The organism is Halalkalibacter alkaliphilus, assembly GCF_023555415.1.
In the GTDB taxonomy this organism is placed as follows: domain Bacteria; phylum Bacillota; class Bacilli; order Bacillales; family Bacillaceae_D; genus Halalkalibacter; species Halalkalibacter alkaliphilus.
The window spans coordinates 1-55636 of record NZ_JAKRYL010000027.1 but is presented as its reverse complement, the minus strand read 5'-3'; the positions used below and the strand labels follow the sequence as shown (position 1 = coordinate 55636).

The window sequence follows — 55636 nt, the reverse complement described above, 5'->3', positions numbered from 1 at the left end:
TGTTCGTGTTGTTAATGATTATTCTTTCTTTAAAATTATTATCGTTTATTGTTGACATAGTAAGATAGTTTGGATACAATGATAAACGTAATTAGTTGATAATTATTATAAAAAAGGAGTTGTTATAGATGACAGACAGAAGAATGGTGGCTAAACAAGCACCTCGATTTGAAATGAATGCAGTAATGCCTAATAAAGAATTTTCAAAGGTAAGTTTAGAAGAAAACATGAAAAATGATAAATGGACAGTTCTTTTCTTTTATCCAATGGATTTCACATTTGTATGTCCGACTGAAATTACTTCCTTAAGTGATCGTTTTGATGAGTTTGAGGATTTAGATGCGGAAGTTATTGGTGTCTCAACAGACACAATTCATACACATAAGGCGTGGATTAATACTGCAAGAGATGAGAATGGACTTGGAGAGTTAGCTTATCCATTAGCTGCAGATACAAATCATGTTGTATCTCGTGAGTATGGTGTATTAGTTGAAGAGGAAGGAGTAGCTCTTCGTGGCTTATTTATCATTAGTCCAGCAGGTGAATTGATGTACTCCGTTGTTAACCATAACAACATTGGTCGCGATGTAGATGAGACATTAAGAGTTCTACAAGCGTTGCAAACGGGTGGTCTTTGCCCAGCTAACTGGAAGCCAGGACAAAAAACACTATAGATCGTATACATAAAGGTGTGTTTTTACCTTTATGTATACGATCTAAGCGATGAGCGGAGCCGCCGTAATGTTTTAAGCCTTTTAGAAGTGGGTTTCTTCTAAAAGGCGCACGGCGAGTGAAGCCATCGCAACATGTTCGCACTATTTAGGTGAGAGTAATTTCCTCATTATGTAAAACTTGGAGCATAAACGGATCCGCCGTAATGCTTTAAGCCTTTTAGAAGTGGGTTTCTTCTAAAAAGCGCACGGCGAGTGAAGCCATCGCAATATGTTCGCACTATTTAGGTGAGAGTAATTTCCTCATTATGTAAAACTTGGAGCATGAGCGGAGCCGCCGTAATGTTTTAAGCCTTTTAGAAGTGGGTTTCTTCTAAAAGGCGCACGGAGAGTGGAGCCATCGCAACATGTGAATGATAATTAATAGATTTGATATATAAAATAGAGATGAATTGGAGTGGAATTTATGAAACTACGTGAAGAAATGCCAGAATTAACAGGTGCTACAGCATGGTTAAATGGAGAGGTGACAAAAGACGAATTGCTTGAGAGTGGGAAAGCAACACTGATTCATTTCTGGTCTGTAAGTTGTGGTTTGTGTAAAGAAGCTATGCCAGAAATCAACGAATTTCGTGATGAATACGAGGATGAGCTTAATGTAATCGCAGTACATATGCCTCGTTCTGAAAAGGATTTGGATATGTCTGTAATAGAAGCTATGGCGCAAGGACATGATATCATTCAACCAACATTTGTTGACAGTGAACATAAGCTAACCGATGCTTTTGAAAACAAATACGTACCTGCATATTATGTATTTGATGCTGAAGGCAAGCTTAGACATTTCCAAGCTGGGGGAAGTGGAATGGATATGTTACGTAAGCGCGTCAACCGCGTCCTAGGTCAAGAAGCGAAATAAGGAAGGCGCTGAGAAATAAGTAGTTCCGTTTCCGTGGAGAAACACTGCAAATAGCATTCGAATTCGCATACCTTATATTGTTGATATATCAACGTTTTATAGAAATGTGACTCATAATAACATAGAAAATAGCACCCCGAATGACATCTTGACAATGGCTGTTGTCATCGTGTAAAAGAGGGAGCTATTTTACTTGTTATTTTGTGATTTAATCTGTTTCGAGTAAAAATTAAGGATTTATATGTTTATGTGTGAAAGTTCAATTCTCCAACTAACGATGGAGGATTGTTCCAATATTAAAATAGGGAAAATCAACTTAAATATGAGGTATGAAGAGAGCCAATAAGCGGAAATTTTTCTGTTAGACTGCAGACTAGAGACGGTATTTAAACAATTTTCAGTGCTATTTCCTAATTAAGGGGAATTTCTCCGCTTATTTATCAAATTCGCTTTAGCGTCAGCGTTAAATGAACTTTTAGAATCGGGAGCTTTAAATTTATAAGTACATTACATTAAAGAAAAAAAGCTTGAGGGTTTTAAATTCTCTCAAGCTTTTTGATGCTGTTTGTATTGTTATTTGCCTAGTTATTTATGTTACGAAATCGTATGTTATTTGGGTTGCGATTTTAGATTTTCTCCACGTTATAGGTACTACTTAGCTGAAAAAGGGTGCTTTTTCCTTTTTCATTGACTTCTATGCAATGAGCGGAACCGTTGCAATTTTTTTAAGCCTTCAGTGAGTAGTTTTTAAATAGGAGTCTTGCCTTGTGTGGAGTTATTGCTATTTTTAAGCTTCTTTTTGGTTTACCCTCCAAAGAAAAAGTCAATCACATTGGATGCTGTTGATGTCTGACTGTTATAAAATTCAGAGTATCCACAATTTGTACAATACACTACCCGAAACTTATTATGTTGAATATCAAACATTTTCGAAAGTCCTGTTCCTGTTGTGGCAATTTCTTTCGTTTTCGCTTCTGTATGGCCACACTTAATACATCCTCTTTTCCCCATAGGAATTACCTCCTTCAGTTATCATATTAATAATACGTAATGTTTCGATTTGTCGTTTCACTTACTTGAACGAAAAGTGAAATAATTCAAGTAGCTATAAATACGATTGACTTTTGTTTAAATCCACAAGCAGCACTAGATGCCACGCGCTGGATGTGGTCTGAAGGAAAAAAGATTTACATCCAATGCCATTTAGCTCCGCATATAGCTGAAGAGCTTGCAAGAAGAGGGCATGACATAAAAATGGAATTAGTAGGAGGTCAGTTTGGTAGAGGGAAAATGAGACCCAAAAAGTGGAGTGTTAATGGGTGGCACAGAATCAAGAACTGGCGGACATATAGCAGTTTGGTGAGCGAGCTCTTAGTTGAAAATTCAAGGTGGTCCAAGTGCCCACCTTGAATTTTTTTGCGTTAATGAAAACTATAGCTTCATGCCACTCCGACTTTTAAATCGTCTTAACAAAATATGACTCTCCACTCTTGAAATTCCCTTAAGTGCATAGAGTTCTTCATTGATAAAGTGCTCAAGTTGATCAAAATCTTCTACGAGAACGTGCATATGTAATGTGCTTGGGCCTGTCATTTGGTAGCAGCTAGCTACTTTTGGATTTTCTGCTAAAGTTTCGGCGACAGAAACAAGCGATGTAGGTTCACAGTCGACTTCAAAAAAGGCAGAGACCTTCTTTCCAACTTTATCAGAATTAATCACAACACTAAACTTTTCTATCACTTCTTCCTCCATTAATTGATTTATTCGTTCACGGATGGCTACTCGAGATAGTCCAAGTTCTTTAGCGATGTCTACATAAGACATACGGCCATTTACTGTTAAAAGTTCTAAAATTCGTTTATCAGTCGTGTCTAATTTCATATCTTCAACACCTTTATCAATTGATCTTACTTCTATTATAGATCAAAACAACTGGTTGAAAAAACATTATAGCTAAACAATAACACATGGAATTTTATTAATTTTCTGATAAACTGTTATTACGGAAATCGAAATATTGGAGGGGGATGGAGCAATGAGATATCCAGAGGTATGGGATTTGGATTCAATTTTTAAAGGTGGGAGCAAGTCTGAGGAGTTTATACAGTTTGTAAGAGAAACGGATCATTTGCTAGCGGATTTAGCTGAATCAATAGGTGATGAGGTAACATTAGATCAACTTGAAAATGCTATACATAATATTCAGTTGCAAATGCAAAGAACTAGGCAAGCTAGTGCATTTGTTAGTTGTTTAACAGCTCAAGATGTCAAAGATAAGGAAGCGACACTTTGGCTAGGAAAGATGACCGAACAAGCAACGAAGTTACAAAACATTTGGGGGATGATTGAAGACTTTTTAGGAGGACTTTCTGTAGAACAATGGAGTGATTTCATTTCACGACCTTCACTATCAGGGGTTACGTTTAATCTTGAAGAACGCCGCATGCAAGTGAAAGAAAAGTTATTGCCGAATGAAGAAAAGCTTGCTGCACAGCTTGCTATGGACGGATACCATGCTTGGGGGAATGTGTATAACGCTGCGGTTGGAAGGATGCAAATTCCTTTTGAAGAGGATGGAAAAGAGAAGTTGCTTTCAGCAGGACAACTACAAAATCGTCTAAATAGTTCCGATCGTTTAGTACGTGAATGCGCTGCAGAAGCTTCAGAGAAAGCATGGCAAAAAGAAGCTGATTTATTTGCGTCAACGTTAAACCATTTAGCCGGTTTCCGTTTAAATTTATACGGAGCGCGCGGCTGGGACAACGTGTTGAAAGAACCACTTGCTATAAATCGTATGAAAGAAGAAACGCTTGATGCGATGTGGTCAACAATTACCGAAAACAAACCGAAATTTTATAGATTTATAGAACGAAAGGCACAGTTGCTAGGTGTTAACAAATTAGCTCTGCACGATGTTCATGCCCCTCTTTCAGTAGAAGGGGATACGACGATTTCATATGAAGAAGCATGTGATTTAATTATTAGACACTTCAAACCATTTAGTCCAAAGCTTGCTTCATTTACAGAAGGTGCCCTTCGCGATGGCTGGATCGAAGCAGAGGACCGTGCAGGAAAACGTCCAGGTGGTTTTTGTACATCATTTCCACTATCAAAACAATCACGTATTTTCATGACGTATGATGGAACAATGGCAAATGTAGCAACACTTGCCCATGAGTTAGGTCACGCCTACCACAGTCACTGCTTAAAAGACATGGATCCTCTTGCGCAACGATATGCGATGAATGTTGCAGAAACAGCATCAACATTTGCCGAAACGATTATTGCTGATGCGTTAGTGAAAGAGGCACAGACGGAAGATGTGAAGTTATCATTACTCGAAAATAAGATCTCACGTTCGCTTGCTTTCTTTATGAATATTCATGCTAGATTTTTATTTGAAACAAGATTCTACGAAGCTCGTAAGGAAAAGTTATTATCAGTTGAAGAGTTGAATTCATTAATGGAAGAGGCGCAGAAAGAGGCATATGGGAATCAATTAGCTACGTATTCTCCAACGTTCTGGGCATCAAAGCTTCATTTCCATATTACTGGCGTGCCATTTTATAATTTCCCTTACACATTTGGCTTTTTATTTAGCTTGGGCATTTATAAAAAAGCTCTTGAAGCTGAGAGGTCTTTTGAGGATGACTATATTGCCTTGCTTAAGGATACTGCTAGTATGACAGTGGAAGATTTAGCAAAGAAGCATCTTGGTGTCGATCTAACGAGTGCAGAGTTTTGGCAAGAGGCTATTGATTTAATTTTAGTCGATGTAGATGAATTTATGGAATTAACGAAAGATAAATAATAAAATGGCTGTGTCAAAGGTCAAAGAACGGACCTTTGACACAGCCGCTTTTAATGTGTTGTATCCTGCTTTAAATACCTCTTATCCTTCATAAATAGACGCCAGAACCAAATGAATACTGGAACTAATATGGCCATTCCAACACCATAGCCAATTAAGAGTAAGCGAAACATAACTTCATTTGTGAAGGCATCATAAATGGTAACGTCAGGATATAAGAAATAGGGCATATGAGCTGAGCCATAAGCAAAGCTAGCCAGACCAAACTGTAGAGCAATCAAAAGCACAGCTACCCTTGGTCTACCTATCTTAAACTTTTTTGTAGGCCACCAAAGAGCGCTATATCCAATAGAAAATGCTAATAGAGATAATGTAAACAATAGCCATTCATTCGCCATATTTTCAAACATCCAAAAAGCTTCGGGGATGAGTGTTAAAATGGCACCTACAGCAAAAGAAAGAGTGATCGGTCCAAGAATAATCGCATTACGTCTATAGACGTGATACGTTTCTTCTGAACCTGCCTCTTTTGCATAGTCACTTAATAGCAAAGCTGATAAAAATAGCTCTGTACTTAGTCCAAATCCAAGGTGAGTGTAAAATGTAGGGCTTGTAAATAACTGATCGATAAGCACGTACTGTCTGTCGCCTACCACCTCGATAAATCCTCCTATTGCAGCTGGCAAAATACTAATGAGTAAGGCTGGTATGAGTAATCCAGTAACCCCAGATATAATCACAAGCATATTTGTATATTTCTGAACCGAATAAGAGTAAACCATAAAGGCACTGCGGATCGTGAGAAGAAATAGTACCAAACAAAAAGGGACAATCATTAATGTTCCTAATGTAGCAGCAGCACCAGGGAAAAAGCTTACTAAGGCGACAACTAGTAATACAAGGAATACATTTGTCACTTCCCAAGAGGGTGATAGATAACGATTAGCAATGGAAGCGGCTTTTGTGTCTGTTCTTTTCCTATAATACATTGCCCAAAAGCCGGCTCCAAAATCGATTGAACCAGCAATGGCATAAATGAAAAGGAATGCCCATAAAATGATGATCGCAATATAAACATCCTGCATAATAAATCCCCTCTTTAATTTAAGACATTATTTGTAATTCTTTTGAAACAGGGTTTCGGTTAAAGTAGTAGTGCATAACTAGTCCAGTTAAAACAAGAAGCACGAGGTAGAGAGAAACAAAAAGAAAGAAAAGCATTCCTAAGTTGCCAGAATTCGTAGCTGCCTCCGAAGTTCTTTGAATGCCATAAATTGTCCAAGGTTGTCTTCCTGTACAACTGAAAATCCACCCTGTTTCTATACCAATCATCGCAAGTGGGCCAGAGGCAACCAAGCCAGCAAGCAGCCATTTAGGATATGGCTTTTTCGTTTTTCTTCTAAAAAACCACAACACCCAAAAGATCACAGCTAAGCCAAAGAGAGCAGATCCAATTCCAACCATCACGTTAAACAAAGTATGGACAAATAAAGGAGGCCACTCATCCTGTGGATAGTCATACAATCCTCGTACTACTCCATCAGTAGACCCTGTAGCAAGCCAGCTAAGCATACCAGGAATTTCAATCCCACCAATTACTCTACCGGCTTCTGGGTCGGGTGTTCCCAGGATCGCCAGTGGGGCGTTTGCTTGCGTTTCAAATAAGCCTTCTGCTGCAGCCAGTTTTACAGGTATGTGCTCATGAAGCATAATCGCTGTATCGTGTCCGTTGTTCATCGTATACACAGACATAATAAGACCAATGGCAAGGGAAAGAGTTAATCCTTTGCGATGATAAGTTACTTCACGTTCTGTGAGACCACCACGAAATAGTTTGTAGGCTGCAACAGAAGCAAGTACAAATGCACCAGTCATATATGCACTTCCGACGACATGTAAAGAAGTAACATAGAAGCTAGGGTTGTTTACAGCTGCAAGTGGGTTAACGTTAGTGACTTGGCCATTTACTAAATCGAACCCTCTAGGAGTATTCATCCATGCATGTGCATTTGTAATTAAGACAGCAGATGCAGTCGCTCCGAGGGCAACAAAAAACACACTCACAATTCTCATAGTTGGTGAAAGGCGATCTGCTGCATATATATATATAGAAAGAAAGAGAGCTTCTAAGAAGAAGGCAAAAATCTCAACTTGAAACGGAAGTGCAATAACTTGTCCCACAATTTCCATAAAGCCCGGCCAAAGAAGACTTAACATGACCGCTACAATCGTACCAGATGGTATGGCTACCCCTAACAAAATCGCTACACCTTTCGTCCAGCGTTTTGCGAGTGTTCCATAATCTTCATCTTTCCGGATAATCCTCATAATTTCGGCAACTAAAATCATTAATGTAATTCCTACACCTAATGTCGCGAAAATAATATGAAAGGCAATAGAAGTACCAAATATCATTCGCGCAAGCATAACATTATCCATCATTTACTTCCTTTCACACGGTTTTATATGTATAAACTTCTTTTCCATGCTATTACTGTGCGTTATTATATTGGTTCTATTCGTTTAATTTTCCAATTTAAGAAATATATAAATGGGGGATAATTAGAAAATAAAAAGAGCGAGATACCTAATATGGTAATCTCGCTCTTTTTATTTTGTATCTTTTTCCTGATTATTCGAAGATCTTTCATCAATTCGATCTTCAATTTCTGCCAATGCCTCGGGGTCATTTAATAATTGTTTTTTATTTTCTAATACAAGTTCTTCAAATGATGTGGATTGTCTTCGCATGATAACCCCACCTATAATTTATTTTGTTGCTACAACTATTATATCAACAAGTATATACAAAAATAAAGATAGAATTGTTACAATTTTTCGACTAAAAGAATATTGTTAGAGTTTGTCGAATAAAATAGAAAATAATAAGAAAGATAATAAACAATTTATACACAACAAAATAGAAGTTATGCACATTATACACAAAGTTATACACAGTTATGTTGATAACTTTGTGTATAACTCAGTAGTTACCATAAAGTTTAAAAGATTTAAAAAAGCTATTTACAACTGCAGATAATATTGTTAGAATATTTTTAACATTAAAAAATAGTTGCAGTTGAATAATAGATAAAAAGTGAGCGACTGCTCAATCACTTGACCACAAAAAAAGGAGAGGGAATCATATGACAGTTTCAGAGAAAAAAATGATTGAAGAAATGCAGAAGAAGTTAGATCGCTTAGCAAGCGAATTAAATGAACTTAAAAAAACTAGCCACGAAGGCTTTGAAAAGTTAGAAACAGATGATTTCTTAACACAAGCATATAATTAGTAATTGATAAGAGAATGTCTATTATGTTGTTATAGAAATATAGGCGTACTCTTTTTTTTTTTGAAATAACTAGTATTAGTTGCTAAAAGTAAGGAGGTTAATACATTGACTGTTTGTGCAGAAAGTATTCATCAAATAACGATTCCAACTCCGTTCCAAGTAGGCCCTGTACATGTATATTTAATTTGTGGAAAGTCTCTTACTCTAGTAGATACTGGGCCTCTTACAAAAGAAGGAAAAAGGGAGTTAATGCAACAGCTTCATATTCTAGGTTATAAAATAGATGATATAGAGCAGGTTATTTTGACTCATCATCACCCAGATCACATTGGACTGGCGAGTTTATTTAAACATTCAACGCTAATTGGCCATAATTTCTTGCAGCCTTGGTTAAAGAAGGATCAAGTTTTTTTTAGAAAATGCAGAAAGTATCTTAAAGATCTCTATATAAAGAATGGTCTGCCAAATGAATTACTCACAGAAATTGAAAAGTCTAGTCAAACATATATGAACTTCATTGAACCCGCAGAACTGGACGTTATTGTTAAACACGGGGATGGGGTACCAGGATTACCAGGGTGGAAAGTAAAGGAAGTGCCAGGTCATGCTCAAAACCATATCATGATTGTACGTGAACATGATCGTTTAGCGATAGGGGCAGATGTGCTATTAGCTTCTATTTCGTCAAATGCTTTACTAGAAGCGCCTATGAATGGGGAAGAAAGGCCAAAAACGTTACTGCAATATCGAGACTCATTAAAGTTAGTAAAGGAACTAGATTTAAATCTTCTTTTACCTGGACATGGAGAAGTGGTAAAAGATGTGAAGTCTTTAGTCGATCAAAGACTTGCGGGGCATATGAGAAGGGCTCATATAATAAAAGAGATTATTTCTACGAAAAAAGTGACGGCAAGTGAGATTAGTTTTGATTTATTCAAGGAAAAGCATCTAAAGCAACCAGATTTAACATTCTCAGAAACATTTGGTCATCTTGATTTACTACTAGAACTAGAACAAGTTAGTGTGAAAGAAGAAGGAGATTTATTTTTCTTCAGAAATGAATGATTAATCATTCATAAAAAAGTATTCCCAATCTTTCCTTTTCCCTATCTTTCTTGGTAAAATAACGATAAGACAGATATGAGGAGGAGCAAAATGGAGCAGAAAAAAACCAATTCTTTAAAATTGATTTGGATCTTTGGTGTGATTTTGATTTCCATTGTTTTAGCCAAAAAAGAATGGAGAACAAAAATGTTGGCTGAACTGCGAAAGCTTAAGGAAGAAACGGGGAACGCCGTTCAATTTGTTAGAGACAACCGTGAACAGATCGTAGACCAAGTTAGAGCAACTGCTAATGAAGTATCGTCTGTAGTAAGAGACATTTCAAGAGATGTTAAAATAATTGGAGAAACCGCCTCGCATTTAAAAGAAAGCTCCGAAGAAATTGTAAAGGCAACGAGAGAAGCTGCAGACGACTTAAAAAGCTTAAAAAGGTAAACTACATAGGAGGGGGTATCTCAAAAGTTAAATTTGGGGATACCCCCTTTGACCGTTAACGTTAGTTTATCAGTTTCTGCTTGTGTAATAAAACGAACAAAAAGACTAGAAATAACATGGCGCTAATGATGAAAAAGAAGCTAATGCCACTGAAAGATTGAATAAATATCCCCCCAACATAAGGGCCCAAGAGACTTCCAAAGCTGAAGGCAACCCCGCATAAAATATTCCCAGTTGGCAATAGAGATTTTGGCGTTAAGTCAGTCATATAGCTGATACCGAGAGAAAAGGTAGAGCCAACAAACATACCTGCTATAAATAGACATATTGTAAGGCCGAATATGGATTGCTCAAGGAAGCTAGCAATGAAAAAAATAAAACTACCGGAAGCTAGAATGAAAGTTAGTATTTTTTTTCTTCCATATTTATCACTTAATACACCAAGAGGTAGTTGAAAGACAATTCCTCCTATTGCAAACGATACTAATAGAATAGAAACATATGTCACATCAAGTCCAATACGTAAACCGTAGACAGGGAAACTTCCATTTAACGATGCTTCCAAAAAGCCATAACCTAATGCTGGTAACAAAGCAACCCATGAATACGTTAATGTTTTCTTAAAGCGGCTTGTTGTATCTTTAAAAGAGGTAAGTTCTAATGCCCTTTCAGGAAAATCATTGTGTAAAGCAAATAAAAATAACCATGCTACCAAGCAAAGACATGCAGAAATAATAAAGGGCAAAGCCTCATTAATGAAAATTAAGGGAGTCATTAGTGGTCCAACGGCAAAACCAATTCCAAAGAACAGGCCATAAATACTAATGTTTCGGCCTCTTTTTTCTTTAGGAGATGCCGATGTAATCCATGTTTGAGTACCAAAGTGAAGTGCGTTGTCTCCTATCCCAATACAGAGTCTTAAGATAAACCAAAACCAAAATGACTTCCATAAAGGAAAGAGAGCTAGTGAGATGATGACAAGTAATCCTCCAGCCATAATGATTGGTTTATAACCGAATTTTCTAAGCGGCGGTTCCATAAATGGAGAAACAATCAATATTCCAATATAAAGAGCGGTAGCATTTAGTCCGTTTAAGGTTGCTGATACACCATCCTGTTCAAAAATAACAGAAATAAGCGGGAGGAGCATTCCTTGACTAAAACCACTAATAGCAACAATGCTAACTAATATCCAAAAGCGAAAACGATTCATTCAAAAACCTCACCTTTTTTGAGGGATCTAAAAAGGGTAAAACGTCTTTTTTAGTGCCACATCCATTTTAGCTCCTTTATATACAGAAGACCATATGTTATTTTTCAATAGAACATGACGGTATGATAAGAGCCTGTTACAATAAGAAGCGTGTAGAAAAGGAGGTATTGTGTAATATGGACTTTAAAATGAAGGAAAATAGCTTTGTGACAGATCTCGAATATGGTCGGTTAGAGGTATCTGGAAATTCGGAATTTGGTTTCAGGCCATACCAACTTCTTGTTTCCTCTGTAGCCGTATGTAGTGGGGGAGTGCTTAGAAAGATATTAGAAAAGAAGCGGATCTCTTATAACGATATTCGTATTAACGCTGATGTAAAAAGAAATGAAGCTGGAGCAAATGAGGTAACAGACATCCATTTACATTTTAAGCTTTATGAAGTTGATACTACGAAAGAGAAATTAGAGAAGATCTTTGAACTTACTAGAAAGAATTGTCCTATTTATCAATCTGTAAAAGATTCCATCCGCATTACTGAGACATTTGAATGTATATAATTTGATAAAAATAAATAACCATTTGTTTTAATATATAAATTAACATCTTTAGGGAAAACTTATTTGAATTAAGATACAATTGCTTTTCTAAAAAGATGGGTATTCAACAATGTACTAGCAACTATCACTCACGTTTTTATTAGGACACCGCTATTACAAGAAGCTTACTGGAAAATGCCATCATCTACTTTCAGTAAGCTTAATACAGTAAGTGGTGTTTTTTCTTTCTTGGTTTTTCGATAAAGAAGGGGATTAGCATGTCACAATCAAAGCAGATGGATTTTACAAATGGAAAGATTATGAAGAAGATGATTCTTTTTTCTTGGCCAATCTTTCTTACTAATTTACTTCAGACATCCTATCAGTTTATTGATTCTTTATGGGTAGGGAATTTATTAGGACCTAGTGCATTAGGAGCCATTACAATCTCCGCAACAGTTGTTTTCACTACACTATCTTTTATTATTGGTATTAATAGTGCAACATTGACAGTTATTAGTCAAAGAAGGGGAGCCAATGATGAGGAAGGGCTAAAGGATTCTTTAAATGCGTTCGTATTCGTATTGGGGACGTTAGCTATTTTCCTTGGCATATTAGGGTTTCTATTTTCAGGGACAATTCTTCAAGTCATGGGAACGCCTGATGAAATTACACCATTGGCGCAGTCTTACTTACAAATTAACTTTATCGGGATCTTATTCTTATTTGGTTACAATTTTATCGGTACAGTTCTAAGAGCATTAGGTGACAGCCGTACACCGATACGCTTTATCATTATTGCAGTGATCCTTAATGCGATACTAGATCCACTTTTCATCCATGTATTTCAGTGGGGAATTGAGGGGGCAGCTTATGCAACGATTATTTCGCAAGGTACTGCATTTGTTTATGGGTTATGGTACTCGATTAATAGAGCCAATGTTCCATTTCAAATTCCTACTCTGCCCGAAAAAAGATATTTTCTAGTTTTATTTAAGATGGGCCTGCCAGCAGGGTTATCAATGATGGCCATATCAGGGGGGATTTTGGCTATTATGACGGTAGTCACTAGTTTTGGTGAGGAAGTAGTAGCTGGATTTGGAGCTGCACAGAGGTTAGATAGCTTAATTATGCTCCCGGCATTAACGCTAGGTTCAGCTGTAAATAGTATGGCTGGCCAAAACATAGGTGCGAAACTATGGGACCGAGTAAATGAAATAGCAAAACAGGCTTTGTTTCTAATTGTTCTTGTTTCAGTAATTATTAGTACAATTATTTTTTTTGGAGCAGAATATTTTATCCGTATGTTTGTTCAAGATGAAGAAACCGTGCAGTTTGGTACGATGTATGTAAAAACCGTCGCGTTTTTTTATCCTTTTTTAGGTGTTAACTTTGTATTAAATGGCATAGCAAGAGCAGCTGGTGCGATGTTTCCTGTGTTAATCTTAAATATCATCTCTTTTTGGATTTTACGCTATCCTTTGACAGCGGTCTTTTCAGCTTGGTTAGGTGAAAGCGGGATTGCCTTAGGGATGGGAGTTAGTTTTATCATTAGCAGTGTAATCGCTGTTGGTTACTATTTCCTCGGAAATTGGCGAAAGATAAGTGAGAATATTGGAGAAAGTACGGAAAATAAACATAAAAAAGAAGATTCATAGATGAAAGTAGAATAGAGGAGTAAGGAAATGAAGTCATTATTTATTAGATCTTTCAGTTATTTATTCGGGTTAATGATTGTTTCGTTTGGTGTCACATTAACAATATTAGCAGGTCTTGGCGCAGGTGCGTGGGATGCATTAAATGTCGGGCTTGCACATAAGACTCCATTTTCAGTTGGAAACTGGGTAATTTTTGTAGGCATCATACTTATTGTTGTTAATTCAGTGTTAACGAGGTCAAAACCTATTTTAGTTTCACTTATTACGATTTTAATAATAGGTTATTTCATCGACTTTTGGCTTCTAATTGTCTTCCCTAATTCATTAATTAATGAATTCTTCTTACAAGTGGTTATTTTATTAGTTGGGGTTGTAATTATGGCTTGCGGAGCGTCAATTTATATGCAGGCTAAGTTTGCTTTGATCCCCATTGACGGCTTTATGTTTGCTTTAAGGGATGTATTAGGTGTGAAAATCATGGCTGCAAAAACGATAGCAGAAGTTATAGCTTTAGTAGCTGCCGTCATTGTAGGAGGGCCAATTGGATTAGGAACAATTATCGTCACATTTTCAATTGGTCCATTGATCCAATGGTTTTACCCCCACTTTGAAAAGAGACTTAATTGGGAAGTTGTTCAATAATAGGAAGGACCTAACCTTGTGTAATTATTAAGGTTAGGCCTTTTTTTATAGTCTTATGAGCCAAGCTCTTTTGCTTTTGCATTTGTAGCATGAATCGCTTTTTAGGCAGGTGCACTTCCTGTTACAGCTGTTTAGTTATGAAATTTTTATCTGATAAAGTGAAATTCTTTGTCACACAGTAACGTTACCAAAAAAATAAAGCTTACGGTAGCGATGGATAATATTTGTCTCAAAGATCACACTATAAAAAAACAATGTCCCTAGTTGAAATGAGGAGGTATAAAAATGAAACGAGTAATCATAGCGTTTCTTGCGATCTTTTTATTGGCTGCATCAACAAATGTTTTTGCAGAAGGTGAAGGGAAGAAAGAAGAAGAAAAAGGGTTTAAAATTCCTGACTCTGTACTTAAAATTTCAAAAGAAAACACGTATACGAATCCAACACAAGACTTACCTTATTTACAGCCAAGTGAACTTGCTAAAGAATTATTGGATTCTGCAGGAGTAACGATTGAAAATCCTGATTTAATTCGGATATTAAATGAATCAACGATTAATGATTCGAAATTAGCTTTAGGTTTCCGTGCCTCAATTTATCTAGGAGAATGGCCGCTTGCTTATGAATCTGACGGTACGGAAGTCAACTGGGAATATCAAAAAGTAAATACGAATTATGCTGATAATCGCGGAGGTCGCTCCCCACAAAAAATAACTTATTTGCAAGAACAACAAAAGAAAGTTAATGGTGGATTAACGGCGAAGATTCCCAATAGCGAGGCAGTAAAAAAGATGATGATGATTAAAGCAACAGAACACACGAGTTTACCTTTATCTTTTGAAACGGTAATCGGTCAAGGAACGAGAAAGAATAACACGTATAATGTTGCACCAAAACAAGTAGGTTATTTGCATAGTTATGTTCCTGCAGCTAACGAAAAAGGGAAAGTAACATATGGTGAAGTTTATTTAACATTTAAGGGTGGGAAGCGAAAATTAGAAGTGAAAAATGTTACTCAGCAAGGAATTGGAGCTTGGATTCCTGTTCAGGACCATCTTTCCTTTACGTTTGTGGCGGCAAACCAACCTAAATAATACAAGGAAAAAGGAAAAAGAGAGGTTGTCTCAACTAGGTTAGCACCCCAGACTCACAGTCTATACAATGAGTGTACATATATTGTACCTCTTTGATGGGGACAGAGAGGCCACTGAAAAAGGTACGGTTTTGACCTTTTTCAATGGCCTCGGGGACAGACCCTTAGGAGACTGCCTCTCTTTCTTAATTTAAAGGTTCGATTTTCTTTTCGTAAAGTCAATGTCTTGGTAATAGGCATCTTTAACCAAAACATTCGGGCCGAGACATTTAACTGATGGACAATGGCAGTTGAGTGATTTTGCAAGATCAGAATCCATCCAAGTTGAATAAGCCTCCTGTAATGTAGTCGTTTTAATATTCCCTAGTGGAGGAGTATCACCAAAGTCAGTAACAATGATATTGCCATCAAAAATATTCACATTTAGCCTTGAACGGCCGTCCGGATCATTACGAACAGTGACATTTTTAGTTGAATAGAGACGTTTTTGTAAGAGCAAATCTTCTGTTTCCTCACTACAAGGATAAAACGGAAGTGTACCAAATAGCATCCAAACATCTTGATTACGTACATCTAGCAGACGGTGAATACCTGAACGAATTTCTTCTAGGGAAGCAACTTCTAGATGACTTGCAAAGTCACTTGGGTACATAGGATGTACTTCATGACGCTGGCAGCCCATTTCGACAATTTGCTCATGGATCTTCTCGAGATGTGGAAGGGTTCGCTTATTCAGCATCGTTTCAGCAGAGACAATAACGCCTTGACTTGTTAGCGCTTTTGCATTTTCAATCATTCGGTTAAACAACTTTGCTCGTTGATCAAAACTAGGTTTTCGGTCCATAACAGCAAACCCAATTTCTGCAAAATCTTCGACGCTGCCATAATTGTGTGAAATATGGAGAACATCTAAGTAAGGAATGATTTGTTCGTAGCGGTTTAAATCAAGTGTTAAATTTGAATTGATTTGCGTTCGAACCCCTCTATCATGAGCATATTTCAACAGAGGAACGACATACTGTTCAACGGACTGCTTAGAGAGCATAGGTTCCCCGCCTGTAATACTAAATGCTCGTAAAGTAGAGATTTCCTCTAACCGTTTTATTAATAAATCAATCGGTAGTGGATCAGGGTCTTTAGAAGTAAGAGTATATCCAACGGCACAGTGCTCACAGCGCATATTACATAAAGTCGTTGTCGTAAATTCAATATTTGTAAGTGCAAGCTTACCAAATTCCTTTATATCTTCATAAGCTTCCCATGGATCATGAGAAGGGGTTATTTTTGGATAGATATCAATCACAAAGATCGTACTCCTTTATCGAATTACTTCATTTATCATAACGTAAAAGCAAGTGTTTCAAAAGGGCAACTTTCGAAGTTTGGTGCTTCATTGTATAGATGGAAAGAATCTGTTACACTTTACACATTAAAAAAAGACTGTTTCATGAAAAAGGAGCGAACGTAATTGGGTGGACCTATACATGATAAAAAAGAACAAATGACTTATTTACAAAATAGACTTGATATGGTGATGACGGTTCTAGATACGATAGACCCTGAAGAGGCTGGTGTAGAAGATATTGACCGTTTGCTTGCTATGCTTGACGATATTGAAACAAAGTGCCAGCAATTCCGTCATGATTGGTCAGAATAAGGGGTTTTAACTTATGAATTTATATCTGATCAGACATGGTGAATCAGAAGGCAATGTAAGTGGAAAGATTCAAGGGTGCGAGGATTATCCACTATCAGATCTTGGTCAGCAACAAGTTAGTCTCGTAGCAAATTATTTCAAAGATATTCAACTCGATTATCTTTATAGTAGTGATTTAACACGGGCCTATCATACAGCTAAAGCGATTGGTGCAATTAAAAATAGGACGATTCACAAGTGGGAAAAAGTAAGAGAAGTGTACCTTGGGCCATTTCAAGGTTTAACCCGATCGGAGATTTACGCAAGTTTTCCACAAACTAAAGAGAAATCCATCCTTACTTCTGGAGTTCAAGGAACTGAAACCGTTCAAGAGTTAACTGGACGTTGTCAGCACATTGTAGAACAAATGTTACTTGCCCATCAAGAGGACCATGTTGGAATCGTGTCACATGGTGGATTCATTAGTATTTTCCTCATGTATCTTTTGATAGGTGAGAAGTGGCATACTTTTCACCGACCATTTCAAATTGATAATACAGGTATTACCCATATTGAGTGGTCGAAAAGAAACAGCAAACCACTTATCCATTATACGAATAAAACAACACACTTAGAATCTTTAGTTGATCGACAGATGAAAAAGGAGTTACTTTAGAAGAACGTTCGCTCTAGAACGTTTTTTTTGTTGACTGACAAAAAAAGGAGAACAAATTTCCATCTATATTTGAACACGCTTCCACTTAGGACTTTCGGAATTTTTGGACTAGCATTATAATAGTATTGGGATTATTTATGCTTGTACCAAAAGGGAGATGGATGATATGAAGAAATTTGAAGAAAGTATGTACCAGCTTATCGTTGAAACATCTACAAATCTACCAAATGATGTGCGCCGAGCTATTGCAAAGGCAAAAGCAAAAGAGAATGCTGGAACGCGCGCTGCATTATCACTATCGACAATTACAGAAAATATCGGAATGGCAGATGAAAATGTATCTCCAATTTGTCAAGATACAGGAATGCCGACCTTTGAAGTAAAGGTTCCAGTTGGTGTGAACCAAATTGAAATGAAAAAAGCTATTTATGCTGCAGTAGAAAGAGCAACAAAAGACACAAAACTTCGACCGAACTCTGTTGATTCACTTACGGGGAAAAACTCAGGTAATAACCTTGGAGAAGGAACTCCTGTTATTCATTTTGAACAGTGGGAAAAGGATGTTATTGATGTACGTTTAATTTTAAAAGGTGGAGGCTGTGAGAATAAAAATATTCAATACAGTTTGCCAGCTGAACTGGAAGGTTTAGGACGTGCTGGTCGTGATTTAGATGGAATTCGTAAATGTATTATGCACTCTGTTTACCAAGCGCAAGGACAAGGCTGTAGCGCAGGCTTTATCGGTGTTGGTATTGGGGGGGATCGTACTACAAGTTATTCATTAGCAAAAGAACAACTATTCCGTACGGTTGATGATGTAAATGAGAATGAAGAACTTCAAAAGCTTGAAGACTATGTCTCAGAAAATGCTAATAAACTTGGGATTGGAACAATGGGATTTGGTGGAGAAGCCACGTTACTTGGCTGTAAAATCGGTGCAATGAATCGGTTGCCAGCAAGTTTCTTCGTTTCTGTTGCTTACAACTGTTGGGCTTATCGTCGTTTAGGTGTCATTTTAGATCAAGAGACGGGAGATATTAAAGAGTGGCTCTATAAAGATGGAGAAAAGGTTGATCTGAATAAGGTAGAACAAGAAGTGGCGGCTGCTGAAGAGAGTGCAGGTGAAGTAAGAGAAGTTGTTCTTGAAGCGCCAATAACTGAAGAGCAAATACGTGAACTTAAAGTGGGAGATGTTGTTATTATTAACGGCATGATGCATACAGGACGTGATGCGATTCACCATCACTTAATGGATCATGATGCACCGATTGATTTAAATGGCCAAGTCATTTATCACTGTGGACCTGTTATGATGAAAGATGATCAAGGAGAGTGGCATGTAAAAGCTGCTGGTCCTACGACAAGTATTCGTGAAGAGCCGTATCAAGGAGATATCATGAAGAAATTTGGAATCCGTGCTGTGATCGGGAAAGGCGGCATGGGGCCAAAAACTCTTAAAGCCCTTGGAGAGCATGGTGGTGTATATCTTAATGCAATTGGTGGAGCTGCTCAATACTATGCAGACTGTATTAAGAAAGTAAAAGGAGTAGACCTCTTGGAATTTGGTATTCCAGAAGCAATGTGGCATCTGGAGGTAGAGGGCTTTGCGGCGATTGTTACAATGGATTCTCATGGAAATAGTTTACATGCGGATGTAGACAAATCCTCGCTTGAAAAGTTAGCACAGTTTAAAGAGCCTGTCTTTAAATAATAAAGGAAAAGGAGAAGCCTAAATGAGGCTTCTCCTATTTGTGCACAACGATCAATTAGTAAACATATTGGAGTCGCTTCCGTGCTGTACGCCGTATATAAGTAAGAGGAGAAGGTCGCTTCTTTTGTTTATACCTGTAATCATACATAAAGGCCTCCTTCGGTGATAAACTAACAAAAAAATGAGGGAGTCTGATACTTAATGCTTAAGAAAACTACAGTTTTAACTATGCTCATTTTTGCAGTAATCTTTGGCTGCGGCACTACATTCGCAGCTGCTTATAGCAATACAGTTCATAATTGGAACTATAAGCCTCAGAAAGACAATAAGCCGGTTACAACTGAGCCATTATATCTTGAGCTATTAGAAAAAACGAATGGCTTTTTTATTGGCGATACGTCAAAAAAAGAGCTCTATTTGACCTTTGATAATGGCTATGAAAATGGATATACCGAGAAAGTGCTTGACGTTTTAAAAGAAAAAGAAGTACCCGCTGCCTTTTTTGTAACAGGGCATTATTTAAATGATGCTCCTGACCTTATTAAAAGAATGGTTGATGAAGGACATATTGTCGGTAACCACTCATGGCACCACCCAAGCTTACCTGAGGTTGGGGATGGTCGATTAATGAATGAGTTAAACAAAGTAAAAGAGCGCTTTACTGAGCTTACAGGTGAAAAGGAAATGCATTTTTTACGCCCGCCAAGAGGCCAATTTAGTGAACGTTCATTAGTCCTTTCAGAAAAGCTAGGCTATACAAATGTCTTTTGGTCCATGGCATATAAAGATTGGGAAGTAGATAAGCAAAAGGGTGGGGATTATGCATATAATCAAATTATGAAAAGAATTCATCCAGGAGCAATTATGTTAATTCATTCTGTTTCGAGTGATAATGCAGAAGCATTACCTCGTGTTATAGACGACGCAAAAAAACAAGGTTATGAATTTAAAAGTCTAGACGATTTGATGTTTCAGAAGCAGACAGAGGATTGGCCATTTCTATAAGCTAAGCGTTTTAATAGGGCGCTGAAGTGGAAAGTAACGGTGAGGATTCTAAAAACAAAAAAAAAGATCAGTCTCTCATAATGCTATGAGGGACTGATCTAAATAATTAATTAGCAAAACTTTGCTGACCAATTGCTGATGCAATTGTTTCAAGTGTACTTACATCGGTTACATCAAATGCAATTGGTTGACGACTTCGAACAACCATCATTCCAATTTCTTCTTCCATTGAATTTGTAATAGGGAATTTTAATTCTCCGTTACATTCCCATTTAATATCATCTTCAAAAGAAGAGGCTGCAACCAATTTGTGATCCAAGTTTTCGTACATATAAATTCCGACCCAGTCAATGTAAAGAACTTGTTCTACAAGGCTTTCTACGGTCTTATTAAAAATAGACTGTAAACTTTCACGTTTATAGACGTGGGCCATAATTTGTAATGATGCTACATCTGTAGGTATAGACAAAATGATCTCTCCTCTTTTCAAATCTCTGTGTCTATTTTAGCAGATGTACACCTATTTTCGGTCTAGTAAGTTTAGGAAGAAATGTTCGAACATGCTATAATAGGGGACGCTATGATAGAACGGAGTGAGTGAAATGAACCAAAAAACGATACATAAGTCAATTGACATGAAAAAAGGCCAACAATTTCCACTAACGATTAAACGGCTTGGCATCAATGGGGAAGGGGTAGGGTATTTTAAAAAGCAAGTTGTGTTTGTTCCCGGAGCCCTTCCTAATGAAGAAGTTGTTGCAGAAGTGACAAAAGTAAATCCGAGATTTGCTGAAGCGAAAGTGGTCAAAATTCGTAAGCGTTCAAAAGAACGGATTCAACCACCTTGTCCAGTATACGAACAATGTGGCGGATGTCAATTACAACATATGAATTATAGTGCTACACTCCGTGAAAAACGAGATATTGTCAGACAGGCTTTTGACCGACATACGAAGCTGAATATGAATAAAATAGTAATTCACGAAACGATTGGGATGGACGATCCATGGGATTACCGTAATAAGAGTCAGCTGCAAGTGGCAAAACGTGGTGAAGAAGTAATTGCAGGGTTATACGCAATGAATTCCCATAAATTAATCGATCTTACTCAATGTAAGGTTCAACATAAAGCGACAAATAAAGTGACTGACGTTGTAAAACAAATTTTAGCAGACTTAAATGTATCTATTTACAATGAGCGGAAGCATAAAGGTGTGATTCGGACAATTGTTACTAGGGTCGGCTTTGAAACTGGTCAAGTTCAGGTTGTTCTAGTTACAAAGGAAGAAGAATTGCCTCGGAAAGAGGCCATTGTGTTAGAAATTCAAAAGCGTCTACCAGAAGTAACTTCTATTATTCAAAATATAAACGGTCAGAAAACGTCCATTATTTTTGGTGGAAAAACCGTTCATTTAGCTGGAGAGGAAGTTATTGAAGAGAAATTGGGAGATTTGTCCTTTACGTTGTCGGCACGTGCCTTTTTCCAACTGAACCCCATTCAGACGGTTAAACTTTATAATGAAGTCAAACGCGCAGCTTCTTTAACAGGAAAGGAGAGAGTCGTTGACGCTTATTGTGGTGTGGGGACAATTGGATTATGGCTGGCAAGTGATGCTGCTGAGGTGAGAGGAATGGATGTAATCGAGGCTGCCATTGAAGATGCTAGGGTTAATGCAAAAAATCATCGATTTCAGCATGTAAGCTATGAAGTAGGAAAGGCTGAAACGTTGCTTCCTCGTTGGCAGAAGGAGGGATGGAAGCCTGATGTGGTCGTCGTTGACCCCCCAAGAACTGGATGTGATGATAAGCTGCTTCAAACGATTATTGAAGTAAAGCCGAAAAGGATGGTTTATGTATCCTGTAATCCGTCAACATTAGCAAAGGATGTTGACCGTTTATGTAAAAAGGGATATAAAGTCAAATCGATACAACCAATTGATATGTTTCCATGGACAGCGCAAGTAGAAAGTGTAACTGAGTTAGTGAGAGAAAAATGATTAGACGAACGCTTGAAATGATGCGATCGGAACGCCTGCCATTTGGAGTGGAGTCTAATCAAATAGAACAATATAAAAGTTACTATGATCTGCAAATGAAAGATTGCAACCATCTTTACGGATACATAACATTTGCAGGTTACGATCTATTTGTTCAACAATTCAAGCCTAATTATTCAGTTAAGACGGTCTTATTGATTCATGGGTATCTAGACCATGCCGCATCATTAAATAAGGCTATACGTAAGCTAGTTGAGAATCAATATGAAGTTATTGTTTATGATTTACCAGGGCACGGGCTTTCTAGTGGGGAACGTATGTCGATCAATAGTTTCCACGACTATTTTAATACGGCAAAAGCGTTATATGATTTCTTTTTTTTAAATGGAGAAGCGCCACTACTGGTCGCACATAGTACAGGAGGGGCAATAGCGCTTCATTTAGTCAAAAATAAGAAAGCTGATTTTTCAAAAATGGTTTTAGTTGCTCCACTGTTTCGCCCATATCTCTGGAGAACTTCAACGTTAGGGTTATTCTTAACGAAACCGTTTCTCAAGAAATTAAAAAGAGTGTATTCTAAAAATTCCAGTGACGAGGAATATCTTGCTTTTACAAAAATGGATCCCCTACAAGAAAAGGTGCTGCCAGTAAGCTGGCTTCATGCCTTAGGTGATTGGTTAAAAGGAGAGTCGTTCGAGATAAAAGACGACATATCATTTTTAATGATCCAAGGGAGTTTAGATCGGACAGTCGATGTGGCCTTTGGAGAAAAACAAGTAAAGTCCATGTATCCAAATAGTCAAATTGTCCGAATTTATGAGGGGAGTCATCAGCTTTTTAATGAAGAAGCTGTGATAAGAAACCAAACATTCTATATTATGTTGAAATACCTTAAGCAATGAGCTTGCTAAATCTTTTGAAAAGCCGTGATAAGAGAGGGTTTCTTAATCACGGCCAGTAGCGAATCAGACTTTTGAATCACCTACTTAAAACGGGTTAATCATCTACTGTCGTAGATCTCAAATTCATTTGTTCGGCTTGCCGGTAAGCATCAACCATTCCCCAAATCCACATTATGGGATAGGTGATAAAACCGATAATAATGAACATTAAAAGTGCGTTAATAAATTGAATAATCATAAACGCAATGCCTTTACCAATTTGACCGTTATAGATTTGACCAAGCCCACACCAAAGAGCGCTTAGTACAGCAGCCAAACCAGGGCTTTTAGGGGGATGAGTTGGACCATGAGACATGTGTCTACCTCCTTTTTTAGTTGTTATTACAGGTTATTTACGGTAGAGGAAAATCATGACTTTCTTTTAGAGGGACAGGGAGTAAAAATGAGGAAGAACAAATGGAATGTGTGAAACTAACATTAGACCTTACGTTATCTCGGGTTATTCACGGACTATGGTTTCCTAAATTAATAGAGAAGGTGACAATCCTGAGTACGTGTAAGGGGTGTCACCTTTTTTAAAGCTATTATTTTATAGATGTACTAACATTTACTATCTAGCATAGTGTTAGTAAAGAGCTGACTATTAAATCGGGAATGTTATGGAGATCGTATAAGTCAAACTAATAGAAGATGTAGAGGAGGATTTTCTAAACCTGTGTTGTTTGTCCAAGCTATACAGAGTAGTTGTGTTAGGACCTCAAGCAAGAGTTTGGAAATGGCAGCCTAAGCATTTGGAGCTTCCAGTTATATCTTCTTTTCTAGTTTATCAAATTAAGGAGGTTATCGTAGGAATTTGTCGAATGTTAAGTAATAATTGTTTAGTAATAAGAGAAGGAGGAGAAACATGAATCTTTATAAAGCTCATTTTGTCCATCCACATACGCAAATTCCGTTAATTGTTTATTTTAATGAAAGCAATGGACATGTAACATTTGAAAAAGACAACGAAGTACTAGAAATTTTGCTTGAGTTAACAGAAGGAATGGCTGCCAACAGGACGTTTCTAGAAAATATGAACCTAACTTCAAATATTTGTCAAACACAATATCCAGTGAACTCTTTTCATGAGTTATATGAATTTCTTGAGGCGTTAGGAGTAAACAAGGACGATTTATCTTTTCAACAATTATTCATTCATTAAAGGAGAATTAGATGAAAGTAGTCATAACCCGTCATTTACCCAATGACGTAACAAAGGAACTTGTTGATAATTTTGATGTAGTAATGTGGGGAAAAGAAAATGAACCGATACCAAGGAAACAGCTCCTAGAGGAAATTAAGGATGCTGATGGCTTATTCACAAATGTGGCTGATCAAATCGACTATGAACTTTTAGAAAGGGCACCAAAACTAAAAGTAATTAGTACAATGGCAGTCGGATATGACAATATTGATATTAATGAAGCTAGAAATAGGGGGATCATGGTTGGTCATACACCAGGAGTTCTAACTGAAGCAACCGCTGATTTAACGTTTGCGCTTTTAATGGCTGCTGGGCGAAGAATTGTGGAAGGCATGGATGTCATTAGGCAGAATGAATGGAACAGTTGGGGGCCTTTTTTCTTAACAGGACAAGGAATTTATAGGAAAAGTATCGGTATTATTGGTATGGGTAGAATCGGTTTAAGTGTTGCTAGAAGAGCAAAAGGATTCCAAATGGATATTCTATATCACAATAGAAGTCACAATAAAGAAGCTGAGGAAGAGCTAAATGCTACATACTGTGAGTTAGAAGAATTGTTAACAAAAGCAGATTATATTGTTCTATTAGCTCCTTCGACAAAAGATACATACAAAATGATTGGCAAAGCAGAGTTTGTCAAAATGAAACAGACAGCTGTGTTTATTAATACATCAAGAGGGACCAACGTTGATGAGGAAGCGTTGTATCATGCTCTCCAGTCTGGGGAGATTTTTGCAGCTGGATTAGATGTATTTGATCAAGAACCAATCGATTCTGAACATCCTTTATTAAAACTAAGAAATGTTACTGCTTTACCTCATATTGGGAGTGCTTCAATTGAAACAAGGATCGAAATGGCTAGATTAGCTTGTGAAAACTTGCTTAATGGACTCAAAGGACAACCGTTAGTACATGAGGTAAAATAAATTTCAAAGATGAAGCACAAGGGAACGAAATCCTGAAAAGAATTATCATCCTCAGTATTTTTTCGATTCCCAAGTGCTTTTTACATTTTACAATCTACTATAGGCAGTTTTATGGTGAAGCGTGTACCAATTCCTTGCTGACTTTCTACCTTTATTTCTCCACGCATGGCTTTAATAATACTATACACGACCATCGTCCCAAGACCTGTTCCTGTTGTTTTTGTTGAATAGTACGGTGTCCCTAATCTTCGTACTTGATCGTTACTCATTCCTATACCCGTATCTTGTATATCAATGACAGCTTGTTCATTTGATTGATGCAAGTTAATTGTCACTTGTCCACTGCCAGGCATAGCTTCAATTCCATTTTTAATAATATTAATGAGACATTGATGAAATTTTTGCCGTTCTCCCGCAACGAATATAGCCTCTGCTTTGAATAAATGAATGGTTATATTTCGCATCGTTGCATAAGGGGTTACGATTTTCATCACATAGTCTATCTCTTCATTTAGCTCAAGAAGCTCAACGTTTTCAAGAGATGGTTTTGCAAATGTTAAGTAATCAGAGATAATAACTTCTGCTCGTTCTAACTCATTTAGAGATAGACGAATATAAAATTCTTTTTTATCATCTGAAATTGTTTTATCTTGTAAAAGTTGGAGAAATCCCTTAGTTACAGTTAGGGGATTTCTAACTTCGTGTGAAATACTTGCCGCCATTTCACTAACAACTTTAAGCTTCTCTAGTTCTTTTAATTCACTTAACATATGGTTTTCGGTTTTGGCTCGTTCAATAAATAAAATAAATAAAGCGATGGCTATGACTTGTGTACTATAAAAAAGAATTAATGAGATCCAACCATTCCCCGTTAGATTTATATTAAAGAAATGAATAACAGTTAAGATTAAAACGACACTCGTCGCCATTGCTAAGGTGGCTAAAATTAGCTTATTTTTAAATTTCGTTGCTGCTTGGAAGCGGGGAGTAACAAAGATCAATCCTATTAACATTACCACGTAAATAATAAGGGATGAATAAAAACCTGGACCGTGATCTAATATGAAACGATAAGAGAGTAAGATGATTAATAAAGAAACACCGACTTTACGGCCGCCATACAATATCCCAATAATAAAAGGAATTTGTCTAAAGTCAAAATAAAAACCAGGACTAATGGAAAGAGGAAATGTCATACACAAAATAATTGATACTGCTGAGATTATTCCAATTAATATTTCATTAGAGAATTTGTTAATTTTCCCTTCAATATATTTGTGGTAAATAAAGAATAGAAGAAATACAAAAGAGAGGTTTAACAAAAAAATTTGAAGGTCAAAAATTATCTCACTCACAATTTTCCCTCTTTTTCTACATTATTTATCTCACTACTTCTTTCTTACTAGTTCTATTTCCTCCTTCATGAAGAGTTTTTTTTATAGTCCACTAAAAAGTATGACACCATTTTGACATATTTGAAAAAAGAGGGGGTTTCATGGTCTGAATAGAAAGAAAACCAGCTGACGAATCAGCTGGTTTCTTTCTATGATTAATCCTCATCTACAGGATAAACACCATTTTCATCATGCACTTCTCTTCCTGTAATAGGTGGGTTAAATACGCAAACCATACGCATATCTCCCTTTTCACTTGCACGAAGAAGGTGCTCATCATGTTTATCTAATACATAAATTTCATCTTTTTTGATTGGCCACACTTTGCCATCTGCAAGTGTTTCTACTTCACCTTCACCCTCGATGCAGTATACAGATTCAAGGTGATTTTGGTACCAGATATGAGTTTCTGTACCAGCTTTAATAATTGTATCGTGGACTGAGTAACCCATGCCTGAATCTTTTAATACAAGACGGCGACTAATCCAATTTCCTCCGTCAACTTCTTGATCAGTTCCTATAATGTCTTTTAGTTTTACGACTTTCATGATGTATACCTCCAAGTATTATATAAAGTAGGCTGTTTCGCATACTTCGTTGTTTTTATGGGTTGCGTGTTCTTTACATGTTCGTTCCATTGCGCTTCAGTCACTCGCTTTCCGCGGGGAGGTGCCGAGCCTCCTCGGCTGCGCCTGTGGGGTCTCGCCCTTACCTCTACATCCCGCAGGAGTCGAGTGACTTCCGCTCCATTTCACTTCGAGAAAGCAACAATGTTTAAGAAAACATCCTTAAAGATAAGAGAGGAGTTTGGGAAAACTCTCTTTATTTTTTACGATGTTACTAGTTCTTTCGATCCTAGGACAGCCTTCACACTGTCTTCAATGATTTTGAATCCTTTTTCTAAGCCTTCATCGTCGATAATTAGTGGCGGGAAGAGCTTAAATACTTCATCCTTTGGTCCAGATGTTTCCATAATTAAGCCACGATCAAACGCTTCTGCAGCAATTTGACCAGATAACCCCTCAACTTCTGAGGAGATTCCAACCATGTAACCACGACCTTTAGCTTCTCCTTTTAACTCAGGATAGTCAGCAACAATTCTCTCTAGGAATTTGAAAATACGTTCTGATTTCTCTTGAATATCCTTTTCGAAGTTCTCATCCTTCCAATAGGAAAGAGCGGCAGTAGCTGTAACAAATGCGTGGTTGTTTCCACGGAATGTACCATTATGCTCACCAGGAGCCCAAATGTCTAAGTCTGGACGGATTAAGGTAATAGCTAATGGCAAGCCGTATCCACCAATTGATTTAGACATACAAACGATATCTGGTTTGATACCTGCTTTTTCAAAACTAAAGAATGTTCCAGTACGACCAACACCTGCTTGAACATCGTCAACGATAAGCAGTATGCCCCAACGCTTACAAATTTGTTCTACACGTTGTAACCACTCGAAGCTTGCAGCATTAATACCGCCTTCACCTTGGACTGTCTCGAGGATCATTGCAGCAGGGATTTCAACTCCGCTACCTCCATCCTCTAGGAAACGCTCGAGATACTCCAGAGTGTCGAGGTTGTCATTAACAAAGCTATCATAAGGCATTGTCACGACATTTTGTAATGGGATTCCAGCACCTTTACGTTTGAACGCATTACCTGTAACTGAAAGGGCACCAATTGTCATACCATGGAAGCCATTTGTAAAGCTAATAATATCTGTACGTCCTGTGACCTTACGTGCTAATTTTAATGCACTTTCAACAGTATTTGTTCCTGTAGGTCCAGGGAACATTACTTTATAATCGAGATTTCTAGGTTTTAATATTACGTCATTAAAAGTTGTTAGAAATTCAGCTTTTGGAGCTGTCGCCATATCAAGCGAATGTGTGATGCCATCACTTAAGATATAATCGACTAACTTTGCCTTCATCGTTGGATCATTATGACCGTAATTCAATGCACCTGCACCTGAAAAGAAATCGATGTATTCTGTTCCTTTTTCGTCCCACATTTTATAGCCTTTTGCTTTCGTAAAGACAGTTGGGAAACTACGGCAGTAACTACGTACCTCAGATTCAAGCTTTTCAAAAATCGTCATATCTGTTTGACTCATCGTCTTTTTTCCTCCTAATAATACCTATACTGGGTAATGTATTTTTGTTATTTCATCTAACCTAGCTTATAAGTTGTTACTTAGTTTTTATCGGACCAACACGGAAAGTAAGTTCTTCTTCATGCCCATCTTCAGGGAATAAATCTTCTGCAAAACAATCACTTACTTCACATATGGTTTCAAAACTACGAGCTAAGCGGCGGAATAACGCCTGTGATGCTTCATTTGACGGTGTAACGGTTGCTTCAACATAATTTACTTCACTACAACCTTCTCGTTGTACTAATTCATGTAGTAATTTTGAAGCCAAGCCTTTTCCTCTTTGAGAAGAATGAACACCAATCTGCCAAACAAACACAACATCTTGTCGTTCTGGAGGAATAAAAGCAGTGACGAATCCAACGACCTGATCGTTTTCTTTCGCGACAACACACGTTTCTGCAAAGAATTCACACATCATAATGTATTTATAAGCAGAGTTTTGATCGAGTGTTGACTCATTAACTAATTCCCACATCGCTGCTCCGTCTTCAACAGAAGGCTTCAGAAATTGAACCGATCCTGTTTTTATAGGAGCAGGAGCCATTTGACTTTTAATATTGGTATCCCCCTTGTATCCAAATTTTGTTTACTCATTAATCATAAGGGCAGTCTTGAAACGACGCAACTTAGCTTAAGTGGGATTAATGAGCGTGAGACACGATTAAATGGGATTAAGGTATGTGGGAACAGTCATTGCTGAAATTGCTACTAAATGGTTAAGTTTTCTAACTAATTGAAAAAGACAGACTAAATCTGATGAGGGAAACCCTTGTTTTATAAGGGTTTAAAGAGGTGTAAAAAAGTTGGAAGAAACAAAATTAAAGAGGAAAACGCCTGTTTTTAGGTGTTTTCCTCTTTAAATGATCATTATTTAATTACGATTTACTTCTATTTGCAGCGCGATCAGCAGCTCTAAATTCTGATCCATAACGAACCTCTTGGGCTTTACGCAATGTGCTTCGCTCTTCTTGAGCTCGACGTTTTCTACTTTCCATACTGACCACCACTTTCTAAAAGGTTAATACCAGTATGGACAAAATAATGAAAGTTAATCGCAATTATGCTTCTTTTATTTCTAGTTCATCTTGCATTGTTCTCATTAAATGAAGATGATATTGGTCTTTTTCAATTTGAAAAAGGTTATAGACGTCTTCCTTTTCGTTAATTTGCTCGTAAACATCTCGTCTAAATTCATTAGCGAGTGTACAGTAAGGTAACTTATTTGCGGCCATATATGACCTTACATTTTCTTTTCGAATCCGCATAAAAACTGTTTGGATATCACAAGAGAAGAAGAGCTCTTCAAAGAATGCATCTTTAGCTACTTTATTATACCCTTTTCCAAAGTATGGTTTCCCAATCCATGTCCCTAAGAATCCGCTTTGATTGGAAATATCAAATAAGTTAATGGTGCCAATTGGTGCGCCCCACTCATCAACAATTGTGCGGGAGATGAGTTCGCCGCGTTCTTCTGCTTCAATTGTCTGTTTTGTTAAGAACACAAATTCATCATATGAATGTGCCTTCTGACGAACATATGGAAACACGGCCGGGTCCACTAACAATTCGAACAAAGCATGACAATCTGCGACGTCTCGTTTTTTTAAAATCACAAAAAGCCCTCCTTTTTGATGAGGGCAGAATCGTTCCACCCTCGAATTTAATAATGTTGCGTATCAAATTCGGGGTGGGAATCGAACCCACTAGAACCAGCATAGCTGGTGGCGCACCAATTGCCTTCCCAATGCTTATTTAATCGTTTATTAAGCGATATAGGGGATTCTAGTGTGTTTATGTTGATGAAACAAACTGTTAAGACTATAATTCGCTCATTTACTCTTGAATCCTTCTATATATTAAATGTTTTTTTCGAAAAAAGATACCTATTTTTTATAAATTTTTCGTGAAAAAATCTACCATTTTGTTATTTTTTTAAAAGGTCTTCTAAAGCAGAAGGCAGAGTAGGAAATAAGTATGAATAGTTTTGTGAAATAGCTTTTTGAGGTATTACTTTTTGCCCGTCCAAAACAAGAGTACTCATTTCACCTAATAGTAGCCGTAATGCAAATGAAGGGGTAGGGAAATAGTACGGTCGTTTTAGAACGCCAGCTAATGTCTTACCAAATTCATTCATTTGACTAGGAGAAGGAGCTGTTACGTTAAATGCTCCAACTATATCTGATTGACAGACTGCAAATGAAAACATACGAATGGCATCGTCAATATGAATCCAGCTTAACCACTGCTTGCCAGTGCCGAGTGGGCCGCCTATAAAGAATTGATAAGGAAGGAGCATACGGTTTAGGGCACCTTCATTTGGATCTAACACTACACCTAGCCTGCAAAAGACTACACGGACTCCGTATTTAGAGGCTTTTTCAGCTTCATTTTCCCATTTTGTTACAACCTCAGAAAGAAAGTTATTTTCACTAGGTTCAGATCTCTCTGTAAAGGTTTTGTTTAATGAGTTGCCATAAAAACCAATGGCTGAGGCGTTTACAAGTACCTTTGGTTTGTTTGACAATTGTTCAATGAGGTTAATGATGGCTCGTGTAGAATCAAGTCTACTTTGGAGAATCTTTTTCTTTCTTTGATGTGTCCACCTTCCTGAGCCAATTGATTCCCCTGCAAGGTTAATCACAGCGTCGACCTGATCTAAATTTTCTTCAGGCTTTGCATCTTTATGAAGCCACTCTATATATTGGACAGAGGATTTGACTGGTTTATTAGAGGCATCTCTTGTTAAAATGAAAATGGAATGACCTTGTTTAATTAATAAGTCAGTTAGCTTCTTACCAATAAATCCTGTACCACCTGCAATCACAACATTCATACCCGTTACCCTCCCTGTAATAAATGAATTTATTTCGTTGATATTATGTTTAGTTTACGTGTAATCGGGAATGTTTGGCAAAAGTTTTAGCAGTCTAGTTGGGGGTGAAGAATATTGGCAGTTATAGCCAAAATTGAAATTCAGAAACGAAATAAAAGTCGATATAACGTATTTTTAACGAAAGGTCAGTCTGTAGAATATGCTCTTAGTGTTGATGAGGATCTATTAATCAAGCACCGTTTAACGAAAGGTCTTGAAATCGATGAGAGTACGTTAATACAATTAATTGATGAAGATGAAAAGAAAAAAACGTATAACCTAGCTATAAATTTCCTCTCTTACCGTATGCGATCTGTTCATGAGATGAAACAGTATTTAGAGAAAAAAGAAAAAGAGCAAAAGCATATTAATGAAGTGATAAATGAATTACTTCAACAGGGATTCTTGAATGATGAGGAATTTGCGAAGGCTTATATTAGGTCAAAGCAACTAACATTAATGAAAGGTCCTTTAAAACTTAAGCAAGAGCTCTTGCAAAAAGGTGTGGACGATGCAGTCATTGAAGCAGCAATGGCATCTTTTTCTGAAGAAGTACAAAAGGAAAAGATCGTAACTTGGTTAGAAAAACAGCAATCAAAGAAAAGCGGCAAAGTAAGTAGCAAAGCTTTTAAGGAAAAACTTTCCAATCAGCTGGTTACAAAAGGTTATTCACAGAGGGTTATTGTAGAAGCACTTCAGTTAGTTGATTTTCCTGAGGAGTTTACTGAAGAGTGGGAAGCGATTTGTTTTCAGGGTAATAAGATGAAAAGAAAGCTTGAAGGGAAATTTACTGGGTGGGAATATGAGCAACGGTTGAAACAGCAACTGTTTCGCAAAGGATTTCCAATGGATGTAATTGAACAATATATAAGTGAAGGAGAGAATTAATTCTCTTGTCGGGTTAGATTCAACTATAATAAAGGAGAAACGGGAGGGACATAGTAAATATGGAACAACAACAAAAAAGATTTAGCCAAATGACAGAATATGAACTACGAACTGAAATCGCACGATTAAATGAAAAGGCAAAAAAAGCAGAACAATTAGGAATGTCAAGTGAATTTGCTGTATATGAGCGCCGTGTACTTTTAGCGAAAGCTTATTTATTAAATCCGGAAGATTTTGAACCGGGAAAGACTTATGAAATTGAAGGGGGATCCTCGTTTCAAATTTCTTATATGAATGGCTATTTTGCGTGGGGTTACAGGGATAATCAAACAAATCTAGAGGCTGTTCCTATTTCATTACTTGTTAAAAAAGAAGGAGAAGAGTAATTTCTTCCCCTTCTAACTGTGAATTATCTTGTTTCTGCTTTTCTGTGTAATCGAACTTTAATATCGGTTTGACTCATTTGAGTTTCCCCGCCTATTTGTTTAGAAGCGTGCTTTGGACTTGCACGAGGTGAGTCAAATGGACTTTTATATTCGTGTCCAGCTTGGAAATTCATACTCCTCTTACCCATAGGTTGGCACCTCCAGAAACGTTGGTTGTAATTAAACTCATTATTTAATCACAAATTTAATTAATTGTTCGTATCACCATCAGTAGTTCTCATGCGATCTCTAGGTCTCGTATTAATGCTTAAATCTGCACGTTTGGATTCATTTTTGTTTCTAATGTCTTTTGGTGAATTCCCCTCGAACTTAATATGGTTTGGAAAGCCTTTTGCTTTGTTTCGCATTGGTGGACCCCCCTTTCCAACGTGTTCAGTAGTATTATTAACACACACAAATAAGTTATGAGACGTAAACTTTGTCAAAGGAGGAAATGGTGTGGAGGACAGATTTCAACGATTAACCGAACAGCTATTAGCTGTAAATTCAAATATTACAGTATCACAAGCAAGAACGTGGGTCGAAAGTTTGTGGGAAGATTTTGAAACAACTCGTGCTAAAGGTGGATGGTCTTACCAAGGGCAGGATCAAACAGAAAAGATAGTCACTAAATGGATCAGCCAATATGGACCTTTTTTACATAAATACAACCCAAGCAAAGAAAAATTTTCTCATTTGAATAAAGACGACGAGAGGAAGCATTAAAGAGGGTTATCCCGAAAGGTCTATTTTTGACCTGTATGGGACAACGCCTCTTTTTTTATTCCGTAGCAATATTTAATTTCTTTTGAAGTGTTTCCTCACTAAATACCCAACCGGTGTAGGAGCTTAAAATATTTAAGTCTTCATCAAGCTGGACTATTGCTACAAATGGATAATGTCCTTTACTTCGATAACGTAAATCAACAAAGCGTACTTCTGTAATATCGTTTTCCTTATCTTCAACTTCCCATCGATATGAAGGAGAAAAGGATAAGAAAGCAGATAAATTTGGATCTTTTCTAGCTGCATTGATAACTGGAATATCTGGAATTGGATCAAATGAATATTGCTCAAAATATTCAATGTGATGATTTCTAGACTCTGTTACAAACATGATCTCAGGAGTTCGAATGACAACATGCCACTGATTCCACCTAATTGTAGGAGAGACAAAAACATGACTAGCATCTGGATGCAATTTCTTTGCGTGATTAACTACGCGTTGCTTCTCCCAAATTCGCCAAATATAATACCCAATTAACACAAAATATAAGAGCAAGATGGTCGGGCCTGGTGGCGCTAACCCAAGTCCCCATATACCAAATGCAACAAGGTGGCTAAAGAAGATAAATGGATCAAAGATGTTAATTATGCCTAAAGCAATCCATTTGTTTGAGAATGGTCTAAGTGCTTGCGTCCCGTATGCATTAAATATGTCGACAAAAACATGAAGAAAAACCGCAATAAAAGACCAAAGCAAGACGATAGACCAGTTAGTTTCTGGTGTGATAATTAAAATACCACTTGTAATCAGAAGAGGCCATATAAAGATGGCAGGAAGGGAATGTGTAATTCCACGATGGTTCCGTATGTATACAGCATTATTTCGTAATTTTAATACGGTGTCGAAATCAGGTGCTTGAGAGCCGATGATTGTAGCTATCATGACCGACGTGGGAAGCAATGGGTCGTTTGCAATTGTGGGGCTTAAAGTTGCTAATCCACCGAGAGCAACGCCCATTACTACATGAGTACCTGTATCCATCGTGTGAGATACCTCCTTATCGATCTAAAACATGGTATAGTTTATTTATACCCGAAATGACACTGTTTAAAAAGGGGAGATTGGAAGAAATGACGAAACCTTTACAGATTTTTATGGAATATAAAGTGAATAAAAATTGCATTAGTGAATATGAGCAAACAATGAAAGAGATTATGGATGTACTTCCCGATTTTGAAGCAACAAATATTCAGTGGTATATCGCCGACGATCAGCCACATCTTTATGTAGAGATGTATGAAGTTCCAACGACTTCGCATTACCAAATTTTAAAAAAGCTACGTCGCTCAAAAGAACATCCGATCTTCAGCAAGATGGTCCCATTAATTGAAGGCGGAGCAGATAAAATACACTGCTGGGCTTTTCAAAGGAAGGAATAGTGATTTTACATTGGAACAAAAGCAATTGAGAAATTTTAACATCACAGGATTTCAGCATCAGTTAGTTAGTTGGTTTCAAGAGAACCAACGCGAACTACCATGGAGAATATCGAAAGACCCTTATCGAGTTTGGGTGTCAGAAATCATGTTGCAGCAAACAAGAGTAGAGACAGTTATCCCATATTACAATGCTTTTATGAGAGAGTTTCCTACCCTTGAAGCATTGGCTGAAGCCGAGGAAGATCGAATATTAAAAGCATGGGAAGGTCTTGGGTATTACTCTCGTGTTCGTAATTTACAGACGGCTGTTCGTGAAGTGGTTGAGCGGTATGAGGGTGAGGTGCCGAATACAAGAGAGGAAATTTCTTCTTTAAAAGGAGTTGGACCTTACACCGCTGGAGCTGTATTAAGTATTGCTTACGGTAAGCCAGAGCCTGCTGTAGATGGAAACGTAATGCGAGTCCTTTCTAGAGTATTACTGGTTGATGAAGATATTGCGAAGGCATCGACGAGAAAACTATTTGAAAAAATTTTATATGATCTTGTTTCCAAGGAAGATCCATCTTCATTTAATCAAGGTTTAATGGAGTTAGGTGCGCTTATTTGTACTCCTACTTCTCCAGGTTGTTTACTTTGCCCAGTGAGGGAGCACTGCCGGGCATATGATCAAGGAAAACAAGAGGAACTCCCGATAAAGTCCAAAAAGAAAAAACAAACGTCGAAGCAAATGGCAGCAGTAGTTCTTCGTAATGAGCGTGGAGAAGTAATGATTGAAAAACGACCGGAAACAGGCTTATTAGCTAGGCTTTGGCAATTTCCTAATTTTGAAGTCGCAGATCAATTGTCTGTGGAAGAGCAATTTATGAAAGTTTATGATATACAAGTTGAATTGGGTGAACAAATCCAAAAGGTTGAACATGTTTTTTCCCATCTGATATGGAATATAACTGTTTATGAAGGTCAAGTAAGTGGTCAACCCGATGGAGGACAAGCTACAAGAAGGTGGATTTCAATAAAAGAAATTGAAAAGTATGCGTTTCCCGTTTCGCATCAGAAAATAATTCAGAAATCGTTATTGTAAATGGAGGGATCCTAATGGATTTGCAGTTAACAAATAAAGTAGTTCTTGTTACGGGAGGTTCGAAAGGTATCGGTTATGCAATTGCTTCCGCTTTTCATAAAGAAGGAGCAAAAGTGGCGATTGTAGCAAGGGGGAAAGAAGCACTGAATGATGTACAAGCAAAGTTAAAAGAAAACATTATAACAATTCAGGCGGATATGACAATAGAAATTGAAAGAGAACAAGTTATTGAAAAAGTATTAGACACCTATGGAACAATTGATATCCTTATTAATAATGTAGGAGGAAGCAATGGTTCAACTACAGCTGAAACGAAACTTGAATTATTTCATGAAGCGTTTGAATTAAACTATTTCTCTGCTGTGCATTTTAGTAAGCTTGTTCTGCCTTATTTAAAAGAAAAACAAGCTGGAAGCATTATTAATATATCTTCTATCTTTGGGAGAGAAGCAGGTGGTAAAGTAACATACAACAGCGCAAAGGCCGCAATGATAAGCTTCACAAAAGCATTAGCTGATGAAGCTATAAAGGATGGGGTCCGCGTTAATGGAGTGGCACCTGGTTCAATCTTACACCCGTCGGGAAACTGGCAAAGAAGATTAGATGAAAATCCAGAAAAAATAAACAAATTTGTTCAAGATGAAATTCCTGCAGGACGATTTGGTACAGCAGATGAAGTAGCTAATGTTGTAACATTTTTAGCCTCTGAAAAAGCAAGCTGGGTTGTAGGTGCAACCATAAATGTAGATGGAGGACAGTCTAAGTCGAATTTCTAAGGAGGCAGACCCCTCTGAAACTATCTACAGTAAAAAAATGGAGTCTAATTATATAAGATTTTCTCTCTGTATGCAGTTAAGTTGGGGTCATGCACCTTTACATATATATTATTTATCTAGGATGATGGTAAGGTGTTATTGTTGGTAGTTAGAGCTCTTATTGTAATGAAATAATAACTTTTTTAGAAGTGTTGTTTTGCACCAAGTTTTTCCATAATGAAAATTTTTGTAAAGCATAACCGTTGTCAATTATATACTTTGCTTGGTAGATTCCTTCTTCAATTGACCGGGCATTTCCACAAAGCCAAATACGTACGCCTGCATTCAAGAGAACCGTATTAATATAGGGAAGATCGGCTTTTCCTTGTAAGACAGATAAAATTATGTCGCATTGGTGTTTTAGTGACCACTGAATGTCAGGATAATGAACTTGTAATTCCATCACTTCAGGATCGATGATCAATTGTGTTGTTTCTTCTTTTGTAACCCAATGCACCCGCGTAATACGTTCAACTGATATATCATCTGAGCCTTCTAAACCTTGAATAACAAGCCCCTTTTCGACACTTGTTCGGCGCAGAACTTCAACTACTTTGTCAATGATGGTTCCATGATAGATACCTAGTGTCATAAAAGGTGCGTCCGATAGTCGGAGTAATTTTTCAACCGTATTTAACAACGTCCTCATTCCAAGCTCTGTTCGGATTGGTCGTAATTGAGCTAAGGGGTGACACCATTTTTCTGTAGGGATAAACAAAAATCCAGTTTGTTCTGCGGCTTTAAGTAAAGATGTTATGTCCAATTGTTCAGAAGCAACCTCTAATCCTTTCAATAAATCATATAAAGTTAAGCCATTTTTTGGCGGAAGGGATGGACTGCTGTGCAATGTTACGGGTACCCCACTCGCACATAGGACAAATGCTGTAGGTAAAGTGGAATAAAAAGATTTCTTTCTTCCATCATACGGTCCAGCACAATCTAATCCTCCAGGAATGGGGTGGATCTTGCTTTTTGATCGACATACGTCAATAAAGGCCTTTATTTCTTCTGGCGATGACATTTTAATTCGTTCTGCAATGAGGAAAGCACCAATTTGAGCAGGTGTAGCCGCTCCGTTTAAAATCAACTCCGCTGCCTGAACACTTTCATCATACGTTAAATCCCTAGAGCCTCTTTTACCACGACCTACTTCTTTTAGCAGAGAATTCATCATATTTGTTATCCTCCTCATTTATTAGCCACTAGTATTTGATAAGCTGTAATAATTGAAATTGCTACATCGACCATTCGTTTTCTTTCGTCCATCGCTTGCTTGCGTATAAAGTCGTATGCTTCTTGCTCAGAAATCTTTTTTAATTCGCAAAGAATAGCTTTAGCTTTTTCGAGGTGTTTTCGTTCTTCTAATTTTGAGAGTAACAATTCTCGTTCTTTTTGCCATTGGATACGCTGTAGAAAACGATTCGAGCATAAATGAAGAGACCAATGGATTTCTTTATTACTCATGTTTGAACATAGCAAAGCATCAATGTCAATTTCTAGTTCACATATTTCATCCTTAAGGGACGAACCCTCGTGGAACCACCAAATTAGGGGAAGAGAACGATGATTAAGAGATTGTGTGGCAAAAGTTTTAATATTTGCTATCGATGAGCAAATAATAAGGGCATCGACCTGATGAATGTACGTACTAACAGCTGATACATCCGTAGTTTTAATAACACGATAACCAAGATCTTGTAATCTGCTACCCAGGTTTGTAGAATCAGTTGGCTTATAATAGTCTTTAACTTCAGGATCTATAAACAAAAGAAAACGATCTATCATTTCCAACCACCTCCCCGTATGTCTTTGAATTTCAAATAGTCGGGTATTTAACTACATAAGATGCATTTAAAATACCTTATTTTCAAATTGGATTATAACAACAGAATTACTTTTTAGTTGAAAATCTGTTACATTTTCTGTCAGGCTTTGTTGACGAAATAGATAGATCGTTATAACCTATGGGTAAGAAACGGCGATCAATGAAGACGCCTATTGACACAGTGACGTGTTCAATTAATGACAGGAAAAACTGTCAACCACAACAATTTGGTTTGTATATGACTTCCATCAACGAAGGTGGAGTAACTCGGCAACGAAGCCGCGAAGGACAGTATCTATGACAATACTATGCCTTTGCGGCTTTTTCATTTTATGCAAAAAAAAGTGGAGGGAATTACTGTATGTCATTATCTGAATCTTCAAAATTCAAGAGAGGAAGTATTGCTTTACGAAAGGGGGACATTCAATGAGTAAATCATTTACTAGACGAGATTTCTTGAAAAAATCTAGTATGGCAGGTATCGCTGCTTTAATGGTGCCAAGCGCGTTTCTTGCAGCGTGTGGAAGTACTCAAGAAAGTACGATACCACAGAATAGCGGGACGTCAGGGAGTGGAAAAAAGATAACCATAGGATTTATCCCACTGACTGATTGTGCGTCTGTTGTTATGGCTAAGGAATTAGGAATTTATGAGAAATACGGTGTTGATGTAGAAGTAACAAAGGAAGCTTCATGGGCTTCAGTACGAGATAAGTTACTAAGTGGAGACTTAGATGCAGCTCATTGCCTTTTCGGAATGCCATTTTCTGTTTATACAGGGGTTGGTGGAGCGGCTGGTAGCGAGTTGCCGATTGCAATGCTGCTCAATGCAAATGGACAAGGAATCACCCTTTCGAAAGATCTTGTTCAAGCTGGTTTCCGTGATATTCAAGCAGCTAAGAGTGTGATCGAAAGCGCGATGGCTGAACGTGAGTTAACATTTGCGATGACCTTTCCTGGTGGAACCCATGACCTCTGGTTACGCTACTGGATGGGCGCTGTCGGCATTGAGCAGTCCAAAACACAAATTATTACGATCCCACCACCGCAAATGGTTTCAAATATGCAAGTAGGGAACATGGACGGGTACTCTGTCGGTGAACCCTGGAACGGAGTCGGTGTTCGCCAGGATATTGGTTTCACTCATATATCTTCTCAAGACATTTGGCAAGATCACCCTGAAAAAGCGCTTGTTCTTAATAAGAGCTTTAGCGAAAGAACAGATGAACTGAAAGGAGTCATGAAAGCCATTCTTGAAGCTTCTCAGTGGCTTGATGACTTGGATAATCGCAAAGAAGCGGCGAAAGTAATTGGGCATCAAGCATATGTCAACGCCCCACCTGAAGAAATCGAAAATCGCTTGCTCGGTAAATACAATCTTGGAGGTGATTTAGGCGAATATGTCTATACAGACGACTATATGCTCTTCCATAAAGGAGGCAACGTGAATTTTCCACGGAAATCCCATGCCATGTTCTTTATGAGCCAGTATGTGAGGTTTGGCTATTTAAATAATCATCCAGATTATGAGCAAATTGCAAACAAATTAATCATGCAGGACCTATATAAAGAAGTTGCAGCCGAAATGGACATCGCAATTCCTGACGATGATATGAAGCCTTTTGAATTGAAAATCGATGGCGCAATTTTTGACCCGGAAGATCCAGCTGGATCACTAGAGCAATATGGAGGTGCTTAATATGAGTAAACAATTAGAACACCATGTGAAAGCTAGTTCAGTAAGTACTGGCAAGGGCTTTGCCCTTCCCACATACGTAAAGGATGCCTTAAGGAAATTAGGCTACTTAGCTGGGAGCGTGGCGATTCTTGTTCTACTTTGGGAGCTTGCCAGCCGATTCTCAGCCCAATCGTTACCAAGTCCAATCAGTACTTTTGGTGTACTATGGTCAATTCTATCCGACCCTTTTTACAATTACGGTCCGAATGATAAAGGAATTGCCCTTCAATTTGCCGCATCGTTGCAACGAGTGTTCACGGGTTTTATTTTAGGTGCCCTTGTAGCCATACCATTGGGAATTCTAATGGGGGTAACTCCATTTTTTAAACAGATTTTTGAACCGATTGTAGAAGTGTTAAGACCTGTTTCACCATTAGCATGGTTCCCTATTGGATTAGCTGTTTTCCAATCCGTAGGTCCAGCAACAATTTTTATAATTTTTATCACATCACTTTGGCCAACCGTTGTAAATACTGCCTTTGGGGTTTCATCCATCCCAAAAGACCATCGCAATGTAGCTGCTGTCTTTCGGTTTTCGAAATGGAAATATTTAACGAAAATCTTGTTACCTTACACGTTACCGCATATTCTTACAGGGTTACGTTTAAGTATGGGGGTTGCTTGGTTAGTAATCGTTGCTGCTGAAATGCTTTCAGGTGGCGTTGGGATCGGATTTTTTGTTTGGGATAGTTGGAACGCACTTAGCTTAGAACGTGTAATTGCTGCGATCATACTGATTGGATTAGTCGGCCTCGTTTTAGACAGGGGATTTCATTATATTCAAAAACGATTCACATATGGAGGGTAATGCGATATGGCTTATTTAGATTTGCAGAATATTGGAAAGGTATATCCAACAAAACAAGGAGACTTTGAAGTTCTTCGAAATGTTGACTTGTTAATTGACAGAGGAGAATTTGTCTCATTAATTGGACATTCTGGCTGTGGAAAATCAACGGTTCTGAATATCGTCTCAGGTCTGGAGAAGGCAACGACAGGAAAGGTGTTTTTAGATGGGAAACGAATAACAGGACCAGGACCCGAGCGTGGGGTTGTTTTTCAGAACTATTCTTTATTGCCATGGCTTACGGTATGGGGAAATGTCTATGAGGTAGTAGACGCTGTTTTCCCAAAGCGTACAAAGGCAGAGAAAGATGAGATTGTTGAACATTTTCTGACGGTAGTTGGACTTTGGAAGCATCGACATAAGCGCCCTGATGAAATCTCAGGAGGAATGAAGCAACGAGCGGCAATTGCCCGTGCATTCGCAGTGAAGCCGCAAGTACTTTTACTTGATGAACCTTTTGGGGCGTTGGATGCTCTAACACGATCTACACTTCAAGATGAGCTTGTAAATTTGATGAAGTCCACAGGTACAACAGATGAAAGGGAATTTGAACATATTGGTACTGATACCGTCATTATGGTCACTCATGATATCGATGAAGCCATTTTTTTATCTGACCGCATTGTCGTCATGACAAACGGTCCCTCAGCCACGATTGATACAATTATTAAAGTTCCGGTCAAACGGCCTCGTGACCGGAGAGAACTGATCAATCAGCCCGTATATAACGAATTAAAGCAAGAGTTATTAGAGTATCTTCATGGAACTCCTGCTGCTCATTAAAATAGAATGATTAGTTTCATATCGTCAAAGTTTAGGTCAATAAATTTTAATCAAAAGGAGTCGTTTAGATGGGGATTGGATCAATTGGTATTCCAGGATTAATATTAATTTTAGTTATTGCACTTGTGGTATTTGGACCGAAGAAACTTCCCGAGATTGGTAATGCTTTTGGGAAAACATTATTAGAGTTTAAAAAGGGAACAAAGGAACTCACAGATAGCCTTGAGGAACCGTTACAAGATGATGAAGAAAAAAAGAAAGCATAAAAAAATGAGGCTCCTAGTATAAAAGCATCAGCATTTATACTGGGAGCAAAAAAATACCAGATTATTTCTTAGGAGGTGAAAAGTATTGGAACAAACTTCATCTATGTCAGTCGTTAATCATTTAGAGGAATTGCGCACTAGAATTATTATTATCGGCTTAGGGTTCGTTGCCTTTTTTATTTTGTCTTTTATAAATGTTAAAGGTATTTACGAATTTTTAATAAAAGACATCGATCATAAATTAACAATTCTTAGTCCAGTAGATGTAATTTGGGCATATATGATGATTTCGGTAGTGGTTGCACTCACTTTTTCGATACCTTTAATTACCTACCAAATATGGAAATATGTCTCGCCTGGGTTGAAGAAAGAAGAAAGATCTGCTGGTCTTTTTTATATTCCGATTTTCCTTTTACTCTTTATTTTAGGATTATGTTTTGGGTTTTATATTATCTTTCCTCTAGTAATGAACTTTCTAATGTCGATGGTGGATGGGCAGTTTGAAACAATGTTTACAATCGATCGTTATTTTAAGTTTATGTTTTCGTTGACTGTACCGATTGCTTTGCTCTTTGAATTGCCAGCGGTTGTTTTATTTTTAACGAAAATTGGTCTCGTTACACCTAATGCACTAGTTCGTAAACGAAAGTATGCTTATTTTGCCCTTGTGTGTGTGTCTGTCTTTATTACTCCGCCAGACTTTTTATCAGATGTATTAGTTATTATTCCATTACTATTACTTTATGAGGTGAGTATTACGTTATCGAGAGTAATATATCGAAAAAAACAATCCGATTAAAACGATTTCTGCAAAATAAGGAATATAAAGGATATTCTCTTCGAGTTATGCTGGGGGGGGGTTTTTAGATTGCTGCATCTCTAATATTCTTTACAGTAATAAAGCGGGGTCAGACCCCGCTTTACTACTGATCATCATTGATCATGTGAATTTCTTTGATTTTTTGTTTTGTTTCGGCTGTACCTAAGCGATAAAGCTCTTCATAAACATCATTTAATCCTCGTTGATATTCGTTCTTATCTTCGTCAACTTGCTCGTCATCAAAATGGCGAAACGTAAACAAGTTACCTAGTTCAAGGTCATGAGACTGCACTTCGTGTAATAAATCCTCCAACGCTTTTTTCTCAGCAGGTGTAGCTTCAATCTCATATTCAATCATTTGTCCATCATCGACTTTAGTAGGGCTTATCGTATCCATGCTAATTGGGTTTAAGTTGACGTAGAACAATTCCTTTTCCATTAAAAGAGCTCCTTTCCTATTAACTAAGTTTGTTTTTATGTTCTCCATAAAAACAAACTTTAACAAAAAAAGAACTTTTAAACGGACCCCGTTGCTTCGGTGGATCAAAAAGGTCAAAATTCAGATCTTCTGTGATTGTTCCTTTGTATGGTCTAAGATGATACGCCCATTATATTCTTTTCTCTCTAATGCTGCATGAGCCTTAGCTGCTTCTCCATAAGAAAAGACTTTTCCAATGTGTGAAGTGAAGACCCCACTGTCTAACCCTTTTGATATAAAGTGCCCGGCACTCATTAATTCTTCTAATGGGGCAGTAAAGAGGAGAACCCCGGTAAGTGAAGCATGTTTCATATTTAATTGACGCCACATTAATGGAGGAGTATTGTTAACAGGTGATCCAATCGTAATAATACGTCCGCCAACTTTAACCATGTCTAAATCCTTCTCCATATTTTCACTAAATGACATATCTAAAATAAGTGAAACCCCTGCTTCGTTTGTCAGCTTTTTCACACGTTTTACAAGGTCCTCGGCTGTGTATATAACTACTTCATCTGCTCCTGCACCTTTTGCAATAGCTGCTTTGTCTTCATTGCTAGCAGTTGTGATAACGTAGGCACCTGCATGTTTAGCGAGTTGAATGGCGGCATGACCAACAGCTCCGGCTCCACCGAAAATAAGTACTGACTCATCCTCTTTTAGTTGGCCTCTGTTAAATAAAGAGAGATAAGCAGTCATATATGGCATAGCAATAGCTGCTCCTTCATCATAATTCAACTTCTTAGGAAGAGGGAAAACAAGGTCGCTAGAAACAGCAACGAATTCAGCAGAAGCCCCTTTAGCATTGGTTGCCCAAATGCGATCACCGACTTGGATGTTTTTTACATTATTTCCAACTTCCACAACCTCACCTGCTAAATCAAAGTGGGGGATGTGAGGAAATGATTCAACTTGGCGTATTCCTTTTCTAAAATATGTATCAACTGGATTAATACCGCTTGCCTTTACATGTATGAGAACTTCATTCTCCTGTATTGATGGCTTTGGTACGTCAGAGACAGATAAAACATTAGGATCTCCGTATGTTTCATAAACAACCGCTTTCATTTCGACCACTCCTTTGAACATTTCTACTATAATTTTATAGCAAAAGTGGTTAAATTCCTATATAAGACATCTATGATTTCTCGGGCTGTCTAAAAGAGCAGGGGTGGCAATGGCTCCGTTCGCTACGCGCCTTAAGAGGAGAAACCCACTCCTCTCAAGGCTTTAAAGAAATGTAGCGACTCCGCTCATTGCTTCGGGGCTGTCCCAAAAGGTCAAAATCACACCTTTTTGGACAGCCCTCATCAATCATAATGAGGTTTTGTACCTTGCGTCCAAGTTGCTTCTTGGTGCAGGCCGCCTCTTGCTTCTATTTCACGAATAATTTCTCGATGGATACTGGCACCTTCGGCATTAAGGTAGGGGGTCATCTGTTGTAATCCATGATGAAAATAAGCTAGCTCTTTATCTGTCCATTGATCAATTGACATCATGGAAAGTTCCGTCATGTCTCTTCCGACATACATGTAATCGTCCTCCTTATTAGATTTGATTTTAGTGTTCCTGTTCTGTGAACACCCTATACGATATAATGAATAGAGATGAAAATAATGGAGGATTGGTCATGGAACGAAAAGTAGCATTAGTAACAGGAAGCAGCCGAGGAATTGGAAGGTTAATTGCCCTTAAGTTGGCCGAGCGCGGCTTTGATATAGTTGTAAATTATGCAAGAAGCAAACAAGCAGCGTTAGACGTAGCGAAAGAAATTGAAGATCTAGGTCAAAAAGCTCTCGTAGTAAAAGCGAATGTAGGAAAACCTGAGAAAATTAAAGAACTATTTGAAAAGATTGACGAGGAGTATGGCCGATTAGATGTTTTAGTAAATAATGCAGCATCTGGAGTTCTCCGTCCTCTTATGGAACTAGAAGAAAGTCATTGGGACTGGACAATGGATATTAATAGCAAGGCCCTTTTATTCTGTGCACAAGAAGCAGCCAAGAGAATGGAAAAATCAGGTGGAGGTCATATCGTTAGTTTGAGTTCTTTAGGTTCAATCCGTTATTTGAAAAATTATACAACGGTTGGAGTATCAAAAGCAGCGGTTGAAGCATTAACTCGTTATTTAGCGGTAGAACTAGCGGAAAAAGGAATTGTTGTTAATGCTGTTTCTGGTGGTGCAGTAGATACTGATGCATTAACTCATTTTCCAAATCGTGAGGAGCTCTTGGCAGATGCTGCAGCAAGAACACCAGCTGGGCGAATTGTCGAAGCGGAAGATTTAGCTAACACCGTATTATTTTTATTGTCTAAAGAAGCTAATATGATCCGCGGACAAACGCTAATCGTTGATGGAGGAATCTCTCTTTTAACATAAATAAATTTTAGTTGCATAAAGGATCTCATCACCGGACATCTTAATAGTCGTGGAGGTGATATCATATGAACAACCAACAACAAGGTCAACAACAAGCATCTAAAACAAATGCTCAACAAGTACGCCGTCAAAACCAAGCTTCTGCTCAAGGTCAAGACACTGAGTTTGCTAGCGAAACAAACGCTCAAGAAGTTCGTCAGCAAAACGCTCAATCGGCAGCTCGTAAGCAGCAAAATTCTTCAAACCAACAACAGTAATACTTAAAAAAACAAAGCACCCTTTGGCTATTCGTCCAAAGGGTGCTTGTTTTTTATACATAGACTTATCGAATAAAGAGGTTTGCATTTCAAATTAACTGACAAAACGTTATAATAGAGAGTGAATGTAAGCAAATGAAGTGATTAAGTGAGAGTTAATAGTAGAGAATAGAGTAGACGAGCTAATTTTTTATGGCAATGTATTAACTACTCTACCCTACAGACGTCCGAAATCATGCAAGGAAGGGAGTTTATTATGAATTTTCCCAAAGTAGGAAGTAATATAGAAATCCATAGCTATAAGCATAATGGATTGATTCATCGGATTTGGGAAGAAACAATTGTGCTTAAAGGGACGTCAAAGGTTGTAATTGGAGGAAATGACCGAATTCTAGTGAAGGAATCGGATGGAAGGAATTGGAGAACAAGGGAGCCGGCTATATGTTATTTTGATTCCGAACAATGGTTTAACACGATCGGTATGATACGTTCAGATGGTATTTATTACTATTGCAACCTTGGGTCACCTTTTACTTGGGATGAGGAAGCGTTGAAATATATTGACTACGACCTCGATATTAAGGTGTTCCCAGATATGACCTTTAAGCTCTTAGATGAAGATGAATATGAGCTGCACCGGAAACTTATGAACTATCCGCCAGCTGTAGATGACATTCTCAAGCGAAGTGTAGATGAATTGATCTCATGGATTCACCAAAGAAAAGGGCCGTTTGCACCACAGTTTGTTGAAAGCTGGTATGAAAGGTTTTTACAATATCGTTAAAATCAAAGGGTCTGACTCTTGGGAGTAGCTAAAATCGCTCTCAATATTTGAGTCAGGCCTTTGTCTTAGAAAAAGGGGGTGTCGAAGCTGAATAGTATTAAGCGCTATATGGCATTCGTCAAGCCGTATTGGAAGGAAATTATTGTAACCATTATCATTGGGATTTTTAAATTTGGGATTCCTTTGTTGCTTCCTTTAGTAATGATGTATGTCATTGATGACATCATATTTGCTGAAGCGATGTCCCAAGAGGAAAAGGTTTCATTATTGTTCAAAATAATGGCAGTTATGTTTTTTATATTTGTCTTTTTGCGTCCGCCTATCGAATATTTTAGACAGTATTTTGCGCAATGGATCGGCAGCAGAGTCCTATATGACATTCGAGATCAACTATTTACACATATCCAAAAGTTGAGTTTGCGTTATTATTCTAATCGCAAAGTCGGTGAAATCATTTCTCGTGTCATTCATGACGTTGAACAAACGAAGAATTTTGTTATTACAGGGTTAATGAACATTTGGTTAGACCTGATTACAATCGTAATTGCTATTATCATTATGTTAAATTTAAATGTATGGTTAACACTTGTTGCTATTTCAATGTTCCCGTTATATGGGTTTTCTGTGAAATATTTTTATGCAAGACTGAGGCATTTAACTAGAGTGCGTTCACAAGCATTAGCGGAAGTACAAGGTCATTTGCACGAGCGGGTACAAGGGATGAGTGTCATTCGAAGTTTTGCCCTCGAAGATCATGAACAAAAGCAATTCGCAAAAAGAAATAGTCATTTTTTAAACCGTGCAATCGATCATACAAAGTGGAATGCGAAAACATTTGCTGTTGTAAATACCATTACAGATGTAGCCCCGTTACTTGTAATATTCGTGGCTGGCTATTTTGTCATTACAGGCAGTCTAGAAGTTGGTGCAATGACTGCGTTTGTATTGTATATGGAACGACTATATGGACCTTTAAGGCGTCTTATTAATTCGTCAACAACACTAACACAATCAATTGCGTCAATGGACAGGGTATTTGAGTTCATTGATGAAAAATATGATATTGAAGATGAACCGCATTCCAAGCATTTACATCGAGCGCGCGGCCATCTTGAATTTAGAAATGTAACCTTTCATTATGATAATGAAGAAAAGCCTGTATTAAAAAATTTACAGCTAGACGTTAAACAAGGAGAGACCATTGCGTTTGTAGGAATGAGTGGTGGAGGGAAAAGTACATTAATTAGTCTAATTCCTCGTTTTTACGATGTGACGTCAGGTCAAATCTTATTAGATGGTACGGATATAAAAGAATTTAAAGTGCGCAGTCTTCGTGACAATATTGGAATGGTGCTGCAAGATAATATTTTGTTTAGCGATTCGGTAAAGCAGAATATTTTAATGGGAAGACCTGATGCCAGCGAGGAAGAAGTGGTAGCGGCGGCTAAAGCTGCTAATGCCCATGATTTTATTATGAACCTTCCTAAAGGATATGACACTGAGGTTGGTGAGAGAGGTGTGAAGCTTTCTGGAGGGCAGAAACAACGTGTGGCAATTGCACGTGTTTTCTTGAAAAACCCACCAATCCTAATTTTTGATGAAGCGACATCTGCGCTTGATTTAGAAAGTGAACATTATATCCAAGAAGCTCTTGAAGTACTAGCTAAAGACAGAACAACCTTTATTGTTGCGCACCGACTTTCTACGATTACGCATGCGGACCGTATTGTTGTCATTGAAAATGGTGAAATTGCTGAAGTTGGAAGTCATGATGAATTAATGATTAGAAAAGGAAGTTACAAGAAATTATTCGAAGTCCAACAGTTAAATTAATTAGGTTATTGTTATATATACAGATAGGCCCTACTTTTCAGAAAAGTAGAGCCTCTTTGTATGTTATTCTTCATCGCGCTCTTGAATTTTCACTTCATTCTCTTCCTGATGGTATGTGAAGAAGCTATCAACTAGGTGGTCAAGGTGCTCAAGTTGTTCTTGGTACTCAATCATCTGTGAAACAGCAGGTAAAAGGTGTAACCATTGATTGTAATCAAAACATGAATGGTTTTGCAGACTAATATAGTAACTCATGAGTTCTTCTTTCCCTTTGTTCATTTTCTGAACTAATTCCTCGGAGTGACTAGAATGAGCTTTGCCAATATACCTTAGTAAAATTCGATCATGATAAGAGGTTAAGTAATGAAGCTGCTTTTCGAATTTTTTGTGTGTTTCATCTGTCATTAAATTTAATTCTTCAGAACGCCTTTCTAAATTTTTTAAAACAAATAGGGACTTTTTTGTTGTGACGAGCATTTGTCGATAAAGGACAACTTTTCGTGCTTTGCCATATTTATTTTTCATGAAATAATTGCGTTCTTCTTTATATAGCAAATATAAATTCTCAAGTTTGACCATTTGTTCTTCTAAACGGTTTAAATCTTTCTTTAAGGAGCGATGATCGGCTGCATGGCGAATTAGTAACATCGTCCATTGATTGATATCTTCTGTTGCTTTTAGAACTTTATGATAGAGCTTTGTTTCGTATTTTGGTGGAATGAAAAGTAAGTTAATGATAAAGGCCGCTAAAACGCCAAGAAGAACAAGGGCAAAGCGCCCTGCAGCAAACTGGATAAAATCATTTGCTGGACTTTCCATGATGATAATAACCGTTACAATAGCTAACGGGATTGTAGTTGGCTCTAATTTTACTTTTAAAATAATTGAAATGGCTAATACGACAACGAGACCGACAACAAAGGGATCATGACCAAATGTCATAACAAAAATAACGGCTAACACGGCCCCGATCAGATTCGCTTGGACTTGCTCCAAGATCGTTTGGAACGTTCTGTATAGGGAGGGTTGCACAGCAATAGCAGCTGCAAGAGCTGCAAACATAGGTGGATCAAGTTCCAACCAGATTGCCAAATATAGAGAAAGCATGACAGCAAGCCCTGTTTTAAATATTCGAGCCCCAAGTTTCATATGTTACATTAACTCCTTTATCCTTCACTTGGAATCATAGATCCATCGATATTGATAGTATTACAATTGACTCTCAATAATACCCGGAAAAATGAACACCGAAGCGTACTATACAACGGATATGAGTACGAATCAAGCCTTTTTGTATTCATTTCAAAAAAAGATGACTAACGTATGACGAACTATAAAAATAGTACGAAAACGATAGTCATCTTAGACTATTTATTTGTTCATTGATGCAAATGATTCATCAACTGCTTTTAATGTTTCTTTAATATCTTCTTCTGTATGAGCGATTGTTAGAAACCATGCTTCATATTTTGATGGAGCAAGATTAATTCCTCTCTTTAACATTTCTTTAAAAAAGCGGCCGAACTGCTCACCGTTTGAGTTCTCTGCTTGTTCATAATTCAACACTTTGTCCGAAGTGAAGTAAAGAGTAAGAGCCCCTTTTAAACGATTAATGGTAATGGTTTGATTATGCTTAGAGGCAAGAGAATGAATTCCTTCTTCGAGTAATGCACCTAATTGATCTAACTTTTCATAAGTGCCTTCTTCCTTTAATACTTCAAGACAAGCGATTCCTGCACTCATTGATGCGGGGTTTCCGGCCATGGTACCGGCTTGATATGCAGGTCCAAGTGGAGCGACTTTTTCCATTATATCCACTCGACCGCCGTAAGCCCCAATTGGTAGTCCGCCACCAATTATCTTTCCTAAAGCAGTCATATCTGGTTCGACTCCTAGGTAATTTTGTGCTCCTCCATACATAAAGCGAAAGGCTGTAATCACCTCATCGTAAATGACGAGAGCACCCGCTTCGTGGGTGAGAGTGTTTACTGCTTCTAGGAATCCATCAACAGGCTCGACAATACCGAAATTTCCTACAATCGGTTCAACTAAAACGGCAGCTACATCGTCCCCCCACTTTTCTAATGCAGCTTTGTATGCCTCAATGTCATTAAAAGGGACTGTAATAACTTCTTTTGCGATACTTTTTGTCACACCTGCAGAATCTGGGGTGCCAAGCGTAGATGGGCCAGAACCGGCTGCTACTAGTACTAGGTCTGAATGTCCGTGGTAACAGCCAGCGAATTTGATGATTTTATCTCGGCCTGTATAAGCGCGTGCAACTCGAATTGTTGTCATGACAGCTTCTGTTCCAGAGTTTACGAAACGTACTTTTTCAAGAGAGGGGATCGCTTCCTTTAACATTTTTGCAAATTGATTCTCGAGTTTTGTGGGTGTTCCGTATAAAACACCGTTCTCAGCAGCCTGTTGAATCGCCTTCGTAATATGTGGGTGAGCGTGGCCGGTAATGATTGGTCCGTATGCGGCCAAATAATCTATGTAGCGGTTTCCGTCAACATCCCAAAAGTATGCTCCTTGACCTTTTTCCATAAAGACAGGTGTACCACCACCTACTCCTTTGTATGCGCGTGAAGGACTATTAACCCCTCCGACAATGTGTTCTTGTGCTTCTTTATATAAAAGTTCTGATTGTGTCCAATTCATCTTCGTCCTCCTAATGTAGTCATTGCCTTCTGTCTGTATTCAACCATAGAGGAGCGATCAGAGCAAGTTGATTGATTCTATACAAGCTACCTGCTTCATAAAATTATTGTGAAAGAGGTGATATGGTGAATTGGATATTATCGATAGCATTAATTATAGCCACTGTCGGGACAGTCGTTAGTTTATTGATGTTGCTAAGGTATCGTCCTGTCAGAGGGGTCCAATCAGTTTCGCTAAGACATTTTACACTCCTTTTACTCGTTTATATAACTGTAATCTTATCTTTTTCAAATTTATATTTAGGTCTAGAAATGTTAGGGATTGAAGTTTTAAGAGAAGGGAATTCACATGTTGAAGGATCCGTGAACCATCTTATAGAAGATATTGTATATTTTAGCGCAGTAACTTTACTTTCTGTTGGTTATGGTGATCTTGTTCCAGTTGGAATTGGTCGGATTATTGCTATGGTACAGGCTCTATTTGGTTTTTTGCTCCCGGCAGCCTTTGTCGTAACATCTGTCCTGCAAGTGACTAAGAAGGAAGAATAGTTGTCATTTTAAAGTTCTTGGGATACGCTATTATTAATTAAATCATTGGAAGGGTGAGTGGATTGACAATTCAAATTGGACAAGAGGCGCCGCTATTTTCCTTGCCTGCTAATAATGGTGAGGTAGTTTCGCTAGAAGATTATCGAGGGAAGAACATTGTTTTGTATTTCTACCCAAAAGATATGACACCTGGCTGCACAACTCAAGCTTGTGATTTTCGAGATAAAATAGAAGATTTCTCAGACCTTGATACGGTTATTTTGGGAGTCAGCCCAGACCCTGTAGCTAGACATGAGAAGTTTATTGAAAAGTATGAGCTGCCATTTATGTTACTAGCAGACGAAGAACACAAAGTGGCCGAGCAGTATGGAGTTTGGAAATTAAAGAAGAATTTTGGGAAAGAATATATGGGCATTGAACGTTCAACATTCATTATTGATAAGCAAGGGAACCTTGTCAAGGAATGGAGAAAAGTAAAAGTGAAAGATCATGTAGCGGAGGCTCTTTCTTACGTGAAGGAGGAGTTAGAAAAAGAATAAGTCTTTCTATATATTTAGGTAGTTAAAGGCTCTCTCCAGCTTTAAATACAAAAGTAAAGTAGGAACACCATACTCTAAAGCAGAATAGTTTTAAGTATAAACCATTTAGAATGGAGGAAGAGCTTTGAAACTACTCATTTGTATTATTGACAATGTATATGCTGATGAAGTTGAACTGAAATTAAAAAAGCAAGGGTATAGAATGACCGAGTTGGCTAGTTCAGGGGGATTTTGGAGGAAAGGGAATACGACCTTCTTATTTGGAGTTGAAGAGAAGGATATAAAAGAACTGCAAGCTGCTTTGAAGTCTGTATGTCTCGACCTTGAAAAAAGGAAGCAAAAAAGCAGTAAACAAGCGCATCGTTATACATCATTTTTGTTAGATGTAAAAGATGCAGCCCCTTTTCTTGCGATGGGGAAGTAGTTGATTTATCGCAAGATTGACAAAATGTTTCTTTGTATATTATACTAATTATAAAGTAAGAATGGTTACTTGAAAGTGAGGTGCATGACAATGTCTGATCATCGTTTGCAAGATGCACTTGATGCTTTGAAAAGCACCCGTGTCCGTATGACTCCGCAACGTCATGCGATACTAGAATTCCTATATGAATCAATGACCCATCCAACAGCTGATGAAATATATAAGGCTTTAGAAGGGCGTTTTCCTAATATGAGTGTCGCAACTGTGTATAATAACTTGCGCGTCTTCAAGGAAGCTGGCATCGTAAAAGAGTTAACATATGGTGATGCATCGAGTAGATTTGATTCAGTAACTTCGGATCATTATCACGTTATTTGTGGGGATTGTGGGAAGATTGTAGATTTTCACTATCCAGGGTTAGATGAAGTTGAAACTTTAGCAGAGCACGTAACAGGATTCAAGGTGCATAGTCACCGTATGGAGATATACGGAACTTGTCCTAAGTGCAAAGAGAAAGTTGAGCATTAAGATACCTTCTGATTGATGAGGGTGTCTTTTTTATTTTATACATAAAATAGGAGATGTCTGTTACCTTCCTGAGACATCTCCTTGAACTTATTTTTTTCTTGTTTTACGATTATAGTCTTCGTTAAATTCCTTGCCTTCTAGTGACTTGTCCATTGTTAAAGGTTCACTGCAGTGCATACAGGCGTCGACGCGCCCTAACATTTTAGTGGCTCCTCCGCAGCTTGGACAGACAACTTGAATCGTCTTAGATGAAAGCATTCCAATCCAAAAATAAACAACGGTACTACCAATAATAAAAAGAAACCCCACTAACATTGCAAGTGTCATAATGATGTAAGATTCTCTAAAGAAAATGCCAATATACATAACGAGAATTCCTACAAATACAAGAGACAAGGCAAAGGTTCTAATTTTATTGATTTTATTTGTATATTTTAATGCCATAGTTAGTCCCTCCTAAATCTAGTAGTAGTATAGCATATAATTTATCGGTTCTTCCTTATAGAAATGTTAACAGTTAAAGAAGATTCCTTTGTTGTGTAGCAGGATATGCCCCTTTTATGTAGAATTTGTATGTCTGAATCATAAGAGAAGTTTTTAATCTTTAACGTGGAACTTATAGATCTGACTGTAAATGGAATCGTTGATCTATTGCATAGAGAGGGGAAGAGTTAAATGGATGTTTTGTTACGACAACTTTATCAAGACCGTGCGAGTGAAGAAGAGACATTAGCCATTCTTCTAGTTAAAAAAGAATTTTTGCCTTTATCGGTTACAGACGGTTTTGATGTCGTTATTGTCCTAATTAACCACAATCAAAATATTTCATGGGAAGTTAAACACTATACGTTAGGAGAAAGACGTGTATCGTTTCACTCGCTTAGTCAAGCGATGATGTATCAAACCTTAATAGTTGGAAACCATAGAAGGTTGGTTGACTGGTTAATTAACGGAAAAATTGTTTTTGATCGGAATGAATTTTTGAAAGATGTGAAAGAAAGAATAGATTCTTTTCCCCCTGGTGATCGTACGAAGAAAATGACGATACAGTTTACGAAAATGTTAAGGAGGTTTGAGGAGGGAAAGTCATTATTCTATAACGGGCATCATTTTGATGCGTTTAGCAATATGATGCATTCCCTTCATCACTTAGCTCGTTTGTCTTTGATTACTCATGGTTTTTACCCGGAAGTAACAGTGTGGGAGCAAGTGAAAAAGATTGAACCACAAACGTATAAGTTGTATCAAGAGTTATTAAAGAGTGAAGAGTCGCTAGAGAAGAGGATTGAGCTTCTGATATTAGCAACAGAACTAGCGATTCATTCAAAAACTGTGTTGGGAAGTCAGCATTTTCTCTCTTTACTAGAAAATAGTAGTGAAGAGTTGCTTTCAGTGGCAGACTTAATGTCGCTACCTGAGGTTGAGGATTACTATGTTGACTTGGAGCTCCTTATACGGCATTTAGTTGAAAAAGAATTAATTGAAAGTACAAGAGCTGCAACAAAAGTAGAAGGGATTGAAAAGATATTTTATCGTTTGAAAAAAAAATGAAATATATTGTTGACGTATTAATTGTATGATGATATATTATTACTTGTCGCTGACGAGGCGCCAAAAACGAAAAAATAACATCAAAAAAAACATTTGACTTCAAATGATGTGAGATGTTATGATTATCGAGTCGCTATCGAGTGACAAGT

The 55636-nt window shown here is 37.7% G+C and carries 66 protein-coding genes; 39 read left to right on the top strand and 27 right to left on the bottom strand.

Going from position 1 to position 55636, the window contains the following annotated elements; translation table 11 throughout:
- Positions 1–128: 128 nt before the first annotated feature.
- Both MF646_RS19775 and MF646_RS19770 read left to right on the top strand, forming a co-directional pair.
- On the top strand, positions 129–674 hold the full coding sequence (locus MF646_RS19775; RefSeq protein ID WP_250098221.1) for a peroxiredoxin: 546 nt from the start codon (positions 129–131) through the stop codon (positions 672–674).
- Positions 675–1137: 463 nt separating this feature from the next.
- Complete coding sequence (locus MF646_RS19770) at positions 1138–1590, top strand: TlpA family protein disulfide reductase (protein ID WP_250098220.1); 453 nt, start codon at positions 1138–1140, stop codon at positions 1588–1590.
- Positions 1591–2394: 804 nt separating this feature from the next.
- Here MF646_RS19770 and MF646_RS19765 read toward each other — a convergent pair.
- The gene (locus MF646_RS19765) at positions 2395–2601 is read right to left on the bottom strand and encodes a zinc ribbon domain-containing protein (protein ID WP_250098219.1); all 207 of its coding nucleotides are present in this window, start codon (positions 2599–2601) and stop codon (positions 2395–2397) included.
- A gap of 81 nt (positions 2602–2682) precedes the next feature.
- Between MF646_RS19765 and MF646_RS19760 the strand changes: the two genes are divergently transcribed.
- Positions 2683–3000 (top strand): gamma-glutamyltransferase, encoded by a 318-nt coding sequence (locus MF646_RS19760; protein WP_338035518.1) that lies wholly within the window; start codon positions 2683–2685, stop codon positions 2998–3000.
- Between the two features lie 21 nt (positions 3001–3021).
- Here the strand turns inward: MF646_RS19760 and MF646_RS19755 are convergent, their stop codons facing one another.
- Positions 3022–3471 carry an Lrp/AsnC family transcriptional regulator gene (locus tag MF646_RS19755; RefSeq protein WP_250098218.1) on the bottom strand — a complete coding sequence of 150 codons (450 nt, stop codon included), beginning with the start codon at positions 3469–3471 and terminating at the stop codon, positions 3022–3024.
- A 154-nt stretch (positions 3472–3625) separates the two neighbouring features.
- Here MF646_RS19755 and MF646_RS19750 point away from each other — a divergent pair, with 154 nt between their 5' ends.
- Complete coding sequence (locus MF646_RS19750; protein WP_250098217.1) at positions 3626–5401, top strand: M3 family oligoendopeptidase; 1776 nt, start codon at positions 3626–3628, stop codon at positions 5399–5401.
- A gap of 50 nt (positions 5402–5451) precedes the next feature.
- Here MF646_RS19750 and MF646_RS19745 read toward each other — a convergent pair whose 3' ends face one another.
- The 3 genes from MF646_RS19745 to MF646_RS19735 form a co-directional block, all read right to left on the bottom strand.
- Positions 5452–6486, bottom strand: coding sequence for a cytochrome d ubiquinol oxidase subunit II (locus MF646_RS19745; RefSeq protein ID WP_250098216.1), 1035 nt, complete (start codon positions 6484–6486; stop codon positions 5452–5454).
- A 19-nt stretch (positions 6487–6505) separates the two neighbouring features.
- Positions 6506–7840 carry a cytochrome ubiquinol oxidase subunit I gene (locus tag MF646_RS19740; protein ID WP_250098215.1) on the bottom strand — a complete coding sequence of 445 codons (1335 nt, stop codon included), beginning with the start codon at positions 7838–7840 and terminating at the stop codon, positions 6506–6508.
- A 171-nt stretch (positions 7841–8011) separates the two neighbouring features.
- On the bottom strand, positions 8012–8152 hold the full coding sequence (locus tag MF646_RS19735) for an FbpB family small basic protein (protein ID WP_250098214.1): 141 nt from the start codon (positions 8150–8152) through the stop codon (positions 8012–8014).
- Positions 8153–8547: 395 nt separating this feature from the next.
- On the opposite strand from MF646_RS19735, the gene MF646_RS19730 reads away from it, so the two are divergent.
- The 3 genes from MF646_RS19730 (at position 8548) to MF646_RS19720 (ending at position 10191) form a co-directional block, all read left to right on the top strand.
- Entirely contained in the window at positions 8548–8694 is a 147-nt protein-coding gene (locus tag MF646_RS19730; RefSeq protein WP_250098213.1) for a hypothetical protein, read from the top strand.
- 105 nt (positions 8695–8799) lie between these two features.
- Entirely contained in the window at positions 8800–9759 is a 960-nt protein-coding gene (locus MF646_RS19725; RefSeq protein ID WP_250098212.1) for an MBL fold metallo-hydrolase, read from the top strand.
- A gap of 90 nt (positions 9760–9849) precedes the next feature.
- Entirely contained in the window at positions 9850–10191 is a 342-nt protein-coding gene (locus MF646_RS19720) for a methyl-accepting chemotaxis domain-containing protein (protein WP_250098211.1), read from the top strand.
- A gap of 61 nt (positions 10192–10252) precedes the next feature.
- Here MF646_RS19720 and MF646_RS19715 read toward each other — a convergent pair whose 3' ends face one another.
- On the bottom strand, positions 10253–11404 hold the full coding sequence (locus tag MF646_RS19715) for an MFS transporter (RefSeq protein ID WP_250098210.1): 1152 nt from the start codon (positions 11402–11404) through the stop codon (positions 10253–10255).
- Positions 11405–11580: 176 nt separating this feature from the next.
- Here MF646_RS19715 and MF646_RS19710 point away from each other — a divergent pair, with 176 nt between their 5' ends.
- The 4 genes from MF646_RS19710 to MF646_RS19695 all read left to right on the top strand — a co-directional run bounded on the left by MF646_RS19710 (position 11581) and on the right by MF646_RS19695 (position 15332).
- A complete protein-coding gene (locus MF646_RS19710; protein WP_250098209.1) occupies positions 11581–11961 on the top strand; it encodes an OsmC family protein in 381 nt (126 codons plus the stop codon).
- 257 nt (positions 11962–12218) lie between these two features.
- On the top strand, positions 12219–13598 hold the full coding sequence (locus tag MF646_RS19705) for an MATE family efflux transporter (RefSeq protein ID WP_250098208.1): 1380 nt from the start codon (positions 12219–12221) through the stop codon (positions 13596–13598).
- Between the two features lie 27 nt (positions 13599–13625).
- On the top strand, positions 13626–14240 hold the full coding sequence (locus MF646_RS19700; RefSeq protein WP_250098207.1) for a YczE/YyaS/YitT family protein: 615 nt from the start codon (positions 13626–13628) through the stop codon (positions 14238–14240).
- A gap of 285 nt (positions 14241–14525) precedes the next feature.
- Positions 14526–15332, top strand: coding sequence for a YfkD famly protein (locus tag MF646_RS19695; RefSeq protein ID WP_250098206.1), 807 nt, complete (start codon positions 14526–14528; stop codon positions 15330–15332).
- A gap of 189 nt (positions 15333–15521) precedes the next feature.
- On the opposite strand, the gene yfkAB is transcribed toward MF646_RS19695, so the two are convergent.
- On the bottom strand, positions 15522–16634 hold the full coding sequence (gene yfkAB / locus MF646_RS19690; RefSeq protein ID WP_420842552.1) for a radical SAM/CxCxxxxC motif protein YfkAB: 1113 nt from the start codon (positions 16632–16634) through the stop codon (positions 15522–15524).
- A gap of 165 nt (positions 16635–16799) precedes the next feature.
- Between yfkAB and MF646_RS19685 the strand changes: the two genes are divergently transcribed.
- The 4 genes from MF646_RS19685 (at position 16800) to pdaA (ending at position 20359) form a co-directional block, all read left to right on the top strand.
- Entirely contained in the window at positions 16800–16988 is a 189-nt protein-coding gene (locus tag MF646_RS19685; RefSeq protein ID WP_250098205.1) for an SE1561 family protein, read from the top strand.
- Positions 16989–17001: 13 nt separating this feature from the next.
- Positions 17002–17643, top strand: a complete 642-nt coding sequence (locus tag MF646_RS19680) for a histidine phosphatase family protein (RefSeq protein WP_250098204.1) — start codon at positions 17002–17004, stop codon at positions 17641–17643.
- 166 nt (positions 17644–17809) lie between these two features.
- On the top strand, positions 17810–19354 hold the full coding sequence (locus MF646_RS19675) for a fumarate hydratase (protein ID WP_250098203.1): 1545 nt from the start codon (positions 17810–17812) through the stop codon (positions 19352–19354).
- Between the two features lie 201 nt (positions 19355–19555).
- A complete protein-coding gene (gene pdaA / locus MF646_RS19670; protein ID WP_250098202.1) occupies positions 19556–20359 on the top strand; it encodes a delta-lactam-biosynthetic de-N-acetylase in 804 nt (267 codons plus the stop codon).
- Between the two features lie 106 nt (positions 20360–20465).
- On the opposite strand, the gene MF646_RS19665 is transcribed toward pdaA, so the two are convergent.
- Positions 20466–20828, bottom strand: a complete 363-nt coding sequence (locus MF646_RS19665; RefSeq protein WP_250098201.1) for a GAF domain-containing protein — start codon at positions 20826–20828, stop codon at positions 20466–20468.
- A gap of 133 nt (positions 20829–20961) precedes the next feature.
- Here MF646_RS19665 and rlmD point away from each other — a divergent pair, with 133 nt between their 5' ends.
- Both rlmD and MF646_RS19655 read left to right on the top strand, forming a co-directional pair.
- The gene (gene rlmD / locus MF646_RS19660; RefSeq protein WP_250098200.1) at positions 20962–22356 is read left to right on the top strand and encodes a 23S rRNA (uracil(1939)-C(5))-methyltransferase RlmD; all 1395 of its coding nucleotides are present in this window, start codon (positions 20962–20964) and stop codon (positions 22354–22356) included.
- Positions 22353–23258, top strand: coding sequence for an alpha/beta hydrolase (locus MF646_RS19655; protein ID WP_250098199.1), 906 nt, complete (start codon positions 22353–22355; stop codon positions 23256–23258). Before rlmD ends, MF646_RS19655 begins: the two co-directional genes overlap by 4 nt.
- 94 nt (positions 23259–23352) lie before the next feature.
- Here MF646_RS19655 and MF646_RS19650 read toward each other — a convergent pair whose 3' ends face one another.
- Positions 23353–23613 (bottom strand): hypothetical protein, encoded by a 261-nt coding sequence (locus MF646_RS19650; protein WP_250098198.1) that lies wholly within the window; start codon positions 23611–23613, stop codon positions 23353–23355.
- A 549-nt stretch (positions 23614–24162) separates the two neighbouring features.
- Between MF646_RS19650 and MF646_RS19645 the strand changes: the two genes are divergently transcribed.
- Both MF646_RS19645 and MF646_RS19640 read left to right on the top strand, forming a co-directional pair.
- Positions 24163–24459: a hypothetical protein gene (locus MF646_RS19645; RefSeq protein WP_250098197.1), complete on the top strand. Its 297-nt coding sequence runs from the start codon at positions 24163–24165 to the stop codon at positions 24457–24459.
- Between the two features lie 11 nt (positions 24460–24470).
- Complete coding sequence (locus MF646_RS19640) at positions 24471–25427, top strand: 2-hydroxyacid dehydrogenase (protein WP_250098196.1); 957 nt, start codon at positions 24471–24473, stop codon at positions 25425–25427.
- A gap of 80 nt (positions 25428–25507) precedes the next feature.
- On the opposite strand, the gene MF646_RS19635 is transcribed toward MF646_RS19640, so the two are convergent.
- The 7 genes from MF646_RS19635 to MF646_RS19605 all read right to left on the bottom strand — a co-directional run bounded on the left by MF646_RS19635 (position 25508) and on the right by MF646_RS19605 (position 31809).
- Complete coding sequence (locus tag MF646_RS19635) at positions 25508–26782, bottom strand: ATP-binding protein (RefSeq protein ID WP_250098195.1); 1275 nt, start codon at positions 26780–26782, stop codon at positions 25508–25510.
- 194 nt (positions 26783–26976) lie between these two features.
- Positions 26977–27369 (bottom strand): ectoine synthase, encoded by a 393-nt coding sequence (locus MF646_RS19630; protein WP_034745932.1) that lies wholly within the window; start codon positions 27367–27369, stop codon positions 26977–26979.
- Positions 27370–27650: 281 nt separating this feature from the next.
- Positions 27651–28934: a diaminobutyrate--2-oxoglutarate transaminase gene (ectB, locus tag MF646_RS19625; RefSeq protein ID WP_250098194.1), complete on the bottom strand. Its 1284-nt coding sequence runs from the start codon at positions 28932–28934 to the stop codon at positions 27651–27653.
- 76 nt (positions 28935–29010) lie between these two features.
- Positions 29011–29520, bottom strand: coding sequence for a diaminobutyrate acetyltransferase (gene ectA, locus MF646_RS19620; protein ID WP_250098193.1), 510 nt, complete (start codon positions 29518–29520; stop codon positions 29011–29013).
- Positions 29521–29851: 331 nt separating this feature from the next.
- Positions 29852–29971 carry a YfhE family protein gene (locus MF646_RS19615; RefSeq protein WP_084138611.1) on the bottom strand — a complete coding sequence of 40 codons (120 nt, stop codon included), beginning with the start codon at positions 29969–29971 and terminating at the stop codon, positions 29852–29854.
- Between the two features lie 63 nt (positions 29972–30034).
- Positions 30035–30586, bottom strand: coding sequence for a GNAT family N-acetyltransferase (locus MF646_RS19610; protein WP_250098223.1), 552 nt, complete (start codon positions 30584–30586; stop codon positions 30035–30037).
- A 314-nt stretch (positions 30587–30900) separates the two neighbouring features.
- Positions 30901–31809, bottom strand: coding sequence for a TIGR01777 family oxidoreductase (locus tag MF646_RS19605; RefSeq protein ID WP_250098192.1), 909 nt, complete (start codon positions 31807–31809; stop codon positions 30901–30903).
- A 114-nt stretch (positions 31810–31923) separates the two neighbouring features.
- Between MF646_RS19605 and recX the strand changes: the two genes are divergently transcribed.
- The gene (gene recX, locus MF646_RS19600; protein WP_250098191.1) at positions 31924–32736 is read left to right on the top strand and encodes a recombination regulator RecX; all 813 of its coding nucleotides are present in this window, start codon (positions 31924–31926) and stop codon (positions 32734–32736) included.
- 59 nt (positions 32737–32795) lie between these two features.
- Positions 32796–33122: a YfhH family protein gene (locus tag MF646_RS19595; RefSeq protein ID WP_250098190.1), complete on the top strand. Its 327-nt coding sequence runs from the start codon at positions 32796–32798 to the stop codon at positions 33120–33122.
- Positions 33123–33145: 23 nt separating this feature from the next.
- Here the strand turns inward: MF646_RS19595 and MF646_RS19590 are convergent, their stop codons facing one another.
- Together MF646_RS19590 and sspK are read right to left on the bottom strand one after the other, a co-directional pair.
- Positions 33146–33310, bottom strand: coding sequence for a YpzG family protein (locus tag MF646_RS19590; RefSeq protein ID WP_250098189.1), 165 nt, complete (start codon positions 33308–33310; stop codon positions 33146–33148).
- Positions 33311–33370: 60 nt separating this feature from the next.
- Positions 33371–33529 carry a small, acid-soluble spore protein K gene (sspK, locus tag MF646_RS19585; RefSeq protein ID WP_250098188.1) on the bottom strand — a complete coding sequence of 53 codons (159 nt, stop codon included), beginning with the start codon at positions 33527–33529 and terminating at the stop codon, positions 33371–33373.
- 91 nt (positions 33530–33620) lie between these two features.
- Here sspK and MF646_RS19580 point away from each other — a divergent pair, with 91 nt between their 5' ends.
- Positions 33621–33887 (top strand): YfhJ family protein, encoded by a 267-nt coding sequence (locus MF646_RS19580; protein WP_250098187.1) that lies wholly within the window; start codon positions 33621–33623, stop codon positions 33885–33887.
- A gap of 55 nt (positions 33888–33942) precedes the next feature.
- Here the strand turns inward: MF646_RS19580 and MF646_RS19575 are convergent, their stop codons facing one another.
- Positions 33943–34929 carry a metal-dependent hydrolase gene (locus tag MF646_RS19575; RefSeq protein WP_250098186.1) on the bottom strand — a complete coding sequence of 329 codons (987 nt, stop codon included), beginning with the start codon at positions 34927–34929 and terminating at the stop codon, positions 33943–33945.
- A gap of 89 nt (positions 34930–35018) precedes the next feature.
- On the opposite strand from MF646_RS19575, the gene MF646_RS19570 reads away from it, so the two are divergent.
- The 3 genes from MF646_RS19570 to MF646_RS19560 are packed head-to-tail and all read left to right on the top strand — an operon-like array spanning position 35019 to position 37184.
- Entirely contained in the window at positions 35019–35327 is a 309-nt protein-coding gene (locus MF646_RS19570) for a hypothetical protein (RefSeq protein ID WP_250098185.1), read from the top strand.
- A 10-nt stretch (positions 35328–35337) separates the two neighbouring features.
- Positions 35338–36408 (top strand): A/G-specific adenine glycosylase, encoded by a 1071-nt coding sequence (gene mutY, locus MF646_RS19565; RefSeq protein WP_250098184.1) that lies wholly within the window; start codon positions 35338–35340, stop codon positions 36406–36408.
- Between the two features lie 14 nt (positions 36409–36422).
- Positions 36423–37184 carry an SDR family NAD(P)-dependent oxidoreductase gene (locus tag MF646_RS19560; protein ID WP_250098183.1) on the top strand — a complete coding sequence of 254 codons (762 nt, stop codon included), beginning with the start codon at positions 36423–36425 and terminating at the stop codon, positions 37182–37184.
- A 157-nt stretch (positions 37185–37341) separates the two neighbouring features.
- Here the strand turns inward: MF646_RS19560 and MF646_RS19555 are convergent, their stop codons facing one another.
- Together MF646_RS19555 and MF646_RS19550 are read right to left on the bottom strand one after the other, a co-directional pair.
- Positions 37342–38397, bottom strand: a complete 1056-nt coding sequence (locus MF646_RS19555; RefSeq protein WP_250098182.1) for an anthranilate phosphoribosyltransferase — start codon at positions 38395–38397, stop codon at positions 37342–37344.
- Positions 38398–38411: 14 nt separating this feature from the next.
- Entirely contained in the window at positions 38412–39008 is a 597-nt protein-coding gene (locus MF646_RS19550) for an ANTAR domain-containing response regulator (protein ID WP_250098181.1), read from the bottom strand.
- Between the two features lie 466 nt (positions 39009–39474).
- Here MF646_RS19550 and MF646_RS19545 point away from each other — a divergent pair, with 466 nt between their 5' ends.
- The 5 genes from MF646_RS19545 to tatC all read left to right on the top strand — a co-directional run bounded on the left by MF646_RS19545 (position 39475) and on the right by tatC (position 43480).
- A complete protein-coding gene (locus MF646_RS19545; protein ID WP_250098180.1) occupies positions 39475–40746 on the top strand; it encodes a CmpA/NrtA family ABC transporter substrate-binding protein in 1272 nt (423 codons plus the stop codon).
- 1 nt (position 40747) lies between these two features.
- A complete protein-coding gene (gene ntrB / locus MF646_RS19540; RefSeq protein ID WP_250098179.1) occupies positions 40748–41593 on the top strand; it encodes a nitrate ABC transporter permease in 846 nt (281 codons plus the stop codon).
- Positions 41594–41599: 6 nt separating this feature from the next.
- Positions 41600–42415 carry an ABC transporter ATP-binding protein gene (locus MF646_RS19535; RefSeq protein WP_250098178.1) on the top strand — a complete coding sequence of 272 codons (816 nt, stop codon included), beginning with the start codon at positions 41600–41602 and terminating at the stop codon, positions 42413–42415.
- Between the two features lie 68 nt (positions 42416–42483).
- The gene (locus MF646_RS19530) at positions 42484–42681 is read left to right on the top strand and encodes a twin-arginine translocase TatA/TatE family subunit (RefSeq protein ID WP_250098177.1); all 198 of its coding nucleotides are present in this window, start codon (positions 42484–42486) and stop codon (positions 42679–42681) included.
- 85 nt (positions 42682–42766) lie between these two features.
- Entirely contained in the window at positions 42767–43480 is a 714-nt protein-coding gene (tatC, locus tag MF646_RS19525) for a twin-arginine translocase subunit TatC (protein WP_250098176.1), read from the top strand.
- 124 nt (positions 43481–43604) lie between these two features.
- Here the strand turns inward: tatC and MF646_RS19520 are convergent, their stop codons facing one another.
- The 3 genes from MF646_RS19520 to MF646_RS19510 all read right to left on the bottom strand — a co-directional run bounded on the left by MF646_RS19520 (position 43605) and on the right by MF646_RS19510 (position 45511).
- Positions 43605–43940, bottom strand: a complete 336-nt coding sequence (locus MF646_RS19520; protein WP_250098175.1) for a hypothetical protein — start codon at positions 43938–43940, stop codon at positions 43605–43607.
- A 120-nt stretch (positions 43941–44060) separates the two neighbouring features.
- On the bottom strand, positions 44061–45047 hold the full coding sequence (locus tag MF646_RS19515) for an NADPH:quinone reductase (RefSeq protein ID WP_250098174.1): 987 nt from the start codon (positions 45045–45047) through the stop codon (positions 44061–44063).
- A gap of 242 nt (positions 45048–45289) precedes the next feature.
- Positions 45290–45511, bottom strand: a complete 222-nt coding sequence (locus MF646_RS19510; RefSeq protein ID WP_034626141.1) for a hypothetical protein — start codon at positions 45509–45511, stop codon at positions 45290–45292.
- A gap of 98 nt (positions 45512–45609) precedes the next feature.
- Between MF646_RS19510 and fabL the strand changes: the two genes are divergently transcribed.
- The 4 genes from fabL (at position 45610) to MF646_RS19490 (ending at position 49233) form a co-directional block, all read left to right on the top strand.
- Positions 45610–46359 (top strand): enoyl-[acyl-carrier-protein] reductase FabL, encoded by a 750-nt coding sequence (fabL, locus tag MF646_RS19505; RefSeq protein ID WP_250098173.1) that lies wholly within the window; start codon positions 45610–45612, stop codon positions 46357–46359.
- 65 nt (positions 46360–46424) lie between these two features.
- Positions 46425–46616 carry a gamma-type small acid-soluble spore protein gene (locus MF646_RS19500; RefSeq protein WP_250098172.1) on the top strand — a complete coding sequence of 64 codons (192 nt, stop codon included), beginning with the start codon at positions 46425–46427 and terminating at the stop codon, positions 46614–46616.
- Between the two features lie 256 nt (positions 46617–46872).
- A complete protein-coding gene (gene ntdP / locus MF646_RS19495; protein WP_250098171.1) occupies positions 46873–47400 on the top strand; it encodes a nucleoside tri-diphosphate phosphatase in 528 nt (175 codons plus the stop codon).
- 87 nt (positions 47401–47487) lie between these two features.
- Entirely contained in the window at positions 47488–49233 is a 1746-nt protein-coding gene (locus MF646_RS19490) for an ABC transporter ATP-binding protein (protein WP_275980384.1), read from the top strand.
- Between the two features lie 63 nt (positions 49234–49296).
- Here MF646_RS19490 and MF646_RS19485 read toward each other — a convergent pair whose 3' ends face one another.
- Positions 49297–50382: an FUSC family protein gene (locus tag MF646_RS19485; protein WP_250098170.1), complete on the bottom strand. Its 1086-nt coding sequence runs from the start codon at positions 50380–50382 to the stop codon at positions 49297–49299.
- A 222-nt stretch (positions 50383–50604) separates the two neighbouring features.
- Complete coding sequence (locus tag MF646_RS19480) at positions 50605–51897, bottom strand: glutamate-1-semialdehyde 2,1-aminomutase (protein ID WP_250098169.1); 1293 nt, start codon at positions 51895–51897, stop codon at positions 50605–50607.
- 122 nt (positions 51898–52019) lie between these two features.
- Between MF646_RS19480 and MF646_RS19475 the strand changes: the two genes are divergently transcribed.
- The 4 genes from MF646_RS19475 to perR all read left to right on the top strand — a co-directional run bounded on the left by MF646_RS19475 (position 52020) and on the right by perR (position 53936).
- The gene (locus MF646_RS19475; RefSeq protein ID WP_250098168.1) at positions 52020–52445 is read left to right on the top strand and encodes a potassium channel family protein; all 426 of its coding nucleotides are present in this window, start codon (positions 52020–52022) and stop codon (positions 52443–52445) included.
- A gap of 62 nt (positions 52446–52507) precedes the next feature.
- Positions 52508–52984 carry a thioredoxin-dependent thiol peroxidase gene (gene bcp / locus MF646_RS19470; protein WP_250098167.1) on the top strand — a complete coding sequence of 159 codons (477 nt, stop codon included), beginning with the start codon at positions 52508–52510 and terminating at the stop codon, positions 52982–52984.
- 124 nt (positions 52985–53108) lie between these two features.
- Positions 53109–53408 (top strand): cyclic-di-AMP receptor, encoded by a 300-nt coding sequence (locus tag MF646_RS19465; RefSeq protein ID WP_250098166.1) that lies wholly within the window; start codon positions 53109–53111, stop codon positions 53406–53408.
- 90 nt (positions 53409–53498) lie between these two features.
- Positions 53499–53936, top strand: coding sequence for a peroxide-responsive transcriptional repressor PerR (gene perR, locus MF646_RS19460; protein WP_250098165.1), 438 nt, complete (start codon positions 53499–53501; stop codon positions 53934–53936).
- Between the two features lie 87 nt (positions 53937–54023).
- Here the strand turns inward: perR and MF646_RS19455 are convergent, their stop codons facing one another.
- A complete protein-coding gene (locus tag MF646_RS19455; RefSeq protein WP_250098164.1) occupies positions 54024–54380 on the bottom strand; it encodes a YgzB family protein in 357 nt (118 codons plus the stop codon).
- A gap of 231 nt (positions 54381–54611) precedes the next feature.
- Here MF646_RS19455 and MF646_RS19450 point away from each other — a divergent pair, with 231 nt between their 5' ends.
- The gene (locus MF646_RS19450) at positions 54612–55487 is read left to right on the top strand and encodes a nucleotidyltransferase-like protein (RefSeq protein ID WP_250098163.1); all 876 of its coding nucleotides are present in this window, start codon (positions 54612–54614) and stop codon (positions 55485–55487) included.
- Positions 55488–55636: the final 149 nt, after the last annotated feature.

Excerpts from the sequence above, each read along its gene's own strand:
- MF646_RS19775 (WP_250098221.1), top strand. The coding sequence starts at position 129 with ATGACAGACAGAAGAATGGTGGCTAAACAAGCACCTCGATTTGAAATG.
- MF646_RS19770 (WP_250098220.1), top strand. The coding sequence starts at position 1,138 with ATGAAACTACGTGAAGAAATGCCAGAATTAACAGGTGCTACAGCATGG.
- MF646_RS19765 (WP_250098219.1), bottom strand. The coding sequence starts at position 2,601 with ATGGGGAAAAGAGGATGTATTAAGTGTGGCCATACAGAAGCGAAAACG.
- MF646_RS19755 (WP_250098218.1), bottom strand. The coding sequence starts at position 3,471 with ATGAAATTAGACACGACTGATAAACGAATTTTAGAACTTTTAACAGTA.
- MF646_RS19750 (WP_250098217.1), top strand. The coding sequence starts at position 3,626 with ATGAGATATCCAGAGGTATGGGATTTGGATTCAATTTTTAAAGGTGGG.
- MF646_RS19745 (WP_250098216.1), bottom strand. The coding sequence starts at position 6,486 with ATGCAGGATGTTTATATTGCGATCATCATTTTATGGGCATTCCTTTTC.
- MF646_RS19740 (WP_250098215.1), bottom strand. The coding sequence starts at position 7,840 with ATGGATAATGTTATGCTTGCGCGAATGATATTTGGTACTTCTATTGCC.
- MF646_RS19735 (WP_250098214.1), bottom strand. The coding sequence starts at position 8,152 with ATGCGAAGACAATCCACATCATTTGAAGAACTTGTATTAGAAAATAAA.
- MF646_RS19730 (WP_250098213.1), top strand. The coding sequence starts at position 8,548 with ATGACAGTTTCAGAGAAAAAAATGATTGAAGAAATGCAGAAGAAGTTA.
- MF646_RS19720 (WP_250098211.1), top strand. The coding sequence starts at position 9,850 with ATGGAGCAGAAAAAAACCAATTCTTTAAAATTGATTTGGATCTTTGGT.
- MF646_RS19715 (WP_250098210.1), bottom strand. The coding sequence starts at position 11,404 with ATGAATCGTTTTCGCTTTTGGATATTAGTTAGCATTGTTGCTATTAGT.
- MF646_RS19710 (WP_250098209.1), top strand. The coding sequence starts at position 11,581 with ATGGACTTTAAAATGAAGGAAAATAGCTTTGTGACAGATCTCGAATAT.
- MF646_RS19705 (WP_250098208.1), top strand. The coding sequence starts at position 12,219 with ATGTCACAATCAAAGCAGATGGATTTTACAAATGGAAAGATTATGAAG.
- MF646_RS19700 (WP_250098207.1), top strand. The coding sequence starts at position 13,626 with ATGAAGTCATTATTTATTAGATCTTTCAGTTATTTATTCGGGTTAATG.
- MF646_RS19695 (WP_250098206.1), top strand. The coding sequence starts at position 14,526 with ATGAAACGAGTAATCATAGCGTTTCTTGCGATCTTTTTATTGGCTGCA.
- MF646_RS19680 (WP_250098204.1), top strand. The coding sequence starts at position 17,002 with ATGAATTTATATCTGATCAGACATGGTGAATCAGAAGGCAATGTAAGT.
- MF646_RS19675 (WP_250098203.1), top strand. The coding sequence starts at position 17,810 with ATGAAGAAATTTGAAGAAAGTATGTACCAGCTTATCGTTGAAACATCT.
- pdaA (WP_250098202.1), top strand. The coding sequence starts at position 19,556 with ATGCTTAAGAAAACTACAGTTTTAACTATGCTCATTTTTGCAGTAATC.
- rlmD (WP_250098200.1), top strand. The coding sequence starts at position 20,962 with ATGAACCAAAAAACGATACATAAGTCAATTGACATGAAAAAAGGCCAA.
- MF646_RS19655 (WP_250098199.1), top strand. The coding sequence starts at position 22,353 with ATGATTAGACGAACGCTTGAAATGATGCGATCGGAACGCCTGCCATTT.
- MF646_RS19650 (WP_250098198.1), bottom strand. The coding sequence starts at position 23,613 with ATGTCTCATGGTCCAACTCATCCCCCTAAAAGCCCTGGTTTGGCTGCT.
- MF646_RS19645 (WP_250098197.1), top strand. The coding sequence starts at position 24,163 with ATGAATCTTTATAAAGCTCATTTTGTCCATCCACATACGCAAATTCCG.
- MF646_RS19640 (WP_250098196.1), top strand. The coding sequence starts at position 24,471 with ATGAAAGTAGTCATAACCCGTCATTTACCCAATGACGTAACAAAGGAA.
- MF646_RS19630 (WP_034745932.1), bottom strand. The coding sequence starts at position 27,369 with ATGAAAGTCGTAAAACTAAAAGACATTATAGGAACTGATCAAGAAGTT.
- ectB (WP_250098194.1), bottom strand. The coding sequence starts at position 28,934 with ATGAGTCAAACAGATATGACGATTTTTGAAAAGCTTGAATCTGAGGTA.
- ectA (WP_250098193.1), bottom strand. The coding sequence starts at position 29,520 with ATGGCTCCTGCTCCTATAAAAACAGGATCGGTTCAATTTCTGAAGCCT.
- MF646_RS19615 (WP_084138611.1), bottom strand. The coding sequence starts at position 29,971 with ATGGAAAGTAGAAAACGTCGAGCTCAAGAAGAGCGAAGCACATTGCGT.
- MF646_RS19605 (WP_250098192.1), bottom strand. The coding sequence starts at position 31,809 with ATGAATGTTGTGATTGCAGGTGGTACAGGATTTATTGGTAAGAAGCTA.
- MF646_RS19595 (WP_250098190.1), top strand. The coding sequence starts at position 32,796 with ATGGAACAACAACAAAAAAGATTTAGCCAAATGACAGAATATGAACTA.
- MF646_RS19590 (WP_250098189.1), bottom strand. The coding sequence starts at position 33,310 with ATGGGTAAGAGGAGTATGAATTTCCAAGCTGGACACGAATATAAAAGT.
- sspK (WP_250098188.1), bottom strand. The coding sequence starts at position 33,529 with ATGCGAAACAAAGCAAAAGGCTTTCCAAACCATATTAAGTTCGAGGGG.
- MF646_RS19575 (WP_250098186.1), bottom strand. The coding sequence starts at position 34,929 with ATGGATACAGGTACTCATGTAGTAATGGGCGTTGCTCTCGGTGGATTA.
- MF646_RS19570 (WP_250098185.1), top strand. The coding sequence starts at position 35,019 with ATGACGAAACCTTTACAGATTTTTATGGAATATAAAGTGAATAAAAAT.
- MF646_RS19560 (WP_250098183.1), top strand. The coding sequence starts at position 36,423 with ATGGATTTGCAGTTAACAAATAAAGTAGTTCTTGTTACGGGAGGTTCG.
- MF646_RS19555 (WP_250098182.1), bottom strand. The coding sequence starts at position 38,397 with ATGATGAATTCTCTGCTAAAAGAAGTAGGTCGTGGTAAAAGAGGCTCT.
- MF646_RS19550 (WP_250098181.1), bottom strand. The coding sequence starts at position 39,008 with ATGATAGATCGTTTTCTTTTGTTTATAGATCCTGAAGTTAAAGACTAT.
- MF646_RS19545 (WP_250098180.1), top strand. The coding sequence starts at position 39,475 with ATGAGTAAATCATTTACTAGACGAGATTTCTTGAAAAAATCTAGTATG.
- ntrB (WP_250098179.1), top strand. The coding sequence starts at position 40,748 with ATGAGTAAACAATTAGAACACCATGTGAAAGCTAGTTCAGTAAGTACT.
- MF646_RS19535 (WP_250098178.1), top strand. The coding sequence starts at position 41,600 with ATGGCTTATTTAGATTTGCAGAATATTGGAAAGGTATATCCAACAAAA.
- MF646_RS19530 (WP_250098177.1), top strand. The coding sequence starts at position 42,484 with ATGGGGATTGGATCAATTGGTATTCCAGGATTAATATTAATTTTAGTT.
- MF646_RS19520 (WP_250098175.1), bottom strand. The coding sequence starts at position 43,940 with ATGGAAAAGGAATTGTTCTACGTCAACTTAAACCCAATTAGCATGGAT.
- MF646_RS19515 (WP_250098174.1), bottom strand. The coding sequence starts at position 45,047 with ATGAAAGCGGTTGTTTATGAAACATACGGAGATCCTAATGTTTTATCT.
- MF646_RS19510 (WP_034626141.1), bottom strand. The coding sequence starts at position 45,511 with ATGTATGTCGGAAGAGACATGACGGAACTTTCCATGATGTCAATTGAT.
- fabL (WP_250098173.1), top strand. The coding sequence starts at position 45,610 with ATGGAACGAAAAGTAGCATTAGTAACAGGAAGCAGCCGAGGAATTGGA.
- MF646_RS19500 (WP_250098172.1), top strand. The coding sequence starts at position 46,425 with ATGAACAACCAACAACAAGGTCAACAACAAGCATCTAAAACAAATGCT.
- ntdP (WP_250098171.1), top strand. The coding sequence starts at position 46,873 with ATGAATTTTCCCAAAGTAGGAAGTAATATAGAAATCCATAGCTATAAG.
- MF646_RS19485 (WP_250098170.1), bottom strand. The coding sequence starts at position 50,382 with ATGAAACTTGGGGCTCGAATATTTAAAACAGGGCTTGCTGTCATGCTT.
- MF646_RS19480 (WP_250098169.1), bottom strand. The coding sequence starts at position 51,897 with ATGAATTGGACACAATCAGAACTTTTATATAAAGAAGCACAAGAACAC.
- MF646_RS19475 (WP_250098168.1), top strand. The coding sequence starts at position 52,020 with ATGGTGAATTGGATATTATCGATAGCATTAATTATAGCCACTGTCGGG.
- perR (WP_250098165.1), top strand. The coding sequence starts at position 53,499 with ATGTCTGATCATCGTTTGCAAGATGCACTTGATGCTTTGAAAAGCACC.
- MF646_RS19455 (WP_250098164.1), bottom strand. The coding sequence starts at position 54,380 with ATGGCATTAAAATATACAAATAAAATCAATAAAATTAGAACCTTTGCC.
- MF646_RS19450 (WP_250098163.1), top strand. The coding sequence starts at position 54,612 with ATGGATGTTTTGTTACGACAACTTTATCAAGACCGTGCGAGTGAAGAA.